Origin of the sequence: Kitasatospora sp. NPDC097643 (assembly GCF_040302625.1) — a bacterium.
In the GTDB taxonomy this organism is placed as follows: domain Bacteria; phylum Actinomycetota; class Actinomycetes; order Streptomycetales; family Streptomycetaceae; genus Kitasatospora.
The window spans coordinates 1-57,671 of the sequence record NZ_JBEOSA010000038.1 but is presented as its reverse complement, the minus strand read 5'-3'; the positions used below and the strand labels follow the sequence as shown (position 1 = coordinate 57,671).

At 74.4% G+C, this 57,671-nt stretch carries 37 protein-coding genes and 1 riboswitch; of the genes, 11 read left to right on the top strand and 26 right to left on the bottom strand.

Annotated elements, in window-relative coordinates:
* Positions 1-87 precede the first annotated feature (87 nt).
* Positions 88-801: an IclR family transcriptional regulator gene (locus ABTY15_RS23650; protein WP_350597987.1), complete on the bottom strand. Its 714-nt coding sequence runs from the start codon at positions 799-801 to the stop codon at positions 88-90.
* 198 nt (positions 802-999) lie between these two features.
* Positions 1,000-1,142, bottom strand: a riboswitch (SAM riboswitch).
* A gap of 123 nt (positions 1,143-1,265) precedes the next feature.
* Between ABTY15_RS23650 and ABTY15_RS23645 the strand changes: the two genes are divergently transcribed.
* A complete protein-coding gene (locus ABTY15_RS23645; protein WP_350597983.1) occupies positions 1,266-2,228 on the top strand; it encodes a GNAT family N-acetyltransferase in 963 nt (320 codons plus the stop codon).
* 34 nt (positions 2,229-2,262) lie between these two features.
* Here ABTY15_RS23645 and ABTY15_RS23640 read toward each other — a convergent pair whose 3' ends face one another.
* Both ABTY15_RS23640 and ABTY15_RS23635 read right to left on the bottom strand, forming a co-directional pair.
* A complete protein-coding gene (locus ABTY15_RS23640; protein ID WP_350597978.1) occupies positions 2,263-4,968 on the bottom strand; it encodes an ATP-binding protein in 2,706 nt (901 codons plus the stop codon).
* 112 nt (positions 4,969-5,080) lie between these two features.
* On the bottom strand, positions 5,081-5,992 hold the full coding sequence (locus tag ABTY15_RS23635; protein WP_350597973.1) for a MarR family winged helix-turn-helix transcriptional regulator: 912 nt from the start codon (positions 5,990-5,992) through the stop codon (positions 5,081-5,083).
* 132 nt (positions 5,993-6,124) lie between these two features.
* Between ABTY15_RS23635 and ABTY15_RS23630 the strand changes: the two genes are divergently transcribed.
* Positions 6,125-7,618, top strand: coding sequence for an MFS transporter (locus ABTY15_RS23630; RefSeq protein WP_350597965.1), 1,494 nt, complete (start codon positions 6,125-6,127; stop codon positions 7,616-7,618).
* 98 nt (positions 7,619-7,716) lie between these two features.
* Here ABTY15_RS23630 and ABTY15_RS23625 read toward each other — a convergent pair whose 3' ends face one another.
* The gene (locus ABTY15_RS23625; RefSeq protein WP_350597960.1) at positions 7,717-8,334 is read right to left on the bottom strand and encodes a TOPRIM nucleotidyl transferase/hydrolase domain-containing protein; all 618 of its coding nucleotides are present in this window, start codon (positions 8,332-8,334) and stop codon (positions 7,717-7,719) included.
* A 105-nt stretch (positions 8,335-8,439) separates the two neighbouring features.
* Positions 8,440-9,411 (bottom strand): carbamate kinase, encoded by a 972-nt coding sequence (locus ABTY15_RS23620; protein ID WP_350597953.1) that lies wholly within the window; start codon positions 9,409-9,411, stop codon positions 8,440-8,442.
* A 343-nt stretch (positions 9,412-9,754) separates the two neighbouring features.
* On the opposite strand from ABTY15_RS23620, the gene adhE reads away from it, so the two are divergent.
* From adhE to ABTY15_RS23600, 4 genes are all read left to right on the top strand, one after another.
* Positions 9,755-12,406 (top strand): bifunctional acetaldehyde-CoA/alcohol dehydrogenase, encoded by a 2,652-nt coding sequence (gene adhE / locus ABTY15_RS23615; RefSeq protein ID WP_350597945.1) that lies wholly within the window; start codon positions 9,755-9,757, stop codon positions 12,404-12,406.
* A 16-nt stretch (positions 12,407-12,422) separates the two neighbouring features.
* Complete coding sequence (gene pflB / locus ABTY15_RS23610; RefSeq protein ID WP_350597939.1) at positions 12,423-14,705, top strand: formate C-acetyltransferase; 2,283 nt, start codon at positions 12,423-12,425, stop codon at positions 14,703-14,705.
* A gap of 121 nt (positions 14,706-14,826) precedes the next feature.
* On the top strand, positions 14,827-15,579 hold the full coding sequence (gene pflA, locus ABTY15_RS23605) for a pyruvate formate-lyase-activating protein (RefSeq protein ID WP_350597931.1): 753 nt from the start codon (positions 14,827-14,829) through the stop codon (positions 15,577-15,579).
* A gap of 190 nt (positions 15,580-15,769) precedes the next feature.
* Positions 15,770-16,381 carry a hypothetical protein gene (locus tag ABTY15_RS23600; RefSeq protein WP_350597921.1) on the top strand — a complete coding sequence of 204 codons (612 nt, stop codon included), beginning with the start codon at positions 15,770-15,772 and terminating at the stop codon, positions 16,379-16,381.
* 26 nt (positions 16,382-16,407) lie between these two features.
* On the opposite strand, the gene ABTY15_RS23595 is transcribed toward ABTY15_RS23600, so the two are convergent.
* On the bottom strand, positions 16,408-17,580 hold the full coding sequence (locus ABTY15_RS23595; protein WP_350597917.1) for a Rossmann-fold NAD(P)-binding domain-containing protein: 1,173 nt from the start codon (positions 17,578-17,580) through the stop codon (positions 16,408-16,410).
* Positions 17,581-17,706: 126 nt separating this feature from the next.
* On the opposite strand from ABTY15_RS23595, the gene ABTY15_RS23590 reads away from it, so the two are divergent.
* Positions 17,707-21,312, top strand: a complete 3,606-nt coding sequence (locus tag ABTY15_RS23590; RefSeq protein ID WP_350597912.1) for a hydantoinase B/oxoprolinase family protein — start codon at positions 17,707-17,709, stop codon at positions 21,310-21,312.
* Positions 21,313-21,527: 215 nt separating this feature from the next.
* Positions 21,528-22,550 (top strand): polyprenyl synthetase family protein, encoded by a 1,023-nt coding sequence (locus ABTY15_RS23585; protein WP_350597906.1) that lies wholly within the window; start codon positions 21,528-21,530, stop codon positions 22,548-22,550.
* Positions 22,551-22,599: 49 nt separating this feature from the next.
* On the opposite strand, the gene ABTY15_RS23580 is transcribed toward ABTY15_RS23585, so the two are convergent.
* From ABTY15_RS23580 to ABTY15_RS23555, 6 genes are all read right to left on the bottom strand, one after another.
* The gene (locus ABTY15_RS23580; protein WP_350597901.1) at positions 22,600-24,162 is read right to left on the bottom strand and encodes an amino acid adenylation domain-containing protein; all 1,563 of its coding nucleotides are present in this window, start codon (positions 24,160-24,162) and stop codon (positions 22,600-22,602) included.
* Positions 24,163-24,165: 3 nt separating this feature from the next.
* A complete protein-coding gene (locus ABTY15_RS23575; protein ID WP_350597897.1) occupies positions 24,166-27,789 on the bottom strand; it encodes a hypothetical protein in 3,624 nt (1,207 codons plus the stop codon).
* Between the two features lie 18 nt (positions 27,790-27,807).
* A complete protein-coding gene (locus tag ABTY15_RS23570; RefSeq protein ID WP_350597893.1) occupies positions 27,808-28,758 on the bottom strand; it encodes a hypothetical protein in 951 nt (316 codons plus the stop codon).
* Positions 28,759-28,980: 222 nt separating this feature from the next.
* Complete coding sequence (locus ABTY15_RS23565; RefSeq protein ID WP_350597890.1) at positions 28,981-29,991, bottom strand: WD40 repeat domain-containing protein; 1,011 nt, start codon at positions 29,989-29,991, stop codon at positions 28,981-28,983.
* Between the two features lie 98 nt (positions 29,992-30,089).
* The gene (locus tag ABTY15_RS23560; protein ID WP_350597886.1) at positions 30,090-31,661 is read right to left on the bottom strand and encodes an FAD-dependent monooxygenase; all 1,572 of its coding nucleotides are present in this window, start codon (positions 31,659-31,661) and stop codon (positions 30,090-30,092) included.
* A 32-nt stretch (positions 31,662-31,693) separates the two neighbouring features.
* Positions 31,694-33,190, bottom strand: a complete 1,497-nt coding sequence (locus ABTY15_RS23555) for an MFS transporter (protein ID WP_350597882.1) — start codon at positions 33,188-33,190, stop codon at positions 31,694-31,696.
* Between the two features lie 129 nt (positions 33,191-33,319).
* Here ABTY15_RS23555 and ABTY15_RS23550 point away from each other — a divergent pair, with 129 nt between their 5' ends.
* A complete protein-coding gene (locus tag ABTY15_RS23550; protein WP_350597874.1) occupies positions 33,320-33,937 on the top strand; it encodes a TetR/AcrR family transcriptional regulator C-terminal domain-containing protein in 618 nt (205 codons plus the stop codon).
* Positions 33,938-33,993: 56 nt separating this feature from the next.
* Positions 33,994-34,875 carry a class A beta-lactamase gene (gene bla / locus ABTY15_RS23545; protein ID WP_350597868.1) on the top strand — a complete coding sequence of 294 codons (882 nt, stop codon included), beginning with the start codon at positions 33,994-33,996 and terminating at the stop codon, positions 34,873-34,875.
* Between the two features lie 64 nt (positions 34,876-34,939).
* On the opposite strand, the gene ABTY15_RS23540 is transcribed toward bla, so the two are convergent.
* The 3 genes from ABTY15_RS23540 to ABTY15_RS23530 all read right to left on the bottom strand — a co-directional run bounded on the left by ABTY15_RS23540 (position 34,940) and on the right by ABTY15_RS23530 (position 44,350).
* Positions 34,940-35,623: a GOLPH3/VPS74 family protein gene (locus ABTY15_RS23540; protein ID WP_350597862.1), complete on the bottom strand. Its 684-nt coding sequence runs from the start codon at positions 35,621-35,623 to the stop codon at positions 34,940-34,942.
* 131 nt (positions 35,624-35,754) lie between these two features.
* Entirely contained in the window at positions 35,755-36,225 is a 471-nt protein-coding gene (locus ABTY15_RS23535) for a hypothetical protein (protein ID WP_350597855.1), read from the bottom strand.
* Between the two features lie 127 nt (positions 36,226-36,352).
* Positions 36,353-44,350 carry a DNRLRE domain-containing protein gene (locus tag ABTY15_RS23530; RefSeq protein ID WP_350597850.1) on the bottom strand — a complete coding sequence of 2,666 codons (7,998 nt, stop codon included), beginning with the start codon at positions 44,348-44,350 and terminating at the stop codon, positions 36,353-36,355.
* A gap of 347 nt (positions 44,351-44,697) precedes the next feature.
* On the opposite strand from ABTY15_RS23530, the gene ABTY15_RS23525 reads away from it, so the two are divergent.
* On the top strand, positions 44,698-46,716 hold the full coding sequence (locus tag ABTY15_RS23525) for a DUF8189 domain-containing protein (protein WP_350597840.1): 2,019 nt from the start codon (positions 44,698-44,700) through the stop codon (positions 46,714-46,716).
* 53 nt (positions 46,717-46,769) lie between these two features.
* On the opposite strand, the gene ABTY15_RS23520 is transcribed toward ABTY15_RS23525, so the two are convergent.
* The 11 genes from ABTY15_RS23520 to ABTY15_RS23470 all read right to left on the bottom strand — a co-directional run bounded on the left by ABTY15_RS23520 (position 46,770) and on the right by ABTY15_RS23470 (position 57,496).
* Positions 46,770-48,281, bottom strand: coding sequence for a hydrogenase large subunit (locus ABTY15_RS23520; RefSeq protein WP_350597833.1), 1,512 nt, complete (start codon positions 48,279-48,281; stop codon positions 46,770-46,772).
* A 2-nt stretch (positions 48,282-48,283) separates the two neighbouring features.
* Complete coding sequence (locus ABTY15_RS23515; protein WP_350597829.1) at positions 48,284-49,768, bottom strand: proton-conducting transporter transmembrane domain-containing protein; 1,485 nt, start codon at positions 49,766-49,768, stop codon at positions 48,284-48,286.
* Entirely contained in the window at positions 49,768-50,427 is a 660-nt protein-coding gene (locus tag ABTY15_RS23510; protein ID WP_350597825.1) for a hypothetical protein, read from the bottom strand. Before ABTY15_RS23510 ends, ABTY15_RS23515 begins: the two co-directional genes overlap by 1 nt.
* Before the next feature lie 37 nt (positions 50,428-50,464).
* On the bottom strand, positions 50,465-51,418 hold the full coding sequence (locus tag ABTY15_RS23505) for a respiratory chain complex I subunit 1 family protein (protein ID WP_350597821.1): 954 nt from the start codon (positions 51,416-51,418) through the stop codon (positions 50,465-50,467).
* Positions 51,419-51,476: 58 nt separating this feature from the next.
* Positions 51,477-53,498: a proton-conducting transporter transmembrane domain-containing protein gene (locus ABTY15_RS23500; protein ID WP_350597817.1), complete on the bottom strand. Its 2,022-nt coding sequence runs from the start codon at positions 53,496-53,498 to the stop codon at positions 51,477-51,479.
* Positions 53,495-53,980, bottom strand: a complete 486-nt coding sequence (locus ABTY15_RS23495; protein ID WP_350597813.1) for an NADH-quinone oxidoreductase subunit B family protein — start codon at positions 53,978-53,980, stop codon at positions 53,495-53,497. The genes ABTY15_RS23500 and ABTY15_RS23495 overlap by 4 nt, the downstream gene beginning before the upstream one ends.
* A gap of 195 nt (positions 53,981-54,175) precedes the next feature.
* Positions 54,176-54,535, bottom strand: coding sequence for an ArsR/SmtB family transcription factor (locus ABTY15_RS23490; protein WP_350597808.1), 360 nt, complete (start codon positions 54,533-54,535; stop codon positions 54,176-54,178).
* A gap of 441 nt (positions 54,536-54,976) precedes the next feature.
* Positions 54,977-55,156: a DUF8834 family protein gene (locus ABTY15_RS23485; protein WP_350597801.1), complete on the bottom strand. Its 180-nt coding sequence runs from the start codon at positions 55,154-55,156 to the stop codon at positions 54,977-54,979.
* 83 nt (positions 55,157-55,239) lie between these two features.
* A complete protein-coding gene (locus tag ABTY15_RS23480) occupies positions 55,240-56,865 on the bottom strand; it encodes a SulP family inorganic anion transporter (protein WP_350598075.1) in 1,626 nt (541 codons plus the stop codon).
* Positions 56,866-56,945: 80 nt separating this feature from the next.
* Positions 56,946-57,302 carry an ArsR/SmtB family transcription factor gene (locus ABTY15_RS23475; protein ID WP_350597794.1) on the bottom strand — a complete coding sequence of 119 codons (357 nt, stop codon included), beginning with the start codon at positions 57,300-57,302 and terminating at the stop codon, positions 56,946-56,948.
* A 2-nt stretch (positions 57,303-57,304) separates the two neighbouring features.
* Entirely contained in the window at positions 57,305-57,496 is a 192-nt protein-coding gene (locus ABTY15_RS23470) for a hypothetical protein (protein WP_350597787.1), read from the bottom strand.
* Positions 57,497-57,671 lie beyond the last annotated feature (175 nt).

Genomic DNA, 57,671 nt, shown 5'->3' with positions numbered 1-57,671 from the left:
CGGATCGTAGGAGGGGTGGCAGGGCCCGTCAATAGGTCTGGACCAATTGCGAGGGAGCGCGGGCCCGGGCGTCGCCGTCCGAGCGGCTCAGGGGCGGCGGAGGGCCTCGGTGAGGAGGGTGGCCGCCTCGACCACGGCCTTGGAGAGGTGGGCGCCGGCATGGCGGGTGAGGCGCTCGATCGGGCCGGAGACGGAGACGGCGGCCACCACCCGGTTCGCCGGACCGCGGACCGGCGCGGAGACGGAGATGACGCCGGGCTCGCGTTCACCCGCGGACTGGGCCCAGCCCCGGCGCCGGACGCCGCTGAGGGCGGTCGCGGTGAAGTGCGCGCCCTGGAGACCGCGGTGGAGGCGCTCGGGCTCCTCCCAGGCGAGCAGGACCTGCGCGGCCGAGCCGGCCTTCATCGGGAGGGTGACCCCGACCGGGACGGTGTCGCGCAGGCCGGAGAGCCGCTCGGCGGCGGCCACGCAGATGCGGACCTCGCCCTGTCGGCGATAGAGCTGGGCGCTCTCGCCGGTGACGTCGCGCAGCTGGGTGAGGACCGGGCCGGCGGCGGCCAGCAGGCGGTCCTCGCCGGCGGCCGCCGAGAGCTCGGTGAGCCGGGGGCCGAGGACGAACCGGCCCTGGAGGTCCCGGCCGACCAGCCGATGGTGTTCCAGGGCGACGGCGAGCCGGTGGGCGGTGGGCCGTGCCAGGCCGGTGGCGGCGACGAGTCCGCCCAGGCTGGTGGGCCCGGCCTCCAGGGTGCCGAGGATCGAGGTGACCTTGTCGAGCACGCCGACGCCGCTCGTGTTCTCCATGGATGGGTACTCCAGTCTCGAACCCCGTGAGCGGCAGGTGGGTCCTGCTCACGGGGGCTCCCCGCGGGGAGCGGGGGGTGGTCAGCGAGGACGGGCCGGAGAAGTCGGCCGATTGCCTGCGCCGGGCACGAGACGGGTACGCGGAAGGGCCGGGGCGGGAAGCGCCCGGGCGAAGGACAGCACAGAGAGCACCGTGTCTCCTCATCTTTCCCGCGCCACGTTGGCGACAGGCCGGAGTTGGCACTGATCCCGGGCGGCGCGGCGCGTACTTCGGACGCCGAGTCGACCGGGGAGTTGCCGGGGCTTCGTAGGGCCGGTCCCTCCACCCCTCTGGATGATTCGCGAGGAACCATACAAGATTCCGCGGCCGCCCCGTCAAATGACCGGTCACATTACGTCGCGATGACCGATGCCGGTCGCGGTGCCGCCCGCCTACCGTCGACGACGTAACCGACACACCAGAAATGAGCACCCGCTTGCTGTTCCGCCGCACCACCGCATCCGACCTCGACCGCGTCATCGCCGTGACGGTCGACGAACCCGTCGGCTGGATCCCCGCCGACCGCTACCTCGACGAGCTGAAGGAGGGCATGTACCGACCCGAGTGGACCTGGATCGCCGAGGACGGCGGCCGGATCGTGGCCCGCGCCCTGTGGTGGGGCCAGGCGTCCAGCGCACACCCGGTCGCGCTGGACTGCCTGCACGTCGACCCGACGGTCGCCGACCGTACGGCGGTCGCCGCCGAGCTGCTCACCGCAGGCCTGCGGGCCTTCACCGCGCAGGGCGCCGCCAAGCTCCCGCTGTACAACGTGACACTGCCGAACGGCTGGCGCGAGGACCGGGCCGTCGTCGACGCCCTGACCTGGCGGCAGGACGCCGCGCTGACGGCCGGGCTCACCGACCGGGTGGAACGGCTCCGCCTGGAGTGGACCCCCGACGCCGGGCTGCCGGCCTCCAGCGGCCGCCTCACCTTCACCGAGGGCACCGACGACGAATTCCTCGACGTCTTCCGGCGGATCGCGGTGGGCAGCCTGGACGGCGAGACCCGCCGGAACGTGGCGACCATGGGCGCCGAGGCGGCCGCCCGCGAGGAGGTGGACTTCTACCTCGGCTGCCCGGGCGAGCGCTCGTGGTGGCGCCTGGCCCGCACGCCGGACGGGCGGGTCGCCGGGCTGGCCCTGCCCTCGGCGACGCCGTACAACCGCAACGTCGGCTACCTCGGCGTCGTCCCCGAGCTGCGCGGACAGGGGTACGTCGACGACATCCTGGCCGAGATCACCCGGGTCCAGGTGGCGGCGGGCGCCGAGCTGATCACGGCCACCACGGACACCGACAACGCCCCGATGGCCGCCGCCTTCGCCCGGGCCGGCTACCGGACCGCCCAGACCCGGATGATCTACTCGGTGCCGGAGGCCGCGGACGCCTGAGCCCGCGGGCGCGGACGCGGCGCAGGGGCCGGCCTCATGAGGCCAGCAGGGCGGCGAGTTCGGTGCGGGAGCTGACGCCCAGTTTGGGGAACGCGCGGTAGAGGTGGTGCCCGACCGTACGGGGGCTCAGGAAGAGCTGCGCGGCGATCTCCCGGTTGCTCGCACCGGCCGCCGCCAGCCGCACGACCTCGCGTTCCTGCGGGCTCAGCAGACTGATCGGACCGTCCCGACGGACCGTCAACCCCGCCTCCCCGCCCGCCGCGGCCAGCTCCGCCCGGGCGCGCCCGGCCCAGGGCCCGGCGTCGAGCCGCTCGAAGGCCTCCAGCGCGGCCCGCAGGTGCTCCCGGGCGTCGAGCCGGCGCCGCAGCCGGCGCAGCCACTCCCCGTAGAGCAGCGCGGTGCGGGCCCGGTCGTACCCGCTGCCGCCCTCGTGCAGGGCCAGCGCCGCGACGAAGTGCTCCTCGGCCGCATCGTCGGGGCCGGTCAGCGCCCGGCAGCGGTGGGCCAGGGCGGCGAGGGCGGGCTGCCCCAGGGCGGCGGCCCACTCGCCGAGCAGCCGGGTCGGCTCCGCCGCCCGCTCCGGGCGGCCGGCCCGCCCCGCCGCCTCGACGAGGTCCGGCAGCAGCGGCAGGCAGAACAGTGGGTGGGCCGCCGCGCGGCGCGCCGACTCCAGGGATTCCAGCGCCGACTCCGCCCGGCCGAGGCCGAGTTCGAGCAGGCCCAGGGCCCATTCGGCGTCCGCGGCGGCCCGGCCCACCCCGCGCGGTCGGGCGTACCCGAGGGCTTCGCCGGCCCGGGCCCGGGCCTGCTCCTGCTGCCCTCGCACGGCGGCCGGCATCGCCAGGGCGGCGCGCAGGTGGGCCGCCCGGTGGTCCAGGTCGTGCTCCTCGGCGAGCCGGAGTCCCTCGGCGGCGTGCGCGGACGCCTCGTCATGGCGGCCGAGCGCCAGTTCCGCCCGGGCGAGCAGGTGCAGCGTGGTGGGCAGCCAGCCGCTGACGCCCTGGTCGCGGCAGTGGGCGACCGCGCGCACGGCCGCCTCCCGCGCGGCCGCGTGGTCGCCGGTCAGCTGGTGGTAGATCCCGGCCATCAGCCGGTCCATCACCCCGCTCGCCGGGTCGCCGTCGCCCCCGGCCGCGGCTGCGCCGCCCGCCACGAGCGCGCGCAGCGCGTCGAGCGCGCCCGGCACGTCCCCGCCGAACAGCCGGGCCGGGACGGCCAGGACCGGCCGGTCCGGGGCGCGGGCGGCGATCTCCTCGATCAGCGCGGCGTCGCCTGCGGAGTACGCCGCGTGGACGGCGTCGGCGAGCAGCGAGGTCGTGGTGTCCGGGGAGTTGGCGCCGGTCCGGTCCGCGCCGTCGAGCAGCAGCCGGGCGGCCGTCTCCGGCCTGCGGTAGCCCAGTTCGACCACGGCCTGGGCGCGGGCGAGGCTCGCCGCCAGCTCCGGATCGGCCGTCGGCTGCGGCACCTGGCCGGCCAGCGCGGCGCACCGCTCGTCCTGCCCGCCGTCGGCCGCCCGCTGCGCGGCCCGGACCAGGCGGCGGGCCCGTAGCAGCGGGTCGGCGGTGAGCTGGGCGGCACGCTCGTAGGCGGCGGAGGCCGACGCCATCGCCTGCCGGTTCCCGGCCCACTCGGCGACCCGTTCCAGCTCCTCGGCGACGGTCTCGTCCGGGCCCGTCGAGGCGGCGGCGAGGTGCCAGGCCCGCCGGTGCGCCTGGCCGGTGGCGCCGAGGGTCTCCGCCAGCGCCCGGTGCGCGGCGATGCGCCGGGCGAGCGGGGCGCCCCGGTAGGCGGCGTAGCGCACCAGCGGGTGCCGGAACCGCACCGCCGCGCCGGACAGCAGCACGAGGCCCGCGCGCTCGGCGGGTTCCAGGTCCTCGACCGTCGCGTCGAGCGACTGCGCCGCCCGCAGCACCACGCCCAGGTCCCCGGTGTCGTCGGCGGCGGCCACCAGCAGCACCGCCCGGGCGGCCTCGGGGAGCCGCCGGATCTGCGCCAGGAAGCCCTCCTGGATCCGGCTCGGCAGCCCAGCGGCGGTCTCGGGCAGGGCCAACGGGCCCATCCGCCCGGCGCGTTGGGCCGGGGTGAGGGCGGCCGACAGCTCGATCAGGGCCAGCGGGTTGCCGCGTGCCTCCTCGATGACCCGGTCCGCGACGTACGGCGGCAGGCCCGGCAGCAGTTCGGCGGCGGCAGCGCGGTCGAGCCCCTCGACGAGCAGCGGGGGAATCCCCTGCACGGCCGCGCCGGGGGCGCCGTCGCGCACCGCGAAGAGCATCACGACGCCCTCGGCCCGCAGCCGGCGGGCGGCGAAGGTCAGCATGTCCACCGACGGCTGGTCGAGCCACTGCGCGTCGTCGACCAGGCAGAGCAGCGGGCCGTCGGCGGCGGCCTCCGACAGCATGGTGAGGACCGCGAGGCCGACGGTGAAGCGGTCCCGCACGCCGTCGCCGCTCAGCCCGAAGACCGCCCGCATGGCCACGGCCTGTGGCTCCGGCAGGGCGTCGACGAGGTCCAGTACGGGCAGGAACAGCTGGTGGAGGCCGCCGAAGGCGAGCTCCATCTCCGACTCGATGCCCTCGACGCGCAGGACGCGCGCGCCCTGCGCCCGCTCGGCGGCGTGGTCGAGCAGCGCCGTCTTGCCGATCCCGGCCTCGCCGTGCAGCAGCAGGGCGCCGCTCGCACCCTGCCGGGCGTCGGCGAGCAGCTGCTCGATCCGGTCCCGCTCCGCGTTCCGCCCCCGCACGATGCGCGCCCCCGTCCCCGTGTTCCGATCGTCCCGGCCGCGCCCGCCGGGGTCGTACCGGCGGGCGGGTCCGGGCCATCATCGCAGGTCGGAGCGCGTCCGTGCGGTGCGGTCAGGCGCTGTCGAGGGCTTCGCCGATCTTGGCGGCCATGGCGGCCATGGCGGGGCTCCGGCCGTTGCGGGTCTCCAGCGCGGCGTCGACGGCGACCTGGATGACGGAGCGGAAGTTCTCGGCCTCCCGGGGGTCGATGTCCCGGAGCAGGGCGACGGAGGCCGCGAGGGCGGGGAGGACCTGGTCGGCCATGTCGGCGGTCGACTTCCCGAGCTTCATGCCCTTGGGCTTCTCCGCGAGGACGCGGCCGACCAGCCCGGTGGCGGAGGACAGGCTCTTGCCGCCGGCCAGGCCGGCCCTGGCGGCGGAGAACGCGCCGGGGTCGGCGGCCGCCATCAGGCTGACGACACCGTGGGCCGCGGTCTGGATGGTCAGCTTCTCGTGCACGGTCAGCTTCTCGCCGCGGGTCGTGCCGGCCCCGGCGGCGGCCCGTCCGGGGCCGGCGGCGGTCAGCCGGCCGGTCGCCTCGCGCTGGAGGACGGCGGACGAACCGAGGAAGTCCACGATGGCGGCGAGTTCGGCGTCGCTGTAGCGCTGGCAGAGCCCGTTGAGCGCGCTCATCCAGTCCTCGAAGTGCGGGGCCAGGGCCTCGGTGGGGCCTTCGGCCGCCTCGATGAGGACGCTCCTGCCGTCGGAGGGGTTCGGCACGCGGCGGGCGAAGCCCTTGCGCTGGAGGCGGTCGACCAGCCCGGTGACCGAGGCCGGGGCCAGCCCGGAGTGCTCGCCGAGCTCGCGCGCGGTCAGCGGGCCGAAGCGCTGGAGCAGGTCGATGGCCTTCTCCTCGGTGACGCTCAGGCCGTGCAGCTGGGCGAGGGCGGTGTGGAACATGACCGCGGCCGTGCTGAGCTCCCGGCCGGCCGCGTACAGCCGGGCCATCAGCTCGCCGCGTGGGGGCTGGTCGGTGGAGGTCATGGACTCAGACTAGCAAACTGTTTCGTCGCGCCGAAGCAGTTGCTATGCTTCTTTCGTCCGAACGAAATAGTTTGGCACGCCGCCCCCTGGGGGGCTGACGCCGTCGTTCCCTCGCAGAGATCGAAGAAGCCCATGCCCCAGCACCCCGCACCCGCACCCGCCCCGGTCCAGCGCCGCGCGCTGGCGATGCTCATCCTGATCTTCGCGTCCTTCATGGACCTGCTGGACAGCACGATCGTCAACGTCGGCCTGCCCGCCATCCAGAAGGACATCCACGCGACGCCCGGCCAGCTCGAATGGGTCGTCGGCGGCTACACCCTCGCCTTCGCCGTCGTCCTGATCACCGGCGGGCGCCTGGGCGACATCGTCGGCCGCAAGACCATGTTCCTCACCGGCGTGGCCGGCTTCACCGCCTCCTCGCTGGCCGCCTGCCTCGCCCACGACGGCGACCTCCTGGTCGTGGCCCGCGTCGTCCAGGGCGCGTTCGCCGCCCTGATGGTCCCCCAGGTCCTCGCCTCGGTGCAGGCCCTCTACAAGCCGAAGGAACGCGCCGCCGTCCTCGGCATCATCGGGGCCGTCTCCGGCATGGCCGCCGTCGCCGGCCCGCTCCTCGGCGGCTGGCTGGTCTCCGCCGACGCCTTCGGCATCGGCTGGCGCAGCATCTTCGTCATCAACATCCCGATCGGCCTCGCCCTGCTCGCCGCCGCCCTCCGCTGGGTGCCCAACACCCGCTCCAGCCGCCCGCTGCGGCTGGACCTCCCCGGCCTGCTGCTCGCCTCCGCCGGCCTGTTCCTGCTCGTCTTCCCGCTGGTCGAGGGCCGCGAGGCGGGCTGGCCCGGCTGGATCTGGGCCATGCTCGCCGCCTCCCCGCTCGTGCTCGCCGTGTTCGTGGTCAACCAGCGGCGGCGCATGCGCCGCGACCACTCGCCGCTCGCCCCGATGCACCTGTTCGCCGACCGGGGCTTCGCCTCCGGCAGCATCGTCCAGCTCTGCTTCTCCGGCGCGCTGGCGGGCTTCTTCCTGATCCTCGCCCTCTACCTCCAGATCGGCCTGCACTTCTCCGCCATCGCCTCCGGGCTGACGCTGCTGCCCTTCACCGCGGGCGCCTTCGTCGGCTCCGGCGTCTCCGTGCCGCTGGCCCAGAAGGCCGGCAAGCCGCTGGTGATCGTCGGCGCGCTGATGCAGGCCGGCGGCATCGCCTGGGTCCGCGGCATCGTCGACAGCCACGGCGCGGGCCTGTCGGGCTGGGACCTGCTGTGGCCGCTCGCACTGGCCGGGCTCGGCCTCGGCTTCCTCGTCGTCCCGCTGGTCGACCTGGCCCTGGCCACCGTGGACGTGCGCGAGGCCGGCGCCGCCGCCGGCGTCTACAGCACCTTCCAGCAGTTCGGCGCCGCCCTGGGCGTCGCGGTCACCGGCGTGGTGTTCTTCGGCAAGACCCACAACGGCTACGACCCCACCGTCATGAGGACCGCCCTGCTGGCGGGCGCGCTGGTCTGCGTCGCCGGCTACCTGCTGGCCGCCCTCGCCGCCCTGCTGCTGCCCGCCAGCCGCCTGGCCCAGCACGAAGCCCCCGACGAGGCCCCCGACCAGGAGGAGGCCGGCGACCTGCTGGCCAACGCCCGCTGACCACACCGGCAGCAGTCCGCGCGCCGCCCCGGCACCAGGGGGCCGGCGCGCGGAACGCGTCCGGACCGGGCCGCGGCCGACTTCGGCCGGCGCTCCGGTCAGAGGCTCGCGAGCAGGTCGTGCAGGGGAGCGGGGACCTGCGCGGAGTCGAGGGCCTCGGCCAGCAGACGGCCGTAGCGAATCTTGCGGCCCTTCTTCGTCCCGAGGAAGCGCCGCAGCCGGTGCGCCGCGGGCCGGCCCCGGTGGGCGGGCTGGCGCCCGAAGGTCTGCCAGGCCGGGAGGTCGCCCTCGGCCTCGACGACCTCCTCGACCCGGGCCACGCCCAGGGCGCGGATGAGTTCGTCCTCCAGGTCCGACACGCACACGAAGAAGCCCCGGCGCGGCGCGCCCGCCCGTTCCAGGGCGCGGTCGCAGTAGCCCTGCTCGCGCTCGTCGCACAGCCCGGCGAGGCGCAGACCCAGCCCCGGCGGCCCGAGCAGCTCGGCGTAGCGGCCGACACTCATCGCGCCGCCCATGGGGACGACGCACACCCCTTCGGCGGACAGGTCCCGCCCGTGGCGCGTGGCCAGCGCCTCCACGGCCGCGAGGTCGCTCAGCCCCTCCACCAGCACCGCGGTGCGCACCTCCAGCCGCCCGGCCAGCTCACCCGCCGGCCCCTCGGGGCCGCCCGCCGCCCAGCCGACGACCGTGTCCCGGAACTCCCGCATCTCCGCCATGGAGCGATCCTGCTCCTGCCCGGGCCGCAACGGCACGCCATTTTCGCTCCCGGGAACGCCGGGACCCGGCGCCGACCGGCACCGGGTCCAGCTGCGGACGGATCGTCAGAACTCCTTTCCGAACAGCACCGGCTCGCCGTGGCCGGGCCGGGGGGTCGGCACGTCCGCGGGGAGCACGGTGGTCCCGGTGGCGCCGAGCAGGATGCCCAGGGCGTTGTCCAGCGGGCCGATCGCGGCGAGGCCGCCGGTGCGCTCGGCGAAGGAGGCGGCGGCTTCCGCCTTGGGCCGCATCGAACCGTCGGGCAGGTCCAGCGCGCGCAGCCCCGCGGGGGTGGCGGTGAGCAGCGGGCGGGGGCGTGAGGTGCCGAAGCCGGTGAACACGTGGGTGACGTCGGTGAGGATCAACAGGGCGTCGGCGTCGAGCTGTTCGGCGAGCAGGGCCGCGGTGCGGTCCTTGTCGACGACGGCCTCGACCCCGTGGACCAGCCCCGTGACGGTGTCGCGGGTGACGGGCACTCCCCCGCCCCCGGCGGCGATCACCACGGTGCCGGCGGCCAGCAGGGTGCGCAGGGCCGGGACCTCGGTGACGGCCACCGGTCGGGGCGAGGGGACGGTGCGGCGCAGCCGGGTGCCGTCCTTGGCGGTGGTCCAGCCGTGTTCGGCCGCCATCCGGCGGGCCTGGGCCTCGTCGAGCGCGCCGCCGATGAACTTGTCGGGCCGCTGGAAGGCCGGGTCGTGGGGGTCGACCTCGGTGTGGGTGAGGACGGCGGCCACCGCCCGCCCGGGCAGTCGGCCCATCAGTTCGCGGGCGAGGAGGGTGCCGATCATGCCCTGGGTCTGGGCGCCGAGGACGTCCAGCGGGTACGGCGCGCTCAGGGCCGGGTCCGCCTCGCTCTCGGCCGCGAGCAGGCCGACCTGCGGGCCGTTGCCGTGGGTGATCACCAGCTCGTGCCCGGCCTCGACGAGTTCGGCGAGCGAGCGGGCGGCCTGGTGGACGTGCTTCGACTGCACGGCTGCGTCCGGGTGTTCGCCCCGCTGGAGCAGGGCGTTCCCGCCGATGGCGGCGACGATGCGCATGATCAGTCCTTTCCGAGGGTGGCTGGCGGGCGGTGTTGTTGCCGGCGACGACCAGTGCGGTCGCGGCGGGCGGTGCGTTCCTCGCCGTCCGCTGCGGAAGATCCTCCGGCCGCGGCCCGCTCCGGCGCAGGGGCCGACGGTCCCTCGTTCCGGCGCCAGGCGTCCCGGGCCCCGCACCCACCGGTCCCGGGAGCAGCCGGGACCGGGCCCGGGACCTTCGGCCGGAAGCGGGTCCCATTGGTCGGATCCCCCGGCGCCCCGCACCAGGAAGCCTTGAGGAAACGGCGCGAACGGCACCCGCCGACGCCCGAGTTCGGACGATGATCCGGAAAGGTGGTCCAGCATGGCCCGAAGCCCGCAGCACCAGTCCAGGCCGACTCCGGCGAGCAGCAGTCCCCCCGGCCGGCCGGGCGCCGTCGACCTCCTGGTGGGCAACGCGCTCGAGGCCCTGGCGGAGTACGCCTCCTTCTCCCAGGAGCAGGTCGACCACATCGTCAAGAAGGCCTCGCTCGCCGCGCTGGCCCGGCACACCGCGCTCGCGGTGCTGGCGGTGGAGGAGACCGGGCGCGGGGTCTTCGAGGACAAGGCGGTCAAGAACGTCTTCGCCTGCGAGAACGTCACCCACGTGATGGCCCGGACGAAGACCGTCGGGGTGGTGCACCGGGACGAGATCGACGGCATCGTGGAGATCGCCGAACCGGTCGGCGTGGTCGCGGGCGTCACCCCGGTGACCAACCCCACCTCGACCACGATCTTCAAGTCCCTGCTGGCGCTCAAGACCCGCAACCCGATCGTCTTCGCCTTCCACCCCGCGGCCCAGCGCTGCTCGGTCGAGGCGGCCCGGATCGTGCGGGACGCCGCGGTGGCGGCCGGTGCCCCGGCGCACTGCATCCAGTGGATCGCGGAGCCGTCGATGGACGCCACGCACGCCCTGATGCAGCACCCGGACGTCGCCACGATCCTGGCCACCGGCGGCAACACGATGGTCCGGGCGGCGTACTCCTGCGGCAAGCCGGCGCTGGGCGTCGGCGCCGGCAACGTCCCCGCGTACGTCGAGCGGAGCGCGGACCTCAAGCGGGCGGTGAACGACATCGTGCTGTCGAAGTCCTTCGACAACGGGATGATCTGCGCCTCCGAACAGGCCGTCGTGCTGGACGCGGAGATCCGCGACGCCGCGCTCGCCGAGTTCCGCACGCTGAAGGCGTACCACGCGGGGCCGCGGGAGAAGGAGCTGCTGGAGCGGTACCTGTTCGGGACCGGCGAGGGCGAGGCCTGCGCGGGCGGCCGGCTGAACGCGGCCGCGGTCGGCCGCACGGCGGCGCAGGTCGCCGAGGCGGCGGGCTTCGCGGTGCCGGCCGACACCTCGGTGATCCTCGTCGACTGCTCCCGGGTCGGGCCGGCCGAGCCGCTGACCCGCGAGAAGCTGTGCCCGGTGCTGGCCGTCCTGACCGCGGGGACGCGCCGGGAGGGCGTCGAACTGGCCGCCGCGATGGTGGAGTTCGACGGCCTCGGGCACTCCGCCGCGGTGCACACCGAGGACGCGGCGTTCGTCGAGGAGTTCGGGCACGCGGTCAAGGCCTGCCGGATCATCTGGAACGCACCCAGCTCGCAGGGCGGCATCGGCGACGTCTACAACGCCTTCACGCCCTCGCTGACCCTCGGCTGCGGCAGCTACGGGCACAACTCGGTGTCCGGGAACGTCTCGGCGTTGAACCTCGTCAACATCAAGCGGATCGGGCGGCGCAACACCAACATGCAGTGGTTCAAGGTCCCGCCGAAGATCTACTTCGAGCGCAACTCGGTCACGTACCTGGCGAGCATGCCCCGGGCGCGCCGGATCGTGGTCGTCACCGACCACACCATGGTGCGGATCGGCCACCTGGAGCGGATCAGGAACGTCCTGGACCGGCGCCGGGAACCGGTCGAGGTGCGTGTCGTCGACTTCGTCGAGCCCAATCCGAGCATCGACACGGTGCGCCGGGGCGCGGAACTGATGCGGGAGTTCGAGCCGGACACCATCATCGCGCTCGGCGGTGGCTCGCCGATGGACGCGGCCAAGGTGATGTGGCTGCTGTACGAGCACCCGGACGTCGAGTTCGCCGACCTCAAGGAGAAGTTCTTCGACATCCGCAAGCGCGCCTTCACCTTCCCCGACCTGGGCGAACGCGCGAAGCTGGTGTGCATCCCGACGACCTCGGGCACCGGCAGCGAGGTCACCCCGTTCGCCGTGATCACCGACTCGGAGACCGGCCAGAAGTACCCGCTCGCGGACTACGCGCTGACCCCGAGCGTGGCCATCGTCGACCCGGCGCTCACCACCGCCCTGCCGGGGGACGTCACCGCGGACACCGGCTTCGACGCGCTCACCCACTGCATCGAGACCTACGTGTCCGTCTACGCCAACGACTTCACCGACGGGCTGGCCCTCCAGGGGATCAAGCTGATCTTCGAGCACCTGGAGCGCGCGGTGCTGAACGGCCCCGACGACCCGGTCGCCCGGGAGCGGATGCACAACGCCGGCACGATCGCCGGCATGGCCTTCGGCTCCGCCTTCCTCGGTGCCGTGCACGCCATGGCCCACACCCTCGGGGCCACCTTCCACGTCGCCCACGGCCGCACCAACGCCCTGCTGCTGCCGCACGTGATCCGCTGGAACGGCTCCGCACCGGCCAAGGTCACCGGCTGGCCCAAGTACCAGCACTACGCCGCCCCGGAGCGCTACCAGGCCGTCGCCCGGATGCTCGGCCTGCCGGCCGCCACCCCCGAGCAGGGCGTCGAGGCCCTCGCCGCCGCGGTCGAGGAACTGCGGGACAAGGTCGGCATCCCGCGCTCCTTCAAGGCGGCCGGCGTGGACGAGGCCGCCTTCCTGGCGGCGCTGCCCCAGCAGGCGATGAACGCCTACGAGGACCAGTGCGCACCGGCCAACCCCCGGATGCCGATGGTCGCCGACCTGCAACGACTGATGCGCCAGGCCTACTACGGCGACCGGGACTGAGAGCGGAGACTCCGACATGACCACCTCGCAGCACGAGCGCACCACCCCGCGGCAGGACCGGACCGCCGCCTGGGAGGGCTTCCGGGGCGGACCCTGGCGGGACACCGTCGACGTCCGCGACTTCATCCAGCGCAACTACACCCCGTACGAGGGCGACGCCGCCTTCCTCACCGGCCCGACCGAGCGGACCCTCGACGTCTGGCGGCAGATCACCGACCGCTTCCCCGAGGAGCGCGCCAAGGGCGTGTACGACGTCGCGTACGACGTACCGTCCACCATCACCGCGCACGCGCCCGGCTGGATCGACCGCGGGCAGGAGCTGATCGTCGGCCTCCAGACCGACGCCCCGCTCAAGCGCGCGATCATGCCGAACGGCGGCTGGCGGATGGTCGCGGGCGCGCTGCGGACGTACGGCTACCCGGTCGACCCCCGGCTGGAGAAGATCTTCACCGAGTACCGCAAGACCCACAACGCCGGGGTGTTCGACGCCTACACCCCCGAGATCCGGGCCGCCCGCAAGGCCGGGATCATCACCGGCCTGCCCGACGCCTACGGACGCGGCCGGATCATCGGCGACTACCGCCGCGTCCCGCTCTACGGCGTGGACCGGCTGATCGAGGCGAAGACCGCCGAGAAGGCGGAGCTCGACCCCGCTCCCACCGACCCGGCCCGCCTCGAGGAGACCATCCGCGAACGCGAGGAACTCGCCGAGCAGATCCGGGCGTTGGGCGAGCTCAAGGAGATGGCCTCGGCGTACGGGTACGACCTCTCGGGCCCGGCCTCGACCGCCCGCGAGGCGATCCAGTGGCTGTACTTCGCGTACCTCGCGGCGGTCAAGGAGCAGAACGGCGCGGCCATGTCGCTCGGCCGCACCTCCACCTTCCTCGACGTCTACCTCCAGCGCGACCTGGCCGCAGGAGACCTGACCGAGCGTCAGGCCCAGGAGTTGGTGGACGACTTCGTCATCAAACTGCGGATCGTCCGGTTCCTGCGCACCCCCGAGTACGACGAGTTGTTCTCCGGGGACCCGACCTGGGTCACCGAGTCGATCGGCGGGATGGGCGCGGACGGCCGGACCCTCGTCACCCGGACCTCCTTCCGCTACCTACAGACCCTGTTCAACCTGGGCCCGGCCCCCGAGCCGAACATGACCGTCCTCTGGTCGCCCCGACTCCCCAGGGGCTTCAAGGAGTTCTGCGCCCGGGTGTCGATCGACACCTCCTCGGTGCAGTACGAGTCGGACGAGCTGATCCGCCCGCGCTTCGGCGACGACACCGCGATAGCCTGCTGCGTCTCCGCGATGGAGGTCGGCAAGCAGATGCAGTTCTTCGGCGCCCGGGTCAACCTCGCCAAGACCCTGCTCTACGCGATCAACGGCGGCCGGGACGAGCAGTCCGGCGAGCAGGTCGGCCCGGCCACCGCACCGGTCGGCGACGGCCCGCTCGACTACGACGAGGTGCTGGCCCGCTTCGACGAGCAGTTGGAGTGGCTCGCCGGGACGTACGTCCACGCGCTCAACGTGATCCACTACATGCACGACCGGTACGCCTACGAGCGGATCGAGATGGCCCTGCACGACCGGGACGTCCGGCGCACGATGGCCTGCGGCATCGCCGGGCTCGCGGTGGCTGCCGACTCGCTGGCGGCGATCAAGTACGCGAAGGTCACCCCGGTGCGGGACGGGACCGGGCTGGTCACCGACTACCTCGTCGAGGGCGAGTACCCGGCGTACGGCAACAACGACGACCGGGCCGACCGGATCGCCGTCCGGCTGGTCGAGGACTTCATGGCGAAGGTGCGCAAGTACCCCACCTACCGGGGCGCCGAACACACCCAGTCCGTCCTGACCATCACCTCCAACGTCGTCTACGGCAGGAAGACCGGCAACACCCCGGACGGCCGCCGGGCCGGCGAGCCGTTCTCCCCCGGCGCCAATCCGATGAACGGCCGCGACACCCACGGCTACGTCGCCGGCGCGCTGTCCGTCGCCAAACTGCCCTACCAGCACGCCGAGGACGGCATCTCGCTCACCAACACCGCCACCCCGGACGCTCTCGGCCGCTCGGCGGCGGAGCGGATCACCAACCTGGTCGGCGTGCTGGACGGCTACACCACCTGCCACGGCTTCCACATGAACGTCAACGTCCTCAACCGGGACACCCTCCTGGACGCCATGGCCCACCCGGAGAAATACCCGCAGCTGACCATCCGGGTCAGCGGCTACGCGGTCAACTTCGTCCGCCTCACCCGTGAACAGCAGCTCGACGTGCTCGGCCGCACCTTCCACGACGCGCTGTAGCCCCGCCACCCACCACCCGCTCGCGGTGCCGGCGCCTCCCCGACCACGGGCGCCGGCACCGCGCCTCGCCCCGCCCCGCCCCGCCCCGCCCCGCCCCGCCTCGCCTCGCCGAAGGAGTCCCATGGCCGTCACCACCCCACCCCCGGTCACCGGGATGCTGCATTCCTGGGACCTCTCCACCGGCGTGGACGGCCCCGGCACCCGGTTCGTCACCTTCCTGGCCGGCTGCCCGCTGCGCTGCCTGTACTGCCACAACCCGGACACCCGCACCATGCGGCACGGCCGGTCCTGCTCGGCCGACGAGATCGTGCGCGAGGCGGCCAAGTACACCGACTTCATCCACGCCTCCGGAGGCGGCGCCACCATCAGCGGTGGTGAACCGCTCCTCCAGCCCGCCCTCACCGCCGAACTGCTGCACCGGTTCCGGCACGAACTCGGCCTGCACACGGCCCTGGACACCTCCGGCTTCCTCGGCGCGCGCGCCACCGACGCGCTGCTCGCCGACACCGACCTCGTCCTCCTGGACATCAAGTCCTGGGGCCCCGCGCGCTACCGGCACCTGACCGGGCAGGAGCTCGCCCCCACCCTGGACTTCGCCCGCCGACTGGCCGACCTCGGCACCGAGGTCTGGGTCCGCTTCGTCCTCGTCCCCGGCCTGACCGACCCCGCCGAGAACATCGAGGGCGTCGCCGCCTTCACCGCCTCGCTCGGCAACGTCACCCGGGTCGACGTCCTGCCCTTCCACAAGCTCGGCGCCGCCAAGTGGCGCGCCCTCGGCCTCGACTTCCCGCTCGCCGACACCCCGGTGCCCACCCCCGACCAGACCGCCGAGGCCCGGGCCGTCTTCGCCGCCCACGGCCTGCATACGCTCTGAGGCCGCCACGGCCACGGCTGCCGCGCCCGGCCCGCTCGGCCGGGCGCCGTGCTCCCCGGGGACCGCCCGGCGCTCGCGCCCGCCCCGCCCCGGGCGCAGGCTGGAGACACGCCCTGCGCACCACCCTGCGGTCGTACCGCCCCCGCGACGGGGCGGTGCAGGTCGTTCCGACGAGGACGGGAGTGGGCGAATGCCTGGAAGCGATGACCGGACGGGCCGGGCCCTGGTCGCCGAGCTGGCCGCTCTCGTCCGGCTGGCGCACAGCGCCCTCCACGGTGCGACGGCCGTGCTGACCGATCCGGAGCGCGACGGCGGCGGGGTTCCGGTCGCGGAGAAGGCCCTGGCGGAGCTGCGGGCCCGGATCGAGGAGGACGCCGCCGAGGCGCCCGGTGGGCGGGCCGGCATCGTGGTCGGCGTCCACGTGGGCACCGAGGTGGAGTCCCTGGGGCAGCTCGCGCAGCGCCTGCTGGAGGCGGCCTGGGCGCGGCAGGAGCGGGAACCGGTCGCGGAACGGCTGCGGGCCCCGCTGCGCGGGATCGCGCACGCCGCGCTGGACCTCGTCGAACGGGCGGCCGCGGTCCTGGAGTCCGGTGAGCCCGCGGACGTCGCGGATCTGCTGGCGCAGCTCCAGGAGGTCGGCCAGCGGCAGCGGCTGCTGTACGAGCTGCTGATCCGCGAGGACGTCGCGGACCCGGTCGACACCGCCGACCTCGTTCTGCTGTCCTGCTGCTACCAGCAGTGCGCCGCCCACGCCGGCTCGATCGCCCGGTACGCCGTGCTGTTCTCCCACGCAGCGGTCTGAAGCCGGCGGGGTGGCCACCCCGCCGGCTACGGGAGGCCTGCGACGGCGGTCGCCGCCAGCAGGAAGCGCCGGGTGGGTTCGTGCAGCACCAGGCCCCGGTCGGTGACCAGCATCGGCCCCAGGACGGGGTCGGCCGCGAGCGCCGCTGCCCGCGGTGTTCCCCGGTACAGGAGGCGGGTGAGCAGCGCCAGCACGTTGTGGGCGTAGGCGTGCGAGGCGGTGCCCGGCGCCTGCGCGGCCAGCTCCCCGGCGCCGATCACCGTCACCCCGGCACCGACCGGCGTGGTGGTGTCCGGCCGGGCGCCCTCGATGTTGCCGCCCTCCGGTTCGGCCGCCAGGTCCACCAGGACCGCGCCCGGCGGCATCGCCGCCACGGCCGCCGCGCCGAGCAGCACCGGGGGTGGGCCGTCGGGGCGGGTGAGGGCGGTGACCACGAGGTCGTGCCGACCGGCCGCCTCGGCGAGCCCGCCTGTCCAGGCGGAGCGCCGGTGGTCCAGGCTCTGCCACAACTCCCGGTCGTCCGCCACGGGGTGGAGGCCGGGCAGGTCCAGCAGATCGGCCCCCAGGGCGGTGGCCGCCGCACGCTCCCGGCGGCGGAGTTCGACCGCGTGCACGGGCGCGCCCAGACGGCGGGCCGTGTCGACGGCCTGGAGGCCCGCGTGGCCGGCGCCGACCACCAGCACCCGGACGGGGTCGAGCAGCCCGTCCGCCGTCCCCCAGGGCGGCAGGCAGCGGTCCAGCCGGGTGGCGGCGAGCAGGACCGCCCGGTAGCCGGCCACCCGGGACTGCGAGGCCTCGGCGTCCACGAGGTGGGCGGCGGGCGGTTCGGGCGGGGCCAGGTCGAGGCCGATCGCCGTCACCCCGCGGTCGGCCCACCGCCGGACCAGGTACGGGATCCGGTGCGGGCGCAGCATCGCGACGAGCACGAGCCCGGGGCGCAGCTCGCGGGCCGGGTCGACGCCCGGCGGGTGGATGCCGAGCAGCACGTCCGCCCGGCGCAGCAGGTCGGCGCGCCCGGTGACGGTGGCGCCCGCGGCGCGGTAGTCGGCGTCGCGGTGGCCGGCCCGGGTGCCGGCGCCGGACTCGACCAGGACCGTCGCCCCGAGGCGGCCGACGGCCGGGACCAGGTCGGGGACGAGGGCCACCCGGCGCTCGCCGGGTGCGCTCTCCCGGGGAACCCCTACCCTCGTGGTCGTCATCGCCGCCTCCCAGGTCGGCCGGCATCACCAGTATGTCCCGTTTGCCCGCCCGCTTCGCCCGGTCGATACTCGTGCGCGGGGCTACTCACGCACGGGCGCCGCAGGGCACGGCGGAGGGAGCCGGTCATGGCCTCCAGGGGTTGGCAGTTCTGGGTGGACCGGGGCGGGACCTTCACCGACGTGGTCGCGCTGGCCCCCGACGGCCGGCTGCTGACCCACAAGCTCCTCTCGCACGACCCGGCCCGCCACCGCGACCCCGCCGTGGCCGGGATCCGCGCCCTGCTCCCCCCGGACGCGCACATCGACTCCGTGCGGATGGGCACCACGGTGGCCACCAACGCCCTCCTGGAGCGCACCGGCGCGCCGACCGCCCTGGTCATCACCCGCGGTTTCGCGGACGCACTGCGGATCGGCTACCAGAACCGGCCGCAGATCTTCGCCCGCGAGATCACCCTGCCCGAGCCGTTGTACGCCCGGGTGGTCGAGGTGGACGAGCGGATCACCGCGGACGGAACGGTGCTGCGCCCGCCCGATCTGGAGCAGCTCGCCGAGGAGTTGCGCGGATGCCTGCGCGACGGCATCCGCTCCCTCGCCGTGGTCTGCCTGCACAGCTACCTGCACCCCGCCCATGAGCGGGCGATCGGCCGCCTCGCCGGTCGACTCGGCTTCACCCAGGTGTCGTTGTCCAGCGAGGCGAGCCCGCTGATGAAGCTGGTGCCGCGCGGGGACACCGCCGTCGTCGACGCCTACCTCTCCCCCGGGCTGCGCCGCTACGTCCGGCAGGTGTCCGACGAACTGGCCGGTGTGCGACTGATGTTCATGCAGTCGAACGGCGGGCTGGCCGAGGCCGGGCACTTCCGGGGCAAGGACGCGATCCTCTCCGGCCCGGCCGGCGGCATCGTCGGCATGGTGCGGATGTCCCGACTGGCGGGCCACGAGCGGGTGATCGGCTTCGACATGGGCGGCACGTCCACGGACGTGTCGCACTACGCGGGCGAGTACGAGCGGGTGGTGACCACCCTGGTCGCCGGGGTGCGGCTGCGGGCGCCGATGCTGGCCATCCACACCGTCGCGGCGGGCGGCGGCTCGGTGCTGCGCTTCCAGGCCGGACGCCTCCGGGTCGGCCCGGACTCGGCCGGAGCGGATCCCGGGCCCGCCTGCTACCGGCGCGACGGGCCGCTCACCGTCACCGACGCCAACCTGCTGCTCGGCCGGATCCAGGCGGCACACTTCCCGCACGTCTTCGGACCGGACGGCGATCAGCCGCTCGACCTCGATCTGACGAAGCGTCAGTTCGGTGAGCTGGCCCGGGAGATCGGCGACATGTCGGCGGAGCAGGCAGCCGAGGGCTTCCTGCGCGTCGCCGTCGGGAACATCGCCAACGCCGTCAAGCGGATCTCCGTCCAGCAGGGCCATGACGTCACCCGCTACGCGCTGACCACCTTCGGCGGCGCGGGCGGCCAGGTCGCCTGCCAGGTGGCCGAGGCGCTGGGCATCCGGACCGTCCTGGTCCCGCCGATGGCCGGGGTGCTGTCCGCCCTCGGCATCGGCCTCGCCGACACCACCGTCCTGCGCGAGCACGCCGTCGAACGGCCGCTGGCGGAGAAGGAGATGGCCGCCGTACGCGCCCTCGCCGACGAACTGGCGGCGGCCGCCACCGCCGAGCTGCTCGACCAGGGCACCCCGCCCGAACGGATCCGGCTGACCCACCGGGCCCGGCTGCGCTACCAGGGCACCGACACCACCCTCGCCGTCCGACTGGGCGACGTCGCCGCGATGACCGGTGAGTTCGAGGAACGACACCGCGCCACGTACTCCTTCCTGATGAACCGTCCGCTGGTGATCGAGGCCCTCGCCGTCGAGGGCACCGGGCTCTCCGAGCAGCCGGAGCTCAACCCGCCCACTGCCACTGCCACTATTGAGCCGCACACCGTCCCGCTCTTCACCAGCGGCTCCTGGCGACAAGTCCCGCTGCTGGAACGGGAGTCCATGCGACCCGACGACACCGTCACCGGCCCGGCCGTGATCGCCGAGGCCAACGCCACCACCGTCGTCGACGATGGCTGGCAGGCCGCCATGACGCCGACCGGACACCTGCTCGTCGAACAGGTCCGCGCGACCGTCGAGGAGAGCGTCCCCACCGCCGCCGACCCCGTCCTCCTGGAGGTCTTCAACAACCTCTTCATGGCCATCGCCCAACAGATGGGCGCGCGGCTGGAGTCCACCGCCCAGTCCGTCAACATCAAGGAACGGCTCGACTTCTCCTGCGCGCTCTTCGACCCGCACGGCAACCTGGTCGCCAACGCCCCGCACATCCCCGTCCACCTCGGCTCGATGGGCACCACCGTCAAGGAGGTGATCCGCCGGCGCGGCCCGCACCTGCGCCCCGGCGACACCTACGCCGTCAACGACCCGTACCACGGCGGCACCCACCTGCCCGACATCACCGTGGTCACCCCGGTCTTCGACCCCGCCGGGCAGGACATCCGGTTCTTCGTCGCCTCCCGCGGCCACCACGCCGAGATCGGCGGCATCACCCCCGGATCGATGCCCGCCGCCAGCCGCGCGATCGAGGAGGAGGGCGTGCTCTTCGACAACTGGCCGCTGGTGGTGGACGGCAGGCTGCGCGAGGCGGAGACGGTACGGCTGCTCACCGGGGCCCGGTACCCGTCCCGCGACCCGGCCACCAACCTCGCCGACCTGCGGGCCCAGATCGCCGCCAACCGCAAGGGCGTCGACGAGGTCAACGCGATGATCGACCACTTCGGGCTCGACGTCGTCCAGGCCTACATGCGCCACGTCCAGGACAACGCGGAACAGGCCGTCCGCCGGGCCATCGACGGCCTCGCCGACGGCTCCTACCGGTACGAGACGGACTCCGGCGCCGTGATCGCCGTCTCGGTCCGGGTCGACCGCGAACGGCGCACCGCCACCATCGACTTCACCGGCACCTCGGCCCAGCTCGACAGCAATCTCAACGCCCCCTCCGCCGTCGTCACCGCCGCCGTCCTGTACGTCTTCCGCACCCTCGTCGACGAGGACATCCCGCTCAACGACGGCTGCCTGCGGCCGCTGCGGATCACCGTCCCGCCCGGCTCGATGCTCGCGCCGGTCCACCCCGCCGCCGTCGCCGCCGGCAACGTCGAGACCTCGCAGGCCATCACCGGCGCGCTCTACGCCGCCCTCGGCGTCCAGGCGGAGGGCTCCGGCACCATGAACAACCTCAGCTTCGGCAACGAGCACCACCAGTACTACGAGACCATCGCCTCCGGCTCCGGCGCCGGCCCCGGCTACCACGGCGCCGACACCGTGCAGACCCACATGACCAACTCCCGGCTCACCGACCCGGAGGTGCTGGAGTGGCGGCTGCCCGTCCTCGTCGAGGAGTTCGCGGTCCGCCCCGGCAGCGGCGGCGAGGGCCGCTGGCACGGCGGCAACGGGGCGCTGCGCCGGCTGCGCTTCCGCGAGCCGATGACCGTCAGCCTGCTCACCGGCCACCGCTGCGTCCCCCCGTACGGCCTGTCCGGCGGCTCACCCGGCGCCCTCGGCGTCAACCGCGTCCTGCGCACCGACGGCAGCAGCGAGACCCTGCCCGGCTGCGGCAGCGCCGAGCTCGCGGCCGGCGACGCCCTGGAGATCCGCACCCCGGGCGGCGGCGGGTACGGTGCGACCGACCGGCCCCACGACGATCCGCCCCACGACGAGCGGCCGCACGACGACCGGCCCCAGTGATCGTCCCGGTCGGGGCACCCCGCCCCGGGCCCGCTCCCGCCGTGACGGCGGGTCCGGGCCGGGCACTCCGGGTGACTGCCACCTGCCGGAACGCGCACGCGTCCGGTTGCGGCGGCCAGCGGGACGGGGCGTCATGGCAGGAGGATCCGCGCCGGCCTCCCCGGGGAGGCGGTGCGGCGCCGTTCCCTGGCCACCCGAGAGTGTCGGAGACCTCCGTGCAGACCGTGCGCACCTCGCAGCAGATCACCCACGACGTCATCGCCTACCTGGAGCCCGCGCTGCGGGCGGCCGCGGCCCGGCTCGACGAGCCGGTCCGGCGGATGACGGAGTACCACTTCGGGTGGATCGACGCCGAGGGCCACCCGACCACCCCGGTCGGCTTCCGGCGGCGGCCCGCGCTGGTCGCCCTGCTGTGCGCGGGGAGCAGCCCGCAGGCGTGGGACGCGGCCCGGACGGCCGCCGTCGCCGGCACGCTGATGTCGGCCGCCGGGACCGTCCACGACGACATCATCGACCGGGAGATGGTCCGCAAGGGCCGGCCGACCCTCTGGGCGGCCTTCGGCGTACCGGCCGCCATCCAGGTCGGGGTCGCCCTGCACTGCCTGGCGTTCGAGCTGCTCGCCGAGGAGGGCGACCAGGTCTCCACCGAGCTGATCCGCCGGGCCGCCCGCGCCATCCGGGAGTGCTGCTCGGGGCAGGTTCGCGACCTGGAGGCGGAGGGCACCTCGCGGATGAGCCTGGAGCTCTCGCTGGAACTGCTGGAGAGCACGATCGCCCTCCCCACCGCCGGGGTCTGCCTCGCCGGCGCCCTGGTGCGCGGCGCCGGCTCGGACGAACTGGCCGCGGCCGAGCGGCTCGGCTACCACGCCGGGATGGCCCTGGCGTTCTTCGACGACTGGGAGGGGGTCTGGGGCACCTCCCGCGACGCCCTCGAAGACCAGCTGGCCGACCTGCGGCGCCGTAAGTCCCGGGCGTTCGCCGCGGTCGCCCTCCGGTCCGAGGGACCGGCCCGCGACCAGCTCGCCGCCTTCTACGACGACACCGCCGAACCGACCCTCGACCAGCTCCGGCAGGTCGCCGACCTCATCGAGGAGTGCGGCGGCCGTACCTGGCTGGAGGAGCGGATCCGGGAACACATCCGGCTGGCCCACGCCGTCCTGCCGCAGGCCGTCCCGGACCCGGTCGCGCAGGCCGAGCTCGCCGCGTTCGTCGCCGCCATCGCCGACGAACTGCCCTGACCGGCGGCCCGGGGCCGGGCGGGCCGGGCCGGGTGGTGCGGGCCGCCGGTCAGTCCTCGATCTCCTCGATCCGCCGTCCGTCCACCCAGGCCGACCAGCCGTTGGAGCAGACGATGTGCGCCCAGGCCCCGGCCCGTTCGAGCACTTGCAGCTCCACCCTCGCGTCGATCCTGGTGACGGCCGTGAGCGCCGGGTCGGGTGCGACCCAGGCGGACATGCCGCCGGACGGGACGCGGTGCGTGGGGCGGAAGACCGGCCCGACGGTGGTCGTCGGGGGCGGGCCGGCCGGCGCGGGCTGCCGGCCGGGCTGCTCGGTCACCCCCACCTCGGGCGCCGCCACCTCGGTCACGCCCGCCTCGGCCACCGCCACCTCGGTCACCGCCACCTCGGTCACCGGCGCCGCCTTCGGGCGGTAGACCTCGTCCGGCAGCGCCAGCTCCGGGATCGGCCGCAGGAACTCGGCGGCCAGGTTGCACGCCGCCACGACCCCGAGCGCCCGGAGGCCGAACCGGACGGCCGACCAGTCCTGCCCGGCCCGGGTGAGGCCCTGGCTGGCCAGGGCCCAGACCGTCGGCTCGGTCACCACGAACAGCACCATGTCCTCCTGCGCCACCGGCCGGCCCGCCTCGTGGCCGGTCACCTGGACGTCGTGCAAGGAGAGCAGGCTGATCCAGGTGAACAGGGTGCCCGCGAAGGTCGCCAGCGTGAGCCCGAGTTCGTAGGCCTGCGGATCGCCCGTCCCGGCCGGTTCGAGGTGTCCGGCCGCCGCGTACCGGCGCAGTTCCCGTTCGGCGGCGGCGGCGGTGACCTGGGGCAGGAGCGTGCCGGTCCGCCCGCCGGGGTGCAGCTGGGCGGCGAACAGTTCCGCGACGGCGTGGCTGATCCAGCGCCGGTCGGCCACCCGCAGGGCGTCCTGCTGCGCCTCCAGGACGTCCGTCAGCGAGACGGTGACCGGAGCCGGCTGCTGCCGCCGCCCGGCGAAGGAGCGGAAGAAGGCGGTCTTGTAGGCGTCGACCAGCAGCAGCAGGAAGGCCAGCTGCTCGGCCGTCAGCTCCTCCACCGCCGTCGGCAGCGGCATCGGCTGCCCGTTGGAGAACTGCACCTGGAGCTGCACCCACCAGGCGAGGTCCTGCGGCGCGAAAGGGGCCATCAGCTCGTACCCGCCGCCCGACCCGGGCCGCAGGCCGACGAAGACGTCCTCGGCCCGGTGGGAGGCGTACAGCCGGCACTGCGTCGGCGCGCTGTCGAACAGGGCGCTGCGGGCGTCCACCACCCGGTCCGGGACGGCGAGCGGGAGCAGCGCGGCCCGTACGGTGGCGGTGGGCAGCCCGGTGAACTCCCGGAGCAGCTCGCCGACTTCGCGCACCGGCTCGGGGCCGCCGGGGTCCGGGGCGGCCAGGTCGGGCAGCGGTGACAGCACACCGGGCTCGGGCAGCCCCAGGTGCCGGGCCAACGGCGCGAATTCGGCCCGGCGGAGGCGGATGGTGCGGGCCAGGCCGCCCGGTGAGGAGCGGTCGGGCGCCCCGGCGGCGGTGCTGTCCGCAGCAACGGTGGTGTCCCCGACGATGGTGGTGTCCGCGGCGGCGGCGGTGCCGGTGGCTTCGGTGTCCATGGCTCAGGTCCCTTCCGGCGGCGCGGTTCCCGGTCCGGAGCCGGCCACGATGCCGCGGGCCGCCGGGGCCGCCGCCGCGCCGACCGCCTTCGCGACGTGGGCGCCGGCGTCGCCGAGGCCGGGGCCGGGCAGGGCGTGGAAGGCCGGGGCGGCGGGCCCGGTCTGCTTGATGACGGCCGTCAGGTTGGAATCGACCTGCTGGGCCAGGCCGTTGATCGAGGTGCCGAACTTCTGCTGGGAGAGCAGCTCCATCTGGGTCGGGGTGTAGACGCCCTTGCCGCAGTCGCCGAGGAAGGCCTTCATGTCCAGGACCCGCTGGTAGGCGGCCGGGTCGGCGCCCTTGTAGTACATGAGCGGTTCGAGCTTGGTGGAGATGTCCTTGGCGACGCCCCGGGCGGTCTCCTGGAGCCCGCTGCCCGGGCTCAGCTCATGCGGTTTCATGTTCATGTACGACTTGTAGGTGGTCACCGACCCGGTCTGCTCGGCCCACTTGGGGTCGGGCGGGTAGTCGAGGGCGTTGTTCTTGAGCACCGGGAGGTCCTGGTAGGCCTCCGGGTGCTTGCTCTGGGTGACGGCCTGGAGCGCCTTGCCCGCGTCCTGGTCGCCGGTGGCGCCGGCGTACGCCTTGTTGTACGCCTGCTGGAAGGCGTCATTGGCCTTGGGGGCGCTCACCGGCACGCCGTTTTGCTCCAGTTGGGAGGTGCCCTTGAACTGTTTGAGCTCCTCCAGCAGGTCGTCGGCCCGCGGCGAGGTGGGCGGGACCTTCTCCAACTGCGCGAGGGTCTGGCGGTAGGCCATCTGGTTGAGGGCGAGGTCCCGGTCCATCCCGACGGTGCCCATGCTCTTGGCGTTGCGCAGGTCGATCAGGTCCCCGGTGGTCAGTGGCCGTCCGCCCCTGGTGAATCCCTGCGCGTTGAGGGCGGCGACGGTGTCCTCCTGGGCCTTGGCCAACACCGGGTTGATGGCGTTGGCGTACTCGCCCTGGACCTCAGTGGTCGCGGTCTTCAGGGTGGCCTTGGCCTGGTAGCTGGAGTTGATCGCGATCGCCTTCTGCTGGAGCGCCTGCTGGGCCGCCGCGATCTGGTCCGCACCGGCCCCCTGCGCCCGCAGGCCGCGCAGGTCCTCGGCCATCTGCCGGAACTCCTCCGCCGCCTTCTGCCCGGCGGCCTGCTCGGCGCGGTAGGCGGCGTCGGTGGCGGCCGTGGCCGTCGGCACCGGGCCGGGCGGGTACTGGCCGGGCGGCGCCTGGCCCTTCAGCTTGCTCAGCGCGGAGCTCTCGGTCGCCGCCTCGGTCGCCGCCGGGCCGATGTTGCCCAGACCGAGCCCGTGCAGCCCGACCGCGTTGCCGAGGTCCTGGACGAAGGCGAGCGCGATCGCGCCCCGGCCGGCCTGCGGGGCCGGGCTGTTCGGGTCGATCACCTGGCCGATGGTGGCCTGGTAGGCGGCCTGGAGGGTGTTGATCGGCAGCACCGCGTTGGCCGCGCCGAGCAGGGCCTTGCCGATCCCGCCCTCCTCGTAGCCGACGCCGAAGCCCTGGACGGCGTTGCGGCCCACCATGAACGCCCCGAGCTGGGCCGCCCCGGCGGCGGTCAGCGGCACCGCGAACGGGGCCAGCAGAATCTCCGTGGCGATGGCGACGTGCTGCACCCGGGTGGCGCCGGCCGCGTGCTCGTCGGCCGCGATCGACTCCAGCTGGGCCGCGGCCGCCTCCCGTTCCGACTGGCCCTGCGCCTGGTTGAACACGGCGGTGGTCAGCTGCCGCAGCGAGCTCTCGGTGTCGGTGCCCGGCGCGCCGGTCTCGATCCGCTGGAGCACCCGGTTGGCCGCCTCGAACCGGCCGGGCGGGAGCTGGTCGATGACGTTGCTGAGGTAGTTCTCGCGGGCCTCGATGCCGTCCAGCCGGTGGAGGTAGTCGGTGTAGTCCCGGTCGGCCTGGCTGCCGAGCTTCACGGCGGCGGTGAGCCTGTCCATGCCGCTGCTGCGGAACGACTCGCGCTGCTCGATCACCGAGGCGTCGGCGGCGGGGACCTTCCGCTCCAGCGCCTCGATGGTCTGCAGCTGGTCGGCGGTCAGGCCCCGGGCGGGGTCGACGCTCTCGTGGAGCGCCTGGAGCTGCTGCCAGTACGACGGGTCGTACATGTTGGCCCCGTCGAGCCGGCCGAGCCGGTCCCGGATCGCCTGGGCGGGGTCGGGTGCGGGAGGTACGGCCGGGGCGGTTGCGGGCATCGGGGGCAGGTCGGGCAGGAGCTGCGCGTCCCCGCCGGGCGGGACGTCGTAGGGCTGGTAGAGCTCGGCGGGCTCGGGGCCGGGCGGCAGCTCGGGCAGCGGTACCGGCTCCGCCGTGGGGAGCGGTGGGAGCGGTCCGGCGTCCACCGGGAGCGGCGGCTGCCCGCTGGGCAGGGTCAGCGGCGGGTCCGCCAGCCCCTGGGCGTGGCGCCAGTTGAGGTACTGGTTGAACTCGGCGTCGGTGGGCGGGTCGGTGAAACCGGGGTGGGTGGCGCGCCAGCGCTGGAAGGCCGGGTCGTCCAGCAGCCCCTGGATCCAGTTGTTGATCGCCCGACGGTCGCTCTGGGGCATGCCCGGCTGCGGCTGCCAGGGCGGACCGCCGCCCCCGTCCGGACCGTCCTCGTCCGGACCGTCCTCGTCCGGACCGCCCCAACCCGGACCGCTGCCCGGCTCGCCCGCCAGCGAGCCGGCCAGGCTGCCGAGGAAGGAACCCAGGATCCCGCCCACCGCGGCCGCGGCCGCCCCGGCCCCGGCGTACCGCAGCACCGTGGCGCTGCCGCCGCAGCTCAGCCAGGCCTGGCCCTGGCATTCGGCCGATCCGCCGTCGTCGGCGTGGGCCGGGAATGCGTCGGTGAACCCGTGCAGCAGCAGCACGGTGCCGATGAGCAGCGCGAGGCAGGCGGCGGCGGGGGGTCGCGCACCGGCGCGGCCGACCAGGACGGCGGCCAGCGCGAGGGCGCCGGCCAGGCCGAACTTGACCGCGGTGTCGGTGACGAACGCGGCGACGATCAGCGCGGCCGCGGAGCCGAGCAGGCCCACCGTCATGCCGGTGACCCCGGTGATCCGGTGGCGGCGGGTCGGCGCGACCTGTTTGACCAGCGCCGACCAGATCCGGCGCAGGAACGTCGACACGATGCTCGCGAGCACGGTCGGCGCGCTCGCGAGCACCCCGACGGCGAGCACCGCCCCGGCCGCGGGCGGGACGACCTGGGCGGCCAGCAGCGCGACCGCCGCGCCCCACAGCAGGTGCACGGAGGCCGACCGGTCGCCCCGGACGAACGCGCCGAGCGTACGCGGCAGCCCGCGCAGGTCGGCGAGGAAGCGGGTGGTGCCGACGGCGTGCCAGTAGCCGAACACCCCGAACAGCACGGTGGTGAGCAGGCCCCAGAACAGCGCGCCCTGGAAGAAGTTGCCGTCACTGGTGGCCGGTGCGCCGTGCGGCACCTTCCGCCAGCCGCCGTAGCGGACGGCGATCAGCCAGACGTTCACGGCGTAGCCGATCAGGCCGCCGACCACCGCCCCGGTCACCGCGGACCAGACGTGCTCGCGCAGCCACCCGGGCAGCCGCCGGGCGACCTCGCCGGGGGTGGGGACGGTGCGCGGGGCGGTCGCGGTGGTCATCTCAGCGCTCCGGTCATCTCAGCGCTCCGTCCGGTCCACGATGACGAACCCGCCCGCGTACGGCTCCGCGGAGGTGCGCACCCGCAGGACGGCGTTGCCCCCGGAGGCGAAGCAGGCCGTGGTCGTGCTCCCGGGCTCCAGCCGTGGCGCGCCGACGGCGGCGGGCAGGGTGTACGGCACCAGGTCGCCGTTGTGCAGGCTCACGCAGCCGTACGCGGGCACCCGCAGGTACTGCGGATGGAACCGCCCGTCCAGCACCAGCGCGCTGGGGCCGGGGGCCACCCGCTCGCCGGCCCGGACGGCGGCCGGCGTGCTGAACGGCCGCTGCCAGAGCACCAGCGCCAGGAGGACGGCCAGCAGCGCGTAGGCGGTGGTGTGCGGCCCGACCTCGCGCAGCCGGCGGACGGTGCGCTCGGGGTCGGCGGCCAGTAGGCCGAGCGGCGCCCCGTAGGCCAGGTGCCCGGCGTAGGCGAGGGCGATCAGCCCCGGCCCGCGCAGCGCGTAGACACCCGCGACGGGGGACGCGACCGCCAGGGTCTCGATCATCAGTCCCCAGGCCAGGGCCCACTGCCAGCGCCGGCCGGCGGCGATGACGGCGTAGGCGATCCCGAAGCCGATGCCGGTGGCGAAGTGGAACGCCCAGCCGAGCAGTCCGGTGCGCGGGCTGGAGGACTCCGTGCCCAGGGCGAGCACGCCGTAGGTGTCGATCGGCGCGAAGAGCCGCACCCCGGCCAGTGCGAAGGGCACCCGGAACAGGTCGTAGCCGAAGGTGCCGAGCAGACCGCCGACGGTCCCGACCACGAGCGCGCGGTGCAGCCGGCCCGGGCGCGGGCGGCGGGCGGTCGCCGCGCCGATGGCGGCCAGCAGCGCCAGGCTCGGCACGGTGACCGCCCAGAACCAGACGGCGAACGGCGTCAGTCCGTACGCCCAGGCCAGGACCGGGGTGACCGGGAGGAGCCCGAGAAGCACGCACAGGGCCCCGGCACCTCGCCCACCGAGCCCGGGACGGGCCCGGACCACTGGGCTGTCCACGGTCGAGGTGCGCTGCTCTCCTCGTGTCCGCTCCGCCATCTCGGGGATCCGATCCGACCTTCTCCTGCCACGATTCCACCGGCGGTTGACCACGGGCAACCGGTGCCCGGGCGCACGGCCCCGGGCTCACCTCACGACCCCGGGCTCACGGCGCCGGGCTCACGGCCCGAGCTCCCAGAGCCGGATCGTGCCGTCCGCGCTGCCCGAGACGGCGTGGCGGCCGTCCGGGGTGAACGCGACGGCGTTCACGTTCCCGGTGTGGCCCTCGAACCGGGCCGGGTCCCGGCCGTCGACCGGGTCGACCAGCCGGACCCGGTTGTCGCTGCCGAGCATGGCGACGAGGTCCGCGTCGTAGTAGTCGGTACCGCTTCCGGTCAGCAGCCACCGGCCGTCGGGTGACACCGCGAGGCAGAGCAGATTGCCCGTGCCGACCTCGAAGGAGCCGGTCTCCGCCCCCGTGACCACGTCCCACACGCGCAGCCGGCAGTCCATGGTGGTGGCGACGGCGAGACCACCCCGGGCCGCGAATCCGACGGCGGTGACGAAGAACAGCCCGTCACCGAACCGGCGCAGCTCGGTGCCGCCCGCCACGTCCCACAGCCGCACCTGGTCGGCGCCGAACGCGGTCTCGGCGGCACCGGACAGCAGCAGCCGACGGTCCGGGGAGAACGCGACGCCGGTGACGTCGGCGGTGTGCCCCGGGAAGCGCCGGAGCTCCTGACCGGTCGCCGGGTCCCAGCAGCGTACGGTGTGGTCCCCGCAGCCGGTGGCGACCAGTCGGCCCTCCGGCGAGAAGGTCGCGGACAGGCAGCCCTGCTCCTGCCCGTGGAAGCGGCGGAGTTCGGCCCCGGTGGCGGTGTCCCACAGGACCGCCGGGCCCCAGACTCCGCCGGACACGGCGAGCCGGCCGTCCGGGGAGAGGGCGACGCACTGCACCCCGTCCTGGTGCGCGGCCCACCTGCGGATCTCCGTGCCGGCCGCGAGGTCCCACAGCCGGAGCGTCCGGTCCTCGCTACCGGACAGGATCCGCAGGCCGTCGGCGGAGACCGCGAGGCAGGTCACCGGCGCGGTGTGGCCGGTGAGCACCGACGGGCCGGAGGGCGGGGCGGGTGGCGGGCCCGGCGGTGGACCGGGCGGTGGGCCGGACGGCGGGGTGTCGATACCTGGCATGGCGGCGCTCCAGCAGGAGGGAGGGACCCGCCCGCGACCACTGTCGACGCTACGCCTCCCCCGACCGGTCAGCCTGCCGCACCGGCGAGGCTACGCGGCTACGGGCGGACCCCGGTGCGCAACGGCAGCCGGCGCAGGGCGGCGTCGAGGGCTGCGGCCGGATCCGCGGGACCGGTGGCGCGCCAGGCGATGTGGCCGTCGGGGCGGACGAGGACGGCGCCGTCGGGGCCGGTTCCGGCGAGGGCGGCGAACTCGGGCCCGGGGTCGGCGTGGCGCAGCCCGGCGGTGCCGGCGGGCCGGCGCCAGGCGGGCGGGCCGAGCAGGATCCAGTCCCCGGCGGGCAGGTCGAGGGTGGAGCGCGTCCGGGCGGGGTCGGTCCAGGCGTGCGGGAGGCGGGTGCCGGGGCTGCCGTTGAGGTCGGTGGCGACGGGGTCCGCCGGGTCCGCCGCGTCGGGGAGGACGGCGGCGGAGCGGTAGCGGTCGCCGAGGCCGTGGGCGGCGGGGGTGGTCCAGTCGGGGTCGGGCGAGGGGCTGCCGGGGGTCATGGCCCGGGCGTTGGCACCCGAGGCGGCGACGGCGTGGACGGCGGCGGGGTGGCGTTCGTCCTGGTAGGTGTCCAGCAGGGTCTCGTCCGCGCGACCGCCGAGGACGACCCCGAGCTTCCAGACCAGGTTGTGGACGTCGGCGATGCCGGTGCTGGCGCCGCGGGCGCCGGCCGGGGGCATCTGGTGGGCCGCGTCGCCGGCGAAGAAGACCCGGCCCACGCGGAGCCGGTCGAGGGTGCGCTCGCGGGCCTCCCAGGGCAGCACGCTGACCACCTCGGGCTGGACGCCGGGCACCCCGAGGACGTCCCGCAGGATCTGCTCGCACCGCGCGGGCGGGTAGTCGGCGGGGCTCTCGACGGCCGGGTCGTAGCGCAGGTGGAAGGCCCAGCGGGTGCGGGCGTCGATGGCGGTGAGCATGCCTCGCACACCGTCGCGCGCGATCAGGACGACGCTGAACTCCCGCCCCTGGACGAGGTGTTCGAGGTCCGCGCGGAACAGGATGTTGAGCTGGTGCCCGTGGCTGGTGCCGTACGTGGAGGGGACTCCGAGCTCGTGGCGCAGCGCGCCGCCCGCGCCGTCGGCGGCGATCAGGTAGTCGGCGGTGACGGTCTCGGTGGCGCCGGTGGCCACGTCCGTCAGGTCGACGGCGAGGTGGTCGCCGCCGCGCCGCAGGCCGGTGCGCAGCGTGCCGAAGCGGATCTCGGCCGGGCGGCGGCGGGCCGCGGCCAGCAGGACGGGTTCGACGGCGTCGAGGGTCGCGCGGCGGCCGGTGGTCGGGCTCCAGCGGGCCATCGCGGCGGGGGCGAAGATGCTCTCGGGCCGGTCGCCGGGGTTCGGTCGGCGCGGGACGTCGGCGAGGGCGGTGGCGAGGTCGGGGCCGCGGTGCAGTCCTTCGGCACGGGCGAGTGGGGCGCCGGCTTCCCGGACGGCGTCCGCCACACCCAGTTCGCGGAAGATCTCCATCGCGCGGGCGTTGAGGCTGCGGGCGCGCGGGTGGTCGTGGGTGCCGGGGTGGGCCTCGACCAGGAGCGAGGGCACCCCGTGGTGGGAGAGGGCGAGGGAGGCGGTCAGGCCGACGATGCCGCCGCCGACGACGAGGACGGGGTGGTGCTTGCGGGTCTGCATGGGCTGTTCTCCGGTCGGGTGCTGAGGCGGGTTCAGGAGCGGGTGCGGGCGCGGGCGCCGGTGCGGGCGCCGGGCAGCAGCAGGGAGGCGAGTGCGCCGAGCAGGCTGAGCGCCGCGGCGGTGAGCAGCGCCGCGTGGGAGCCGGGCAGGAGAGCTGCTCCCGCGGCCGCGCCGGTGACGGACTGGGCGATGGCGCCGAGCAGGGCGAGGCCGAGGGCGCCGCCCAGTTGGCGGGAGGTGTTGAGCAGGCCCGAGGCGAGGCCGGCCTCCGCGGGCGGGACGGCGGCGGTGGCCGCCGTGGTGGCGGACATCAGCATCAGGCCGAGGCCGGATCCGATCAGCAGCAGCGGGCCGAGCAGGTCGACCGGGTAGCGGGCGTCGGCCGACCGGGTGGCGAGCCACAGCAGCCCGGCTGCCGCGACGGTGCCCCCGTACAGCGGCAGTCGGCGCGCCCCGGCGTCCAGCAGGCGCCGGGAGAGCAGCGCGGCCGCGGCCAGGCACCCGCCCATCGGCAGCATCGCCAGGCCGGTCTGCTGGGCGGAGTAGCCGAGGACCTGCTGCATCAGCTGGGAGACGAGGAAGAGCGACGCCGTCAGGCTCGAACCGAGCAGCAGGACGACGAGGTTCCCGGTCGGTACGCCGGGCAGCCGGAGGACCGGCAGGCGGACCAGCGGGTGCGCGCTGCGTGCCTCGATCCGGACGAAGGCGGCGAGCAGCAGGGCTGCCGCGGCGAGGGTGGCCAGGGTGGTGGGGGACGTCCAGCCGTTCTCGCCGCCGTGGGTGATGCCGAACAGGAGCAGGCCGACGCCGGTGGTCGAGACGAAGGCCCCGGGCAGGTCGAGGCGGCCGACGGAGCCGCAGCGGTCGGCGGGTTGCAGGCAGAGCTGGACGGCGGTCAGCAGGGCGATGCCGACGGGCACGTTGACGTACATCACCCAGCGCCAGCCCGCGTGTTCGGTGAGGACGCCGCCGAGCAGTACGCCGAGTGCGGCGGCCGAGGAACTCGAGGCGGCCCAGGCCGACATGGCGCGCCGGCGCAGCTCCGGCCGGTCGGCGGTGGCGGCGAGGACGACGCCGAGGGTCGAGGTCGCCAGTGCGGAGGCCCCCAATCCCTGGGCGGCGCGGGCGGCGATCAGGGCCGGGCCGCTGCCGGCCAGGCCGCCGAGGGCGCTGGCGGCGGTGAAGAGCAGCAGGCCCGCCTGGAGGGTGGCCCGGCGGCCGAAGAGGTCGCCGGCCCGGGCCGCGAGCAGCGTGCAGCCGCCGAGCACCAGCAGGTAGGCGTCCACCACCCAGCGGGCGGCGGCGGATCCGAGTCCGAGGTCGGCGCTCATGGCGGGCAGGGCCACGTTCACGATGGCGCCGTCCGTGACGACCATGAACGACGCGGTGCAGGCGATCGCGACCGCCGCCGCGACGGGCAAGCCGGGCCGCAGCAGGCGCGGCGGTCCGGGCGGCGGAGGGTCGGTGGGCGCGGGCGCGGTGGGCGGAGGGGGCGCGGCAGGGTTGCGCGCGGAGGACGGTGTGGACATGTCGACTCCAAACCTGAACAGTGTTCTAGTAGAACGGTGTTCAGGTTAGGGTAGGCTCAACGGTGTGTCAACGCGGCTGATCAGGGCCGTGACGTCGGCCCAACCCGCCCGCCCAGCAAGGAGATCCGCGTGCGCCTGCACCGCGAGGACGTGCTCGCCGGAGCCCTCGGCCTGCTCGACCAGGACGGCCTGGACGGGCTCACCATGCGCCGCCTGGCCACGTCCCTGGGTGTCGGCCCCAGCGCCCTGTACTGGCACTACCGGGACAAGCAGGCCCTGCTGGAGGCCATCGCCGAGGAGATCATGAGCGGCGTCGCCGACGTCGACCCCGCACTGCCGCCGCGCGAGCGGACCGCCGAACTCGCCCGACGGCTGCGGCTCGCCCTGCTCGCCCGCCGGGACGGCGCCCGCGTGCTGTCCGGCACCTACGTCCGCCGGCCCAACACCCTCCGCTTCGGCGAGGTCGCCGTCCAGGCGCTCGCAGCCGCCGGCGTGCCGGAGACGGAGACCGCGCTGGCCTTCTTCACCCTCCAGGACTACGTCCTCGGCCACGTCATCGAGGAACAGAGCCGCGAGCACCAACTCGCCACCACCGACCGCACCCCGACGCCGGACGACGCCGAGACCAGCGACTACCCGGCCATCGGCACGGCCATCCGCCACTGGGCCGACCGCACCCCGGACGACCGCTTCGAGTACGGCCTGCGGCTGCTGCTCGACGGCCTAGACCGCCGCACCGCCGCCTGACCGCCGATCACCGACCAGTCACCCACCCATCAGTCACCCACCCGAGGGACGCGGCCATGGCATCGCACCCGACCCGTCGCGGAGTTCTCACCGGGGCCGCCGGGACGGCGCTGACCGCCGCGCTCCCCGCCACGGCGTACGGGACCGTCGAGCAGCTGCGTGCTCTCGAACGGGCGCACTCCGCCCGGCTGGGGGTCTTCGCCCGGGACCCGGCCACGGGCCGGACCGTGCTGCACCGCCCGGACGAACGGTTCCCGCTCTGTTCGACGTTCAAGACGATCGCCGTGGCCGCCGTCCTGCGGGATCTCGACCGGGACGGCGAGTTCCTCGCCACCCGCCTCAGCTACACCGACGAGGACGTCACGGCCTCGGGCTACGCGCCGGTCACGGGCCGGCCGGAGAACCTCGCGGGCGGCATGACGGTCGAGGACCTGTGCGCGGCCGCCATCGACCACAGCGACAACACCGCCGCGAACCTGCTGCTGCGCGAGCTCGGCGGTCCGAACGCGGTCACCCGCTTCTGCCGTTCCGTCGGCGACGGGGTGACCCGGCTGGACCGGTGGGAGCCCGCGCTGAACTCGGCCGAGCCGGGGCGGGTGAGCGACACCTCGACCCCCCGCGCCCTCGGCCGCACCTACGCCCGGCTCGCCCTGGGAGACGCCCTCGACGCACCGGACCGCGAGCGGCTCACCCGCTGGCTGCTGGCCAACACGACCAGCGGCCACCGCTTCCGTGCCGGACTCCCCGCGGGCTGGACCGTCGCGGACAAGACCGGCACCGGCGGCTACGGCACCACCAACGACGTGGGCATCACCTGGCCTCCCGGCCGGGGACCGATCGTGCTGGCCGTCCTGTCCACCAAGCACGACCCCGCCGCCCCCGCGGACGAACCACTGATCGCCGCCACCGCCGCGCTGCTGGCGGCAGCGCTGGCCTGACCACCGGCGGCCGCCGAGCCCTCCGGGCCCGCCCGCTCCGAGGCGGGCCCGGGGTCGTCGTCCGTCAGCCGGCCGCCGCTGTGGCAGCCGCCGTGGCGACGGTCACGGCCGCGATGGCCGCCACCGCGACGCGCATGTTCCGGATCGCCTGGCCGACCGACTCACCCGCCCAGTCGCCCGCGGCGATCTCCGCGAAGCGCAGCTCGACCCGCGCCCGGGGCAGGTCGGGGAAGGCCAGAGCGTGCAGCCGGGCGGCGTGCAGCAGGGCTATCAGGGTCGCGGTGCGGACGTCCGGCGCCACGTGGTGCCGGATCACGGCGCCCAGCCGCGCGCGGAGTTCACGCTCGACCGAGCCGTCCGCCTCCGGGTAGCGGCGGACCGGGAAGAGGCCGAGGACCCGGTGACGCTCCTCGACGACCAGGCCGCGCTCGCACAGCCGCTGCACGGTGGCCCGGACCGCCGTGGGGTGGTCCTTGGTCAGCCAGTCCGCCGCCTTCGCCTTGCCGGGGGCCTTGCGCCCGACCCACTCGGCGAGCCGCTCCAGGCGCTCGTCGAGCAGCGGGTCGCCGGTCGGGGTGCGGTCGGTGACGCTGAGCCGGCCTTCGTCGAGCGCGACCCGGCCCGCCAGCGCGAGCTCGGCGAGGAGACCTCCCGCCACCGCCCATCCGGCGCTCGAACCGTCCTTCGCCACACCGGACTCGTCGTCCAGCGAGAGCAGCATCAGCTCCTCGGCGAGGGTGACGTGCATGTGCTGTTTCCTTTCCCTGTTCGGACCGGACACCCCGCAGCCTGCCTGCCTACCGGCGGCCGCACCCGGGTGCCCTCAGCCAGCAACGCCCGCACCGGCGGCCGCGTTCCCTCGGTGCGGTCGGTCGAAGGTCAGTCGAAGCAGAAGAACGCCTGGTAGAGGGTGACCGGCCCGTCCGCGTCGGGGAGTTGCAGCGGGATGGTGCGGGCGAGATCCGCCCCGGAGAGCAGCGCGAAGCCGGCCGCGCGGGTGAGCTCGGCGAGCCGGTGCAGCTCGGTGCCGGGCTCCGGGCCCGACGCCTCGTCGGCGGGGAAGAGGCACTGCCCGGTCTCGTACCCGTCGGGGTGCAGGGCGAAGGCCGTGGCGTAGGGCCCGACGACGGACAGCCGCAGGACGGCGCCGCCGCCGGCCCAGCCGATCCGCCAGACCGAGGCGACGTCGCAGTTCTCGTCGGTGATGTCCTCGACCTGCCAGGACTGCGGGAGCGCCGCCCGGAACGGCTGGTACGGGTCCCGTTCGAGCAGTTTGACGATCTGGTGGTAGGTCGGGTGGCCCAGGCTGCCGTAGGCGCGGCGGGCGAACTCCTCGAAGGCCGCGGTCATCGCGGGTCTCCTCTCGGTGCGGTGCGGGGTGGTGCGGTGCGGTACGGGCCGGGCCCGGCGCCTCGGGAGGTCTCCGCGAGGCACCGGGCCCGATTTCAGCAGGGTGTCAGAAGGTCGTCAGGAGGGTTCAGTACCCCCGGCCTGACGGGTGTCCGTGGAGCTTGCCCTTCGCGTCCCGGTGGACGCGGACCTTCGTCTGCATCCGCCCCTTGGCGTTGGTGCCGACGGAGAAACCGAAGTCCAGCTCCCGAACCTCCTTGCCCTTCTTCTTCTCGATCACCTTCCCATGCTTCCAGGCGTGCTGGACGAAGCGGCGGGCGGAGGCCCAGCCGTGGAAGGTCGAGAGGCCGCCGCGCTTCTTCACCTCCCGGTGGTACTCCGGGGTCCCCCGCACGTGCCGGGCCTGCTTCTGCATCGAGATCTGGCAGACGGCGGACTTGTTGTGGGAGAGCGCCCAGCTGTCGCCCACCTGGACGGAGAAGGTGTGCTGGTCACCGATGGTGAGGTTGAACACCAGCTGGTCGACGACGAAGCCGAGGTCGTTGACCCTGGTCACGTCGCTGACGGTGCCGTCCGGGGCGATCAGCGCGTCGCCGGCCTCGACCTTGGCCGCGTCCGTCCAGCCCTTGCCGGTGACCCACAGCGGGTGCTCGGCGGTCGCCCGCAGCGGCTGCGTGCCGTCCGGGCCGGCCTGGATGTCGACGAGGTGCTTGGTGCCGTAGCCGACGATGACGTTGAGCACGGGCTCCGGCCGGGACTCCCCGGTGCCGGGGTCCGTGGACATCACGTAGTCGCCGACCTGGATCTGACCGATCGGCTGCTGCGAGCCGTCGGCCATCAGCACCGGGGTGTCCGGGGCGAAGGAGTTGCAGCCGGAGCTGCGGAACACCGAGCGCGCCCGGGAGGCGAAGCGGCCGGCCCGCGAGGCCGCCCGACCCGCCCGGACCGCCGTGAAGGCGCCCTTCACCGCGGTGTTGGCGCCGACCAGTCCGGACAGCGCGGTGACGCCCATCTCCGCCGCCTTGCGCCAGTTGCCCGTCGCGGCGTAGGAGATCGAGGAGACGGCCGCGGCCGCCGCACCGATCGGGCCGGGGATGTACGAGGCGACCTCGGAGACCTTGGCCACCACGTGGACCGTCTTCTTCAGCCACTTGGGCATGCCCCAGTTGCCGTCGAGGTCCGTGCAGTTGACCGGGTCGCCGGTGCAGTAGTCGTACGGGCCGGCGTTGCCGCCGGGCATCGGGTCGACCTGGAGGAAGCGGCCCAGGGCCGGGCTGTACAGCCGGGCGCCCATCAGGATGACGCCGTCCTGGGCCTCGGCGGAGCGCTCCTTGCCGCCCAGCCAGCCGTACCGCACGGCGGCCTGGCCGTCCTGCGGGATGCCGAACTCGTCGAAGTCCAGCACCACCGGCTTGGTCAGCGCGGTGTCGGTGGTGACGACCACCGAGCCGAACAGGTCGGTGAGCTGGAGCTGGACGTCACCGGTCCTGCTGGTGGTGGCGACCAGTTCGGTGTCCGGTCCCGAGATGTTGCGGGTGACGGTGCCCTGGGTGGTGTCCTCGACGGTCCAGCGGACCTCGTCGGAGTCGTCGCCGTAGTGGTTCAGCTTCGACGTGAGGTTGGCCCAGCTGCCGTCGGCCTGCTTCTTGCTGGTGGTGTAGGCGGTCAGGCGGTGGGCGGCGTCCAGCGCCCACTGCTGCTTGGTGTCCCCCTTCTCCTGGGCGGCGACCTTGTCGTTGGCCCAGTAGGTGTTGGTCGCGCCGGTGGCGGTCTTCACGGTTCGCCCGAAGGCGTCGTAGACGTAGCCGGCGTCGGTGAGCCGGTCGGCGCTGTCGTAGGTGTGGTTCTCGGCGACCGCGCCGGTGGTGCCGCACGAACCGTCCGCCGCGGCCGGCGTGGTGGTCTTCGACAGCCGGTTGGCGTGGGCGTCGAAGGCGTACTGCCGGGTGACGCAGCCGCTGGTGGTGCTGGACTGCTGGGCCTTCACCAGTCGGCCGAGGCGGTCGTACTGGTAGGTGCGGGTGGCGGTGGAGCTGGTGTTGCGGGCCACCTGGCCCTGGGTGGAGACGTCGCTGGTCTGCGCCCAGACGACCTTGTTGTCGGAGGTGCGGGTGTAGGTGCGGCCGGTGGCCTCGCCCACGGCGTTGTAGGTGTCCTTGCGGACGATGCCGCCGGGGTAGGTCTGCTCGACGAGCTGGCCGTCCGGCCCGTACGCGGCGGTGAACTCGCCGGCCACGCTGTCGTTGACCGAGGTGACCAGCCCGCGCGGCTCCTTCGCGCGGTCGTAGGTGTAACTGGTGGACCCGGTCGGGTCGGTGACCTTGACCGGCTTGCCGAACCTGTCGAACTCGGTGGTGGTGGTGCCGCCGTCGGCGTCCGTGTAGGAGATCAGCCGACCCAGCTGGTCCATCACGCGGGTCAGCGACTTGCCGTCGGTGGTGGTCCTCACCGCGTCACCCGTCGCCGGGTCGTACTCGGTGGTGACCTTGGGCAGCGGCTGGCCCTCGTCCGAGGTGATCTCGGTGGAGGTGACCCGGTCGGCCCCGTCGTAGGTGGTGACGGTCCTGCGGGTCTTGCCGGCGTTGGTCTCGGTCGTCTCCTCCGGCTCGCCGAACGGCGAGTAGCGGGTGATCCGCTTGACCGGCAGGGTGGTCGGCATCCGGGTGCCGTCCGCGCCCGTCACCGGGCCGCCGGGCAGCGTGACACAGGGGCTGCCGGCCCACTCGGGCCGGTTGCCGCAGCCGGGGTCGTCCGGGTTGGCGCCGGCCGTGTAGAACACCGACTTCACGGTGCTCGCGTCGGCGCCGGTGCCGTCGGGCTTGCGGGACTCCACCGCGCGGCCGGCCGCGTCGTACTTGACGTACGCCGTCAGCTTGGCGCCGAGCGCGTCGGTGGTGACCGAGGTGGCCACCCGCAGCTGCCAGCCGGAGACCCCGCCGATCGGCGCGTCGTAGCCGTTCTTGCTGACCCGCAGCTCCACGTCGTCGGCGTAGCCGTCGATCCGGGCGCCGTCGGTGGAGGTGGTGACCAGGTGGTACGCCTTGCCGTCCGGCTTCCCCTCGTCGTAGACGTGGGTGTTGTGGTCGCGCGCGAGCACCGGGGTGCCGGCGGCGAGGGCCGGGTTGAGCGTGGTCTTGGTCAGGGTGACCCGGTCCAGACCCGCCTGGTAGTACGGCGCGACGGCCGCCGGGTTCTTCCCGGTGACGGTGAGCCGCAGCTCGTGGTCGCCGCGGGCGAGCCGGACCGTCGAACCCGCCGTGTAGGAGGTGGTGGTGACGGTCGGGTTGTACCCGTCGAAGGTGCCGCCGACGTTCTGGCCGTCGATCGACAGCTGGACCACGCCGTAGTCCGCGGCCTTCGTCAGCAGCGCGGTCAGCTGGTACTCGCCCTCCTCCGGCACGGAGACCCGGAAGGACGCGTTGTCCCCGACCTGGTCGGCGGCGAGGAAGACGTGGCTACCGCCCGACCAGCCGGCGCCGGCGCAGCACTGGGCGAGCGTCTGCACCCGCAGCGGGTCGGTCGCGCCGAGCTGGACGAGGCTCTCGCCCTCGGCGGTGAACACGGCCGGCGTGGTCTGCCCGGCGACGGCCTCGGCGAGCGAGGCGCGGTAGACCGGGCCGAGCGTCTCCGCGACGTCCAGGCCGTCCGACGTGTAGACGGTCCGGTGGTCCAGCAGCCGGGCCCGGGACGCGGAGTCGGCCGGCAGGCCCAGCTCCGCCACGAAGCGCTCGGCGTCCGGGTGGGTGCCGAGGGCGATCGACCGGTCGGTGGCGTCCAGGGAGCGGACGGCGTGGCCGTAGCGGTCGTACTCGGTGGTGTCGATGTCACCGCCGGGGGTGACGGACGGGGTCGCGGTGTTGACCTCGCTGCCGGAGGCGTTGAGGTAGTGCACCGTGGCGGCCCGGTAGCCGTCGGGGCCCGGCGTCGCCGCGCTCGCGGTGGCGGTGCCCGGGTCGTCCTCGGGGCCGAACAGCGCGGTGGCGTCGGTCGGTGCGTCGGTCTGCGCCCAGGCGGCGACGTCCGGACCGGACATCGCGTACGGGCCGCCCGCGCCGCGGGTCAGCGGCACGTCGTAGACCACCTTGGTGGCGATCTCGCCGTCGACCTGGTCCTTGCTGCCCGGTGCCAGCGAGGCCCGGCGGACCTTCAGCAGCCGGCCCGGGTCCTGGTCGGCCGCGGCCCTGCCGTAGTCGAAGTTCCACGGCAGCTCGCCGGCCGGCGCGATCCGGGTGACCCGGCCCGCGTCGTCGTAGGCGTACGTGGTCTTCAGCGGGGTGGCCAGGCGCGGGTCCCACACCTGGGCGAGGCGGCCGCGCTCGTCGTACGCGTAGTGCGCGATCTCGACGGCCTCCTGCTTGGCGGTCACCGGGTTCCACGACCAGGCCTTGACGGCCCGCACCCGGTCGGTGAAGTCGCCGGGGGTGCCGGCGACGGCCGTGGTGGCGGTCGCGTAGTCGTAGTCGGTGACCTCGCAGCCGCGCGGCAGCGGGTCCACGGTGCAGCCGTTGGCGTCGTCCACGCCCGGCTCCACCGGGGCGATCACCCGCTTGACCTGCGAGCGCCGGTCGGTGGAGTCGTAGACGTAGCGGGTGGTGGAGGCCGCGTCGGGCCCGGTGGCGGACTGCACGGTGTACACGTCCGAACCGCTCTGCCGGGCGAACACCGTGGTGGAGCCGTCGAGTTCGGTCAGCGTGTAGGTGTCGCCGGTCGCCTTCAGCGCCAGGTGCTCCGAGCCCGGCTCGGGGAACAGCGAGCCGTCCTGGGCCCGGGCGAAGGTGAGCGCGGTGTCGTCGACGCCCTTGAGGACGGCGGCGTCCACGCTCGGGAAGGAGAGCGAGACGTAGTCGGCCGACTCGCCGAGCGCCCCGCCGGCCCACTGCGGGCCGAACGGCGCGACCAGCTCGCGCACCGACATGTTGTCGAAGTAGACCGGCTTGTCGGCGTTGTCCGAGTGCCCGTTGTAGAGCCGGATCTGCGCCTCGGTGGCGTCCGCGGCGAGCGTGACGTCGGTGGTCAGCTCGGCCCAGGCGTCGGTGTACGGCGCCTTGCGGGACACCGTGGTGGTCAGCGCGTCGGCCTTGCCGTGCACGACCACGATCCGCATGCCGCGGTCGTCGTACCCGGCGGTCAGCCCGGTCGAGGACGGCACGTAGACCCAGGCCTTGACCCGGTAGGTGTGCCCGGGCTTCATGCCCAGCTGGAGACCCCCGGAGCCGCCCAGCAGGGCGTAGGTGTCACCGGTCTTGTTGGCGTCCGGCAGCACCTTCAGCGAGTCGGTGGACGAGCCCTGGCCCCGGTCGGTGGCGCGCAGCGCGGTGCCGGGGGTGGCCAGGAAGCCGGTGGTGTCGGTGGACACCTGCTGCTGGTTCGCGGTCAGCCGCTCGCCCTGCTCCTGCCAGCCGCGGTCGGTGCCGCGCGAGGAGGAGGAGCGCTTGGTGGCCATGCCGAACTCGTCGGCGTCGGTGACGTGCACCGCGTAGTCGCCGGTGAGCAGGTTCACCGAGCCCGGGCCGACGTCCTTGGTCGCGGCGCCGTCGGCGTTCGGGTCGGCGGTGAAGGTCGACCAGGCGGTCGGGTACGGCGCGTCGGTGTCCTTGTCCGTGAAGAGCACGGCGCGGACCTGCACCACACCGCCGACCTGGCCCAGCGACTCCAGCACCGACCAGTTGGCGTGGTCGCCGAGCTCGGCCAGGCGCGGCCTGGTGCCGTTCACCGGGGTGTTGTCGGCCTTGGTGAGGTGGGCGGCCGGGATGTCGTACTCGGTGGCGCCCGGGCCACGGCGGTACTGCCAGGTGATCCGGGTGAACTGGGTCTGGGCGTCGACCGCCAGCTTGACCCGCTTGGCGGCCTGCGAGCCGTCCACCGGGGAGACCACGCCGGCCTTGCCGACCCGGAAGGTGTAGACGGCCGGGTCGGAGAGGTTGTCCGCCCGGTCCTTGGTCTGCACCTTCAGGACGTGCGTGCCGTCGGTGGGCGGGGTGATCGAGGCGGTGGTCGCACCGGTCGCGTCCACCGTCGCCGGCGACTTGCCGTCCAGGGTGTAGACGTAGCCGACCACGTCGTCGGTGCCGGTCGGCGGGGTCAGGGTGAAGCGGCCCGCCTGGCCGGCGGTGCCGTGCCAGGCCTCGTCCGACGGGTAGTCGGGCGAGGTGACGAAGGGCGCGCCGGGCCTGGTGGTGTCGGCGACGACGACCACGTCCTGCGGGGCCCACGGCGAGTTGTCGGTGCCGTCCCAGAGGCGGGCGCCCATCGAGTAGGTGACGCCCTCGTCGAGCTTGGCGAGGCCGAAGTCGGCCGGCTTCACCTGGGCGTAACTGCCGTTCGGGACCTCCTTGTAGACGCGCTTGACGAAGACGCCGGCGCGGTACAGGTCGAAGTCGGCGCCGACCCGGCCGCCGCCGTCGGGGTCACTGGCCAGCACCTGGAAGGTGGGCGTGGCCGAGGAGGTGTAGCGCGGGTTGCCCTGCCGGGCCGGGAACACGTCCACCGCCGGCGGGGCCGTCGGGATCGTGTTGTAGGTGACGGACAGGTAGGGCGGGTTGGAGCCCTCGGAGGAGTCGAACTTCTTCCACGAGTACGCGTTGCCCTCGGTGGAAGCGCGCAGGCCCAGGGCGTTGTTGGCGTAGCCGTTGTCCGACCAGGCGGCCACCAGGCTGGTCACGTCCTGGTTGACCCAGGCATTGCCGCAGCCCGCGGCCTCGTTGCCGGTGGTGGTGTTGCTGGTGGCCCACATCTTGTTCCAGCCCGGCTGGTTGGTCCAGCGGGTGCCGGTGGACGCCAGGCCGGTGTCCCAGACCTCCCAGGACCACGGCTCGCAGGACCACGAGTGGAACATGTAGAGGTTCAGCTTCGCCGAGAGGATGTGCTTGCCGTGGTACGGCCCCTCCGGGAAGTGCAGGAACGAACGGGCGACCTGGCCGCTGCCGTTGTTGCCGAGCTTGAGCTCCGGCGAGGAGGACTGGTCGGTGGTGTAGCCCTGCTGGACGAAGGTGTCGAAGGACGGCCCGACGGCGAGCGCCGGGTCGATCGTCACCGGGTAGCTGGTCGCCGGGTCGGTCAGGAAGCCCGCGTCCGGGGTGAAGACCAGCTCGGCCTCGGCACCGGAACCGCGCAGTTCCATCGCCACCGGCGCCCGGTGGGTGTGCTCCTGGGACTTCGGGTCGACCGCCGCGTCCCACATCACGGGGGCGGGGATCTTCGCCTGCACCTTGCCGGAGCCGCGCTCGGTCAGCTCGATCGAGCCGTCGTCCTTGCGGGCCACGTCCAGGCCGCTGGTGTCGATCGGCAGGGTGATCGTGCCGGCCTGGGAGACGGCCGAGCGGTCCTTGACGATCAGGTACTGCTCGAAGCCAGTCCGGGTGGCCTCCAGGACGAGGTCCACGCCCGGGCGGGCGTCGGTGTAGGTCGCCCGGCTGCCGTTCAGCTTGGGCTTGGGGAGGCGGCCGAGCCAGCCGAGCTGGACCTGCTGCTCGCCGGTGCCGACCTTCACCAGCTTCTGTTCGGCGGGCTTGGGTGCCGGCTGGTCGGCAGCGGGCTGCGGCGCTTCGGCTGCGGCCAGGGTGACGGCACTGCGCGCGGCGGCGCGGGAGGCGTGCTCGGGTGCGGGAGGCGCGGCAGGTGCGGCCGGGACGGCCGGTGCGGCAGCGGCCGGGGCGATGCTGTCGCCGGTCTTCACCGAGGCGTCGCCGCCGGCGAAGGTCAGGCCCTCGGGATGCACCTTGGGAGCCACCGAGCCGTCGGCCGTCTCGACCAGGGTGGTGTCGACGGGCACCCAGGCGTCGCCGACCTTGACCCGCACCGGACCGGTGGCGGTGTCCTGGGTCAGCGTGCCCTCGGGGTTGGCCCAGAGCGTGGTGGTGGCCGTCCGGGCGCCGGTCACCTCGACCCGACGCCCGTTCAGCCGGGCCGCCAGCAGCGCCGAAGCGGTGTCCGGTGCCTCGTTGACCGGCGCGGTGGCCGGGGCTTTCGGCTTCGCCGCGGCGGCGGACGCCGGTGAGAGGGCGTCGAGCGCGACGCCGGCCTCCACCAGCAGCCCGAGCGCGGCGAGTACGGCTATGCGCCGCACCCGCCGCGTCGTGAAGGCCCCGCCCGCGAACGCGGGCGAGGCGTGGATCCTTCGTTTCAAGGGATTTCTCCGGGTATAGCGAGTCGTATAGCCAGGGCAAAGACCTGCCCTCCTATCCAAGATCGCAGAGCCCGGGAAGGCGAAAGTGCCAATTCAGATCTCGAATCGGCAAAGTTGCCGCGCCACGATGCCCGTTGTGCCCCGGTATCACCGGGGAAGGTTGACTGTGCGTCAGTTGACCGCAAACCTCACATTGTTCGCTCACATCCGGTCCGTCCCCCGAAGAACGGCGGGGGTCCACGCAACCGATTTGACGGCCGGCGATCACGGCGGCGATAGTCATTTCACGAACGGCGGAACGGCACCGAACTCCCTCCGGATCCGAACCGCAGGAGAGGACGAGGTCGATGCAATTCCGGATCCCCGCCCGCGTCGCGCTGGCGGCCGCCCTGGCCACCGTCCCGGCGCTGGCCGGCACCGGTATCGCCGGGACGGCCCAGGCCGCCACCGCACCCGAGTCGTTCCTTCAGATCGTCGCCCACCAGGACGACGACATCCTGTTCATGAACCCGGACCTCAGCCGGGAGTACGCGGCCCCGTCCGTCACCGTCTACCTGACGGCCGGTGAGACGGTGGACGCCCGCTTCCCCAGCCCCTGCGCCTACGCGGCCAGCCGGGACACCGGCGCGCGGGCCGCGCACGCCCGGATCGCCGGCGTCACCGCCCCGACCTGGACCGTCACCCCGCTGCGCCTGTCCAACGGCAGGACGGTCGAGGTCGACACCCTGGACCAGGCGCCCCAGGTGAAGCTGGTCTTCCTCAAGCTGCACTCCAGCGGCGACAAGAACTACCCCGGCGGCACCGGGCAGACCACGCTGGCCGGCCTGTTCGGCGCGGGCTCCGGCGGCTCCTCGGCCGTCACGACGCTCGGCAGCCTCCCGGCGGACGGCGCGTGCGACGCCGCCTACGCCGGCCAGTCCTACCGCCACGACGACCTGGTGGCCTCGCTCACCGAGCTGATGAACCGCTTCCGGCCGACGGTGGTGCTGGCCCAGGACCCGCGGGTCGCCTACAACTACACCCGGGACATCACCAACCTCGCCGACAACTCCGACCACATCGGCGGTGCGCGATTCGCCGGAAAGGCCGCGCTCGGCTACCACGGGCCCGACGGAAACGGCCACTTCCTGCTGCGGAACTACCGCGACTACAACGTCCGGATCGATCCGGAAAACGTCTCCCCGGGCGTGGCGGACGACAAGCGGAAGACGTTCCTGGCCTATCTCGGCCCCAATCGCAACGGCGTCACCGGAAACTACTCCGGAAAGTACGATCCGCAGCCCGATCCGAACGAGGCCAATTTCTACGCGATGTTCCCGGCCCGCCAGTACGTGCGCTGGTCCAACGGCACCGCCCGGTCGGTCCTGGACGGCGCCGGGTCGCTGAACGCCTTCGGCGTGCTCGACGGCCGGGTCCAGGCCTGGCGCGAGTCCGCGCCCGGCGGCGACTGGTCCGGCCCGACGGCCGTCCCGGGCGGCGAGGGGCTCGCCCCCTCCCTCGGTGTGGTGAAGGACGCCGCCGGGCTGATCCACCTGTTCGGCATCCGGCTCGACGACAACCGGATCGTCACGACGGCCCAGACCGCCCCCGGCACGTGGAGCGGCTGGACCGACCTCGGCAACCCCAACCCGGCCGACCCGCAGTACGTCGGCAGCCCGGTGCCCGTGCTCGGCCACAACGGACTGCTGACCGTCCTCGTCCGCAACGGCGGGGGCGGCGTGAGCGCCGTCTCCCAGCTCCCGCAGGGCGGCTGGACGGCGAACTGGGCGGACCTCGGCGGCGGCTGGGTCCGTGACGGCCTGGCCGCCGCCCTCGCCACCGACGGCCGGGTCGACGTCTTCGCCCCCGCCAAGGACGGCATCCGGCACTGGCGGCAGTCGGCCCCGGACGGCCCCTTCGTCCAGGACGCCGCCTTCCTCGGCCCCGCCCCCGCCGGACCGCTCACCGTCGGCCGCAACGCCGACGGCCGGCTCGAACTCTTCTACCACCAGGCCCACACCGGACAGGTCGTCACCCAGTACGTCCGGGCGGACGGTTCCTGGACCACCACGCCCGACGCGATGGGCGGCCCGGCCGCCCTGGAGGGCGTCTCGGTGGCGACCGGCGCCGACGGCCGGATGACCGTCGCCACCCGCAACGGCGGCGGCGGGGTCAGCCTGGTCTCCCAGAGCGCCCCCGACCACGGCTTCGCGACCACCTGGCCGGACCTCGGCAAGGTGATCATCGGTGCGCCGACCGTGACGGTGGACGCCGCCGGCCGCAGGGTCGTGCTGGCCTTCGGCCGGGACGCCACCCTCCACGCCGCCCGCCAGACCGCCCCCGGCGCGGACAGCCCCTTCGGCAGCTGGCAGCAGATCGGCGGCTGACGCCAGGGCCCCGGCTCACTGTCCCTCAGGCACCCAAGGGTCGGCCCACCGGGTCACAGGTCGTTCCCGGCGTACGACAGGTTGAAGCTCTTGTTGGTGAGCGGGAAGTCGGGCACGATCGTGTCCGCGAGCGCGACCGGCAGGGCGGGCCAGTTGAAGAAGGACGGATCGACGATCTTGACGCGGCCGAGTCGGCCCTCGGGGGTCAGTTCGATCCGGGTCGCGACGGTCCCGCGCCAGCCCTCGGCCAGGCCGCTGCCACTGCCACTGCCACTGCCACTGCCCGATCCGTGACCGCCCCGCGGCGGTGGCCAGTTGGCGGTGACCCTGAGCGGCAGCCCGTCGGCGAGGCGCTCGGCCAGGGCGAGTGAGGTCTGCGCCTCCTGGGCCCGGACGCGGAAGCGGGCGAGGACGTCACCGCCCGTCAGGACATGGCTGGTGAGGGCGCCGCCGTGGTCGTGCTCGGGATGGGCGAGACGGGCGTCGGTGGCCAGACCGCTCGCGCGGGCGACCGGGCCGAGACACCCGAGACCCTGAGCGGCATCCCGGGCGAGGACCGCGGTGCCGGTGAAGCGGTCGAGGATGGTGCGGTGGCCGAGGGCGAGGTCGACCAACTCCGCCACGTCACCGGCGATCGCCCGCAGCCGCTCGGCCGGCGGCAGCGCGAGCAACGCACAGCCGCCGGGCCGGACGCCGCCGCGCAGCAGCCGGTGGCCGGTGATCTCCCGGTTGAGCCGCAGGAGTTGTTCCCGGATGCGCCAGGCGTGGGCGTTGAGGATGCCGTGGCCGACGTCGTTGCACAGCGCGCCGAGGTCGGCGACGTGGTTGTGGACGCGTTCGAGTTCGAGCAGCAGCGCGCGGGCGGCCCGGGCCTCGGCGGGCACGGTGGTGCGGGTGGCCTGTTCGAGGGCGCGGCAGTAGGCGAGGGCGTGGCCCACGGCGGTGTCGCCGCTGACGCGTTCGGCCAGGGCGACGGCCTCGACCGGGTCCTGGCCCTCGAAGTGCCGCTCGATGCCCTTGTGGACGTACCAGAGCCGGGCCTTGAGCTTGAGGATGGTCTCGCCGACCACGGAGAAGCGGAAGTGCCCGGGTTCGATGAGGCCGGCGTGGACGGGGCCGACCGGGATCTCGTACACGCCCTGCCCCTCGACGGTGAGGAAGGGGAACGGGCCCTCGGGTTCGCCGAACGGCGGGGGCGGCCCGGCGTCGGGGCGCATCGGGTACCAGCCGCGCGGCCAGTGCGGGTGGCGGACGAGCCGCCGGGGCAGCGGGTGGTCGAGCGGGACGATGCCGTGCAGGTCGCGCATCTCCCGCTCGAACCGGCCGGCGGGGAAGGAGATTCCGGCGAGGCTGGGGACGGCGGGTTGCCGTGGGTCGAGGTGGACGTGCAGCTCGGTGCGGGTGTCGGGCGGTCCCTGGACGAAGAGGTACACCACCCGGACCTCGCCCGGGTCGTGGTGCGCCGCGACCAGTGCGAGCCGGTTGCCGGCGGCGAGCAGGCCGGCCGCCCGGGTGGGGAGTTCGGACGGTTCGAGGTCGATCGTGGCGCGGTGGACGGACGGCACGGTCAGTGGCCTCCGATCCGCGCGGCCGCGGCCAGCAGCTCGTTCAGCGGCTGGATGGTGATCCCGAGGGCCGCGCAGACGGCGAGTCCGGCCGCCGGCGGCGCCCAGACCGCGAACCCGGCCCGCGCCGGGGCCGCCGCGCCGTCGGGCCTGGGCCCGAGCAGCATCCGGGCGGTGCGCGCGGTGATCGCGGCGAACGAGGCCAGCACGAGGACCAGGGCGACCACCACGGCCCAGCCGAGTGGGGAGTCGAACCCGGCGCGGGCGATGGCGAGTTCGGAGGCGAAGAGGCTGAACGGCGGCAGCGCGAGCAGGGCGAGCACGGCCAGGCCGAAGGCGCCGCCGAGCGCGGGGGCGCGGGCGAGCAGACCGCGCACCCGGCCGATCCGGGTGGTCCGGGTCAGGTGCAGGATGTGTCCGGAGGAGCAGAACGCGACGCCCTTGGCGAGCCCGTGGCCGGCCATGTGCAGCAGCAGGGCGGAGACCGCGAGCCGGCTGCCGACGGCGGCGGCCAGCGTGATCAGGCTCATGTGCTCCATGCTGGAGTAGGCGAGCAGACGCTTGTAGTCCCGCTGTCCGAGCAGCAGGGCGGTGGCGACGGTGAGGGTGAGCAGCGCCGTCCAGAGCAGCATGCTGCGGGCGAAGTGGGTGCCGAGTGCGGCGTCGGCGATCAGTTTGTAGCGCAGCACGGCGGTGAAGGCGACCGCCAGCAGGACGCCGGACATCAGCGCCGAGACCGGGGCGGGGGCCTGGCTGTGGGCGTCGGGCAGCCAGGCGTGCAGCGGGACGAGACCGGCCTTCGCCCCGAACCCGAGCAGGGCGAGCGCCGCTCCGAGCCGTACGGTCCGTTCATCGAGGCGGTCGGCATTGGCGAGCAGGGTCGGCCAGTCCAGCGCCTCGGCCTCGGAGATGCCGGCGTGCCGGGCGGCGTAGTAGACGAGGACGGTGCCGAGGAAGGCCAGGGCGATGCCGGCCGAGCAGATCACCACGTACTTCCAGGCGGCCTCGACGCCGGCGCGGGTGCGGCGGTGGCCGACCAGGAAGGCGGTGACGATGGTGGTGGCCTCGACGGCGACCCAGAGCACGCCGAGGTTGGCGGTGAGGGTGGCCAGGGCCATGGCCGCGAGGAACAGGTGCACGAGGACGCCGAAGCGCTGCGTCGAGCCCTGGTCGGCGTGCCCGCCGGCGCGTTCGCCGGCCAGGTGGGCGGGGGCGGCGGCACAGGCCAGCGCGCCGACCGTGCCGACGCCGAGCAGGATCCACACCGCCAGCGCGTCGGCGCGCAGCAGCCCGCCGTACGCGGACCGCGGGCCGTGGCCGGGGACGTCGGTGGCGAGGGCGGCGGCGCAGGCCAGGATCGCGCCCGGGGAGAGCAGCCCGGCCCACGCGGTGGCGGGCCGCCACCCGGTGACGGCGTAGCCGCCCGCGACGGCGGCGGGCGCCACGATCGGCAGGGTGAGCAGGAGCACGGAGGTATCGGGGGGCATCAGTCGTGCAGCCTCCGCAGGTCGTCGAGGTCGGTGCTGCCGAAGGCGGCACGCATCCGGGTGGTGAGGATCTGTAGCACGAGGACGGCGAACAGGACGTCGAAGGAGACGCCGAGTTCGACGATCAGCGGTACGCCGGAGGTGGCGAGGAAGGCGACGGCGGTGATCCCGTTGTCGACCAGCAGGAAGCCGACCACCTGGGAGAGCGCGTGGCGGCGGGTGACCAGGGCGAAGAAGCCGATCAGGACGACGGCCAGCCCGACCGGCAGCGCCCGGGTGGCGGGCGAGGGCGCGAGTTCGGTGAGCGGGCGGGCGACGGCGTAGGCGAGCAGGGTGAGCGCGGCGGCGGTGAGCAGCGACGCGGCGACGTTGACCAGTGGCGCGGCCTCCTGCGCACCGCCGCTCGCGGCGAGGGCGCGACGCATCAGGTGGGGCAGCACGGCGGCCCGCAGGACGGCGATGCCGGCGGCCACCCCGAGCAGCTCCCAGCGGTGCTCGTGGACGGCGAGCAGCGCCGCGATGGCGGCGAGCGCCGCGCCCTGGGCGGCGAACACCCGGACGATGGTGGCGAGTTCACGCCGCCACAGGACCAGCACGGCGGCGAGCAGCAGGATCCCGCAGGCGAGATCGAGCAGTTGGGTGAAGGTGCCGTCGCTCATCGGCCGCGGCCCCGGGTCCAGGGGTTCATCGACGGGCTCACTCTCCGGTGAGGAAGTAGGAGGAGGCCACGGCCAGCAGCGCCAGCAGGAAGGAGCCGGCGAGCAGTTCGGGCACCCGGAACAGACGGACCTTGGCCCAGCACACCTCGGCCGCGGCGAGCAGCGCCCCGAGCACCGCGACCTTGACGGCGAACAGCGGCAGGGCGAGCAGGACGGCCCCGGCGCTCGCGCCGGTGGCGATGCCCCACGGCGCGAACAGCGCGGCGAGCAGGCCGAGCAGGACGGTCAGCCGCATCTGGGTGCCGAGTTCGACGAGCGCGAGGTCCGGTCCCGCGTACTCCAGCACCATCGCCTCGTGGATCATCGTCAGTTCGAGGTGGGTGGACGGGTTGTCCACCGGCAGCCGGCCGGTTTCGGCGAGGACGACCACCGCCAGGGCGAAGGCGGCCAGCAGTCCGGCGGGGGTGGCGAGCCGGGCCGGGTCGTGGACGGCACCGGCGACGATGGCGGCCAGGTTGGTGGAGCCGGCCGGGATGGACAGGGCGAAGACCGCCATCAGCAGGGTCGGTTCGACCAGGGCGGCGACGGTCATCTCGCGGGAGGCGCCCATGCCGCCGAAGGCCGTCCCGGTGTCCAGGCCGGCCAGGGCCAGGGCGACGGTCCCGAGGGCCAGCAGCGCGACCACGACGATCAGGTCGGCGGAGTCGCTGACCGGGGTGTCGGTGGACGCCAGCGGTACCAGGGTGGCGACCACGGCGGTGGTCGCCACCAGCAGCAACGGGGCGGCGCGGAAGGCCCAGCCGGTGCCGGTGGCGGTGACGGGTTCCTTGCGCAGCAGCTTGCGCAGGTCCCGCCAGGGCTGGCCGGGGCCGGGCCCGGCGCGGCCCTCCATTCGGGCCCGCACCTGGCGCATCAGCCCGGCGAGCCAGGGCGCGCCCGCCGTCACCACGGCCGTCTGGCCGACCATCGCCACCGCTCCGACGGCACTCATCCGCCCGCCTCACCGCGCTCAAGACACGCCCTGGGCCGAAGATGCCCCGATCGCCCGCTCACCCGGTCACCGCCAGCGCGACCAGCAGGGTGATCAGCCCGAGGAATCCGTACCCGAGGTAGCGGTGGACGCTGCCGTCGGCCAGTCGGCGGGCGGCCCGGCCCGCCTCGGCGAGCAGGGCCAGCACCGGCCGGTAGAGCCGGTGTTCGATGCGGTCCGGGACGGTCCGCTGGTACCGGACGCGTTCCACCAGGTACGCGGCCTCGCGCACCGGGGTGACGTCGATGTCCTGCTCCGGGGCGAGGACGTCGTCGAAGACCCGCTGGAGCGGCTCGGCGAAGGAGGTCGCGGTGTACTCCATCCGGGCGGTGGGCGCGCCCGCGCCGCAGTCCCACAGCGGGGCCTGTCGGCGCCGGGGCGCGCGGGCCACCAGCCGCAGCAGCAGGGCGAGCAGGAGGACGGCGGCGACCGGGGCGAGTGCCAGCCAGAGCGGGGCGAGCACGCCGGACACCTGGGCCAGCCGCAGGTGCAGTCCGGGCGCGTCCACCGGACGGCCTCCGGCCAGCCCGGCCGCGGCGGTGGCCCGGGCCAGTCCGTCGGCCAGCATCCCGGGGAACAGCGCGAGCGCGGCGCAGGCGGCGGCGAGCAGGCCCAGGCCCGCCAGCACGGCCCGCGGGCTCTCGACGGCGGCCGCGGCGGCGGCACTGCGCGGGCGGGCGAAGAACCCGACGCCCAGGGCCTTCACGAAGGCGGCCGCCGCCAGCCCGGCGGAGAGCGCGATCGCGGCGATCGCCACCGGCAGCATCACGGCGGTGGCCACGCCGGGCACCGCCAGGCCGTGGATCAGCGACTGCAACAGCAGCCACTCGCTGACGAAGCCGTTGCCCGGCGGCAGCGCGACCGCGCCGAGCGCCCCGACCGCGAACAGCGCGCAGGTGACCGGCATCCGGGCGCGCAGCCCGCCGAGCGCGTCCAGGTCCCGGGTGCCGGTGGCCCGCAGCACCGAGCCGGCCGCGCAGAACAGCAGCGCCTTGAACGCCGCGTGGTTGACCACGTGCAGCAGGGCCGCGGCCAGGGCGAGCGCGGCCAGCGGCCGGTCGCCGCCCTGCGCGAACAGGCCCGCCGCGCCGACGCCGAGCAGGACCAGGCCGAGGTTCTCGCAGGTCGAGTACGCCAGCAGGCGCTTCAGGTCGGTGGCGACGGCCGCCTGCACGATCCCGTACACCGCCGACAGCGCGCCGAGCCCGATGGTCAGCAGCCACCACCAGCGCGGCCCGCCACCCAGCAGGTCGAAGCCGACCCGGACCAGGCCGTACGCACCGAGGTTGACCATGGCGGCGCTCATCAGCGCGGAGACGTGGCTCGGCGCCTCCGGGTGGGCCCGGGGCAGCCAGGCGTGCAGCGGCACCATGCCCGCCTTGGACCCGAAGGCGGCGAGCGCCAGGACGAACACCGTGCCCCGGACGGCGGGTGGGAGCGAGTCGGCGGCGGCGCGCAGGGCCGCGAAGGACTGGCCGCCCGCGCGGGCCGCGAACAGCAGCAGGGCGATCAGCAGCAGGACCAGGCCGAGGTGGGTCATCACCGCGTACCAGAGCCCGGCCTCGCGCACCGCCCGCCGGTGCCGGTGCTCGGCCAGCACCAGCAGCAGCGAGGCGGCCGCCATGAGCTCCCACAGCAGCAGGAAGGTGGAGACGCTGGCGGCGGCCGGCACCAGGATCAGGGTCCAGGCGAAGACCGGGAGCAGCGCCTGCACCGGGCGGGACGTCAGACCGTGTCCGGTGTAGCCGATCCCGTACACGGCGACCGCCGCCACCACGCCCCCGGAGACGGCCGTGAACAGCCCGGACAGGGCGTCGACGGCCAGCTCGACCCCGGCGAGCGGGAGCAGCTCCGGGAAGCGGGCGGCCCAGTGGGCGCCGCCCAGGGCCGCCGTCCCCGCCACCGCACCGGCCGCCCCGACCCCGGCGGTGCACACCCCGACGGCGGCCGCCCGCCCGCGCTCGGGTACCAGCAGCGCGGCGGCGCTGCCGGCGGCGGCCAGCGCGCTCGCGGCACCGAGTGCCGGGCCGACCGCGCTCACCGGCCGGTCACCCGGCGCAGGGCCGCCACGATGGCGGCCGGTTCGGGCGGGCAGCCCGGCACCTCCAGGTCCACCGGCACCACGTCCCGGACGGCGCCCTCGACTCCGTAGGCGCCGGCGAACAGGCCGCAGTCGCGCGCGCAGTCGCCCACCGCCACCACCAGTCGGGGCTCCGGCACGGCCTCGTACGTACGGCGCAGCGGCTCGGCCATGTTGCGGGTCACCGGGCCGGTGACCAGCAGCACGTCCGCGTGCCGGGGCGAGGCCACCAGCCGGGCCCCGTACCGCTCCGCGTCGTGGACCGGGCCGAACGCGCCGCCGATCTCGATCTCGCAGCCGTTGCACGACCCCGCGTCCACGTGCCGTACCTGCACCGAGCCGCCGAGGGCGCGGGCCTGCGGCGGGGCCTCCTCGGCGGTGGGTGCGGGCGGGGCGGGCTCGGCCACCCGCCCGGTGTCACGGATCTTGCGCAGCAGACCCACGTCCGACCTCTCCGCCCCGGCGAGGGTTCACCCCGCAGCCGATTCCGTCCGCCTGGGTGCACCGTCCCTCTCGGAACGTGACCGTCTTGCGGACTTTCGGAGATTAGCAACTGCTGGGGTTCGCAGAACAGCATGCCGCCGGGGCGGTTCAGCCCTTCGGGGGAACGCCCGGGCCGGCCGGGACCGGTCCGGTGCTCAGGTGGTCCGCAGGTCGTCCAGCAGTTCGGCCTGGCCGGTGATGACGTGGCTGAGGATGCCCCGGGCGACCGTGAGGAGTTCGGCGACCTCGGGGGTGGTGAGACGGTAGAGGACGGTCGAGCCCTCGCGGCGCGAGGCGACCAGCCGGGCACGGCGCAGCACGGCGAGCTGCTGGGACAGGTGCGCGGCCTCCACGCCGACCTCGGGGAGCAGCTCGGCCACGGCGTGTTCCCGGTGGCTCAGCAGCTCCAGGACCCGGATCCGCACCGGGTGGCCGAGCGTCTTGAAGAACTCGGCCTTGAGCTGGTACAGCGGCACGCTGACCACCGGAGGCGGGGTGGGGGTTTCGGCGTTCACGTCGTCACCGTCTCCATCAGCGCTCGAAAGCGGACCTCTACCTGATCCAACTTTAGCAATTGCGCAGTTCAGACGATCACCAAGGACATTCCCGCCGCCGCCCTCCGTCAGAGACACCACACCCGAAGGGCGGCGGCGAGTACGAGGGCAGCCCTGCCGACCAGCAGGGGGGAGCGGACGCCCGGGCCTCGGCGGTGGCGCCGCACACCTGGCGCGGTGCAGCACGACCCGCCCGGCACCAGGTACGGAGCGGACGACACCACGGCGCTTCGGCCCGGTGAGATACGCGCTCCGACTCCTTCACTGTCCTCGCAGTTGCCAATCTTAGCAAATGATAAAGTCACCGCAGGGAGGCATCCGGAAGCGCCTCCTTCGGCAGGCCGCCCCGGAACCGACGCCGGGGCGGCCGGGCCGAGCTCTCCCCCGAGGTGGCGTCGCCGCTCATGGCCGGCGCTCCTGGTGCCGGGTGGCGGGGCGGTCGTGGCGGGGCCGGGGGCGGATGTGCAGCCGCTGGCCGGTGAGGGCGGCCTCGGCGAGGCGTTCACGCAGGGTGGTCAGGTCGACGAGGTCGGCGGCCGTCTGCGTGCCGTGGTCGTCGAAGGGGGTGATCTCGAAGCGCAAGGGCGTCCTTTCGGGTCAGGGTGCGGGTGTGACGAGCGGGGGCCGCCAGGGCTGCTCCCGGGGTGCGCTCATCGGTCGGCGTTTCATGCCGTGGCGTCCGCGAGGACGCCGGTGGTGTGCAGTTGGGTGCGGGCGTGGGCGATGGCGTCGGGGGTGTGGGCGAAGACTCGCCCCGCCGCGTGCAGCTCGTCCAGGACGCCCAGGGCGTCCAGGGTGCGCCGGTGGCCGGGCTTGACGCCGGAGACCAGGACCAGGATGCCCCGCCGTTCCAGCTTGCTGATCGCGTCGCCGAGGACGAGGGCGCCGGTGGAGTCGATGGCGGTGACCTGGGACAGGCGCAGGATCACGGCCTTGACGTCGGCGGTTTCGGCGAGCTGGAGGAGGAAGCGGTGTGCGGCGGCGAAGAACACCGGGCCGTCTATCCGGTAGGCGACGATGTGCTCGGCGAGCAGCGCCTGCTCCTCCTCGTGGTGGTCGGCCGGAGCCAGGCCGTCGTGCAGCGGCACCTGCTGGAGCAGCGCGGACCGGGCGACCTGGCGCAGGGCCAGGATCCCGGCCGCGGCCAGGCCGACGATGACGGCGGTGACCAGGTCGAAGGCGAGGGTGGCGGCGGCGGTGAGGACCAGGATGGCGGCCTCGCCGCGTCCGCTGCGGGCGAGCGCGCGCAGCGAGGCGACCTCGACCATCCGCACGGCGGTGGCGATCAGTACGCCGGCGAGCGCGGCCAGCGGGACGTCCTCGACGAGCGGGGCGGCGGCGAAGACCACGACGGCGAGCACGGCCGCGTGGACCAGCGCGGCGAGCCTGGAGGCCGCGCCGGAGCGGACGTTGACGGCGGTGCGGGCGATCGCACCGGTGGCGGCGACACCACCGAACAGCGGAGCGACCAGGTTGGCCACCCCCTGGCCGAACAACTCCCGGTCGCTGTCGTGACGTTCGGAGACGCTCATCGCGTCGGCGGCGGTCGCGGACATCAGCGACTCCAGCGCCGCCAGGGCCGCGACCGCGAGGGCGGCGGTGAGCAGGTGCGGGACGGCCCCGAGGTCGAGGAAGCCCAGGGACGGCAGCGGCAGGCCGTCGGGGAGGTGTCCGATGGTCGCCACGTCCAGGTGGGCGAACCGGGCCACCAGGGTCGCGCCGACCACGGCGATCAGCGAGAACGGCAGGCCCGGGCGCACCCGGGCGCCGACCAGCATCAGCGCGGCGACGCCGCCCGCCAGCGCGAGCGCCGCCGGGTGCGGATGCCGGGCGAAGTCGGCGACGGCCTGGCCGGCGACGACCACGACGTTCTCGGCGTTGCTCTTCGTGACGCCGAGCGCGGCGGGCACCTGCTGGAGCCCGATCACCCCGGCGATGCCGAGGGTGAACCCCTCCACCACCGGGGCGGGGACGTAGGCCATGAAGCGGCCGGCCCCGCCGAGGGCGAGGCCGATCAGCAGCACACCGGCGATCAGCCCGACGGTCAGCACGCCGGAGGTGCCGTACTGGTGCACGATCGGCACCAGTACCACGGTCATCGCCCCGGTGGGCCCACTGACCTGGAGGTTCGATCCGCCGAACAGTGCGGCCAGCGCGCCGGCGACCACGGCGGTGGCCAGCCCCGCCTCCGCGCCGGCCCCGGAGGCGACCCCGAAGCCCAGCGCGAGCGGCAGCGCGACGATCGCCACCGTCAGACCTGCCAGCAGGTCCTTGCGCGGCGAACGCCCCATGGTGGCGAGGATCGCGCGGTTCGGCAGCACGGCCCGGATCCGTCGGGTGACCTGGACCGTCAGGGTGGTCCGCGAGGCGCTCACGCGGCCTTCCCCCGCTCGCCCTGCCCGGCGTCCTCGCGCAGCTCGGCGAGCAGCGCCTCCTGGTCGGTGATCATCTCGGTGAGGATCCGGCGGGCCGCCCGCAGCAGCTCGGCGACGTCCGGCGTGCTCAGCGCGTACACGACGGTGTTGCCCTCGCGGGTGGCCGTGACCAGGTTGCTGCGGCGCAGGACGCCGAGCTGCTGGGAGAGGCTGGAGGGCTCGATCTCCATGGCGCCGAGCAGTTCGCGCACCGGGCGCGGACCGTCCTGGAGCAGTTCCAGCACCCGGATGCGCGCCGGGTGGCCGAGGGTGCGGAAGAACTCCGCCTTGGCCTGGTAGAGCGGGACGGCCATGCTCAGACTTCTTCCTGTTCCTCGGTGACGTGCTCGACCTCGATGCCGTGCCGGCCGGCGATCCGCAGGAGCTCGGAGACCCGCCCGGCGTACGCCTGGGCGCCGTCCTCGTCGCCTGCCGCCCGCGCGCTCGCCCGCTGCCGGCGGGCCTCGGCGAGCTGCTCGCGAAGCTCCTGGTCGAAAACGTCGCTCATGCGCCCCTCCTCGCCGCGGGCGCTGCCGCGCGCGGCCACACTCCGGTCGAAATACAAGGCAGCATCATCTATGAACTTGAAGAATTCTTCAAGTTCCGATCATTGCAGGTCGGCATTCACTCGCCGGGGGGACGACCTCCAGGAGGCCGGCTGGCTCGGCGGCCTGCACGACGTG

Coding starts and splice junctions, on each gene's coding strand:
- bla (WP_350597868.1), top strand. CDS start 33,994: ATGGCATCGCACCCGACCCGTCGCGGAGTTCTCACCGGGGCCGCCGGG.
- ABTY15_RS23635 (WP_350597973.1), bottom strand. CDS start 5,992: ATGACCTCCACCGACCAGCCCCCACGCGGCGAGCTGATGGCCCGGCTG.
- ABTY15_RS23575 (WP_350597897.1), bottom strand. CDS start 27,789: ATGACCACCGCGACCGCCCCGCGCACCGTCCCCACCCCCGGCGAGGTC.
- ABTY15_RS23470 (WP_350597787.1), bottom strand. CDS start 57,496: ATGAGCGACGTTTTCGACCAGGAGCTTCGCGAGCAGCTCGCCGAGGCC.
- ABTY15_RS23600 (WP_350597921.1), top strand. CDS start 15,770: ATGCCTGGAAGCGATGACCGGACGGGCCGGGCCCTGGTCGCCGAGCTG.
- ABTY15_RS23625 (WP_350597960.1), bottom strand. CDS start 8,334: ATGGCGGAGATGCGGGAGTTCCGGGACACGGTCGTCGGCTGGGCGGCG.
- ABTY15_RS23540 (WP_350597862.1), bottom strand. CDS start 35,623: ATGCACGTCACCCTCGCCGAGGAGCTGATGCTGCTCTCGCTGGACGAC.
- adhE (WP_350597945.1), top strand. CDS start 9,755: ATGGCCCGAAGCCCGCAGCACCAGTCCAGGCCGACTCCGGCGAGCAGC.
- ABTY15_RS23620 (WP_350597953.1), bottom strand. CDS start 9,411: ATGCGCATCGTCGCCGCCATCGGCGGGAACGCCCTGCTCCAGCGGGGC.
- ABTY15_RS23510 (WP_350597825.1), bottom strand. CDS start 50,427: ATGAGCGACGGCACCTTCACCCAACTGCTCGATCTCGCCTGCGGGATC.
- ABTY15_RS23475 (WP_350597794.1), bottom strand. CDS start 57,302: ATGGCCGTCCCGCTCTACCAGGCCAAGGCGGAGTTCTTCCGCACCCTC.
- ABTY15_RS23560 (WP_350597886.1), bottom strand. CDS start 31,661: ATGCAGACCCGCAAGCACCACCCCGTCCTCGTCGTCGGCGGCGGCATC.
- ABTY15_RS23580 (WP_350597901.1), bottom strand. CDS start 24,162: ATGGACACCGAAGCCACCGGCACCGCCGCCGCCGCGGACACCACCATC.
- ABTY15_RS23535 (WP_350597855.1), bottom strand. CDS start 36,225: ATGACCGCGGCCTTCGAGGAGTTCGCCCGCCGCGCCTACGGCAGCCTG.
- pflB (WP_350597939.1), top strand. CDS start 12,423: ATGACCACCTCGCAGCACGAGCGCACCACCCCGCGGCAGGACCGGACC.
- ABTY15_RS23630 (WP_350597965.1), top strand. CDS start 6,125: ATGCCCCAGCACCCCGCACCCGCACCCGCCCCGGTCCAGCGCCGCGCG.
- pflA (WP_350597931.1), top strand. CDS start 14,827: ATGGCCGTCACCACCCCACCCCCGGTCACCGGGATGCTGCATTCCTGG.
- ABTY15_RS23525 (WP_350597840.1), top strand. CDS start 44,698: ATGCAATTCCGGATCCCCGCCCGCGTCGCGCTGGCGGCCGCCCTGGCC.
- ABTY15_RS23505 (WP_350597821.1), bottom strand. CDS start 51,418: ATGAGTGCCGTCGGAGCGGTGGCGATGGTCGGCCAGACGGCCGTGGTG.
- ABTY15_RS23645 (WP_350597983.1), top strand. CDS start 1,266: ATGAGCACCCGCTTGCTGTTCCGCCGCACCACCGCATCCGACCTCGAC.
- ABTY15_RS23590 (WP_350597912.1), top strand. CDS start 17,707: ATGGCCTCCAGGGGTTGGCAGTTCTGGGTGGACCGGGGCGGGACCTTC.
- ABTY15_RS23565 (WP_350597890.1), bottom strand. CDS start 29,991: ATGCCAGGTATCGACACCCCGCCGTCCGGCCCACCGCCCGGTCCACCG.
- ABTY15_RS23515 (WP_350597829.1), bottom strand. CDS start 49,768: ATGCCCCCCGATACCTCCGTGCTCCTGCTCACCCTGCCGATCGTGGCG.
- ABTY15_RS23555 (WP_350597882.1), bottom strand. CDS start 33,190: ATGTCCACACCGTCCTCCGCGCGCAACCCTGCCGCGCCCCCTCCGCCC.
- ABTY15_RS23650 (WP_350597987.1), bottom strand. CDS start 801: ATGGAGAACACGAGCGGCGTCGGCGTGCTCGACAAGGTCACCTCGATC.
- ABTY15_RS23480 (WP_350598075.1), bottom strand. CDS start 56,865: ATGGGGCGTTCGCCGCGCAAGGACCTGCTGGCAGGTCTGACGGTGGCG.
- ABTY15_RS23595 (WP_350597917.1), bottom strand. CDS start 17,580: ATGACGACCACGAGGGTAGGGGTTCCCCGGGAGAGCGCACCCGGCGAG.